Source organism: Bacteroides sp. An19 (genome assembly GCF_002160215.1).
Lineage (GTDB): Bacteria > Bacteroidota > Bacteroidia > Bacteroidales > Bacteroidaceae > Phocaeicola > Phocaeicola intestinalis.
In genome coordinates this window covers 1-57671 of record NZ_NFKD01000018.1, presented here as the reverse complement: position 1 = coordinate 57671, position 57671 = coordinate 1, and the positions used below count along the sequence as shown (strand labels likewise).

Genomic DNA, 57671 nt, shown 5'->3' with positions numbered 1-57671 from the left:
TCTCCCTAAGCGGAGACATCATATCCAGGCTATTCAAAAGCTTGCCGATAGCCGTACTCTCTCCGCCTGGTATAATCAGCCCGTCCATGGGGCAGGACAAATCGGATAATTGGCGGATTTGAAAATGTGCTACACCCAAGTGGTCCAACATCTGTTCGTGCTCAAGGAAAGCTCCTTGCAGCGCCAAAACACCTATTTTCAGCATATCCTTTCCCGGTTATTTTCCTCTTTCTGCCATCAACAGGGTGATTTCATCTTCGTTAATGCCTACCATGGCTTCGCCCAAATCGGTAGAAACCTCTGCCAATAACTTAGCGTCGTTATAGTTGGTTACGGCATTGACAATGGCACGCGCCCGCTTTTCGGGATTGCCAGACTTGAAGATACCGGAACCGACAAACACACCTTCAGCCCCCAGTTGCATCATCAAGGCGGCATCGGCAGGAGTGGCTACACCTCCGGCAGCGAAATTCACTACGGGAAGCTTTCCGTTTTCGTGTACATACCGCAACAAGTCCAACGGCACTTCCAGCTCTTTGGTCTCATTGTACAGTTCGTCTTCGGCAAGTGCCTGTACGCGGCGGATGTCGCGCATCATGCTGCGCATGTGAGTCACTGCCTGAATCACATCGCCGGTGCCCGGTTCTCCTTTGGTACGAATCATCGAAGCACCTTCTGCGATACGGCGCAATGCCTCGCCCAGGTTTTTAGCTCCACAAACGAACGGTACCTTAAACTGGGTCTTGTCTATATGGAACACACCGTCTGCCGGCGACAATACTTCACTCTCGTCGATGTAGTCGATTTCCAACGCTTCCAATATCTGTGCTTCCACAAAATGTCCGATACGCACTTTCGCCATCACAGGAATACTGACAGCTTCCTGTATGCCACGTATCATCTTCGGGTCGCTCATACGGGCAACTCCGCCCGCTGCACGGATATCAGCCGGAATGCGTTCCAATGCCATAACCGCTACTGCACCTGCCTGTTCGGCAATCTTTGCTTGTTCCGGAGTCGTTACATCCATGATAACGCCTCCTTTCAACATTTGAGCCAAATTCTTATTCAGCTCGTACCTTTCATTCTTCATCTTCTACTAAAGTTCTTAAGTTTGTAAAACAAGGCAAATATAACAAATAAAGCAACATGGTAATTTTAAGAGCCTATTTAAATTTTCCAATAAAGCCATGTTGTACTGTAAAACGGTATCAAAATGTGCATTTTGATGAACATAAGTGAGTGGACCGTTTCACATAAGTAACCCGGGCGTTTCACATAAGTAACCCGGGCGTTTCACATAAGTGAGTCAGCCTTCTCACTTATGTTCGTTTGAGGGAGCTTTTGGCTTGAACAGCATTTAAACAGGCATTAAAAAAGCGGTCCTCTACGAAAGAGGACCGCTTTGCCATATAGGTTGAGATTGAAATTACAATTTCGGACCTGCAGCAACCAAAGCCTTACCAGCTTCGTTTCCTTCGAACTTAGCGAAGTTCTTGATGAAGCGACCAGCCAGGTCTTTAGCTTTTTCATCCCACTGAGCAGCGTCAGCGTAAGTATCACGCGGATCAAGAATCTTCGGATCTACGCCCGGCAATTCAGTCGGAACAACGAAGTTGAAGTACGGGATAGTCTTAGTCGGAGCTTTGTCGATAGAACCATCGAGGATAGCGTCGATGATACCACGAGTATCGCGGATAGAGATACGTTTGCCGGTACCGTTCCAACCAGTGTTAACCAAGTAAGCCTTAGCACCAACCATCTTCATCTTCTTAACCAACTCTTCTGCATATTTAGTCGGGTGCAAGCTCAAGAAAGCCTGACCGAAGCAAGCAGAGAATGTCGGAGTCGGTTCAGTGATACCACGTTCTGTACCTGCCAATTTTGCAGTAAATCCAGACAAGAAGTAATACTGAGCTTGTTCCGGGTTCAAGATAGATACCGGAGGCAATACACCGAAGGCATCAGCTGACAAGAAGATTACTTGGTGAGCGTGAGGACCTTTAGATACCGGCTTAACGATGTTGTTGATGTGGTAAATCGGGTAAGAAACACGAGTGTTTTCTGTTACGCTCTTATCTGCGAAGTCGATCTTACCGTCAGCAGCAACTGTAACGTTTTCCAACAGAGCGTCGCGTTTGATAGCGTTGTAGATATCCGGTTCTGATTCTTTATCCAAGTTGATAACTTTTGCGTAGCAACCACCTTCGTAGTTGAATACACCTTCGTCATCCCATCCGTGTTCGTCGTCACCGATCAATTTACGTTTCGGGTCGGTAGACAAAGTAGTCTTACCTGTTCCAGACAAACCGAAGAAGATAGCTGAGTCAGTTTCTTCCATGTTGGTGTTAGCTGAACAGTGCATAGAAGCGATGCCACGCAACGGGTTGAAGTAGTTCATCATAGAGAACATACCTTTCTTCATTTCACCACCATACCAAGTATTCAGGATAACTTGTTCCTTAGTAGTCAAGTTGAAGACAACGGCAGTTTCAGAGTTCAAGCCCAGTTCTTTGTAGTTTTCAACTTTAGCCTTAGAAGCGTTGTAAACAACGAAGTCAGGTTCGAATGATTCCAGTTCTTCTTTAGAAGGACGGATGAACATGTTAGTTACGAAGTGAGCCTGCCAAGCAACTTCCATGATGAAACGTACGCACAGACGAGTTGCAGGGTTTGCACCGCAGTAACCATCTACTACATACAGTTTCTTGTTAGAAAGTTCTTTAGTAGCCAATTCTTTCAAAGCGTTCCAAGTTTCTGTAGTTACAGGCTTGTTGTCGTTTTTGTATTCATCAGAAGTCCACCACACTGTGTTTTCACTTGTAGCGTCTTTTACCAGGAATTTATCTTTAGGAGAACGACCTGTGTACACACCGGTCATTACGTTTACAGCACCCAGTTCAGTTACCTGACCTTTTTCATAGCCTTCCAAACCCGGTTTTGTTTCTTCTGCGAACAAAACATCGTAAGACGGATTGTGTACGATTTCTACGGTTCCATTGATACCGTACTTAGTAAGATCTAAATTTGCCATTGTTCAAATGATTAATTGGTTATTATATCAAATGTTTAGTTATTGCTTGATGTTCTCTTTAGTTAGCTTCAAAAAAGATGTTCTTCAACACATCTCCCTTGTTTTTCGCGCTACAAAAATAGTGGTTTCTTTTGAATCCGAAGCAGATATTATTGAAAAAAATCCGTAATTAGCAAAGTTTTATACTTGTGTAACAAATATGCTACACGGAGTTTGCAATTGCCTTGTTTCAAAAAAGATACCCCTCACCCTCTTTACCACGAAACCTTCGGGGCATAGCATGACATTTTTACACAAATGTCCTTTTTTCTTCGTACCTTTGTGAAAAATTATCAAGCGAACATCATGAAGATTATTGATTTTAGTACCAGCAACACACTGTTAAACCAATTCCTTGCCGAGATGCGCGATGTCAACATCCAGCAAGACAGTTTGCGATTCCGGCGGAATATCGAACGTATCGGGGAAATCATGGCATACGAAATCAGCCGTGACCTGCCTTATGAAGAGAAGGTGATACGCACGCCGCTTGCCGAAGCAGTGGAAAACATACCGGCTGTCCGTCCGGTTATTGCGACCATTCTGCGTGCAGGGCTTCCGCTCCACCGAGGATTCATCAATTATTTCGACCATGCCGAGAATGCTTTCGTATCGGCTTACCGCAAATACATCGATGAAGATCATTTCGACATTCATATTGAATACATCGCTTCTCCAAAACTGGATGGAAAAACATTGATTCTTACCGATACGATGCTTGCTACGGGTGCTTCTATGGAATATGCATATGAAGCCTTGCTGACCAAGGGAACGCCTGCGCACGTACATATTGCTTCGGTAATAGCCAGCCGACAGGCTGTAGAACATATCCAGAAAGTTTTTCCTCAAGAAAAGACTACCTTGTGGTGTGCTACTATCGATCCGGAACTGAATGCTCACTCGTATATTGTTCCGGGGCTGGGCGATGCAGGCGACTTGTGTTATGGCGAAAAAGAATGACTTCTGAATTGTGCGTGCAGGCGTGCGGAGAAACACGTCTGCACACATTCTCAGTCTGGGATATAAGAAGCTGTTTTGAATTTATCGTGCGATGATTTGGGATGAGTTTTTGAGGCATTTTCGCTTCTGTGATGAGGAAGATAGCGGGCTATCTGACGAAGAACAGGAGCGAAAAAGACCAAAAAATCGCCCAAAGCACACACGAAAACGTATACATCAAGACAAGAAAAACTTTTTGGAGAAATTCAAAACAGCTTCTAAGTCTTACAGGTTTCGGATATGATTTAGTAAACCTTTGCAAGCATCTTCCAGAATGTCTAGTACATTTTCGAAGCCTTGTGCACCACCGTAGTAAGGATCGGGTACATAGTCAGCTACTTTCGTTTGGCAGAAATCGGTCATCCGACCAATCTTTCGTTCTGTTTCCACATCAGGGGCTTTCTCGCGTAAGGCATCGATATTGGCATCATCCATACCAAGAATCCAATCGAAGTTGTAAAAATCATCGGTACGCACGGGACGCGAATGGTGCGTAATCTGGTAGCCACGCCGGGAGGCATGCATTCGCATCCGTGGGTCGGCAAGGTCGCCTTCATGATATCCGCTGATACCTGCCGAGTCGACCTCTATTTCCATTTCCAGTCCTTCTTGTTTCAGGTAAGTACGCATGATTTCTTCGGCGGCAGCCGAACGGCATATATTGCCGAGGCAGACAAAGAGTATTCGCTTCATAATTTGTAAAGGAATTAGAAAAAGCAAAAGAAGCCAGGAGAACAAGAGGAGCAAGAAGAGTTTAACGGCATTTCGGACATAAAAGTCATGGCTTCTTGGATCCCCGATAACAGTTCCTTTCCTCCCTGCTTACATTATATATTCAAATAAGTTTTAAACTTTTCTACGCTGGTGTTCATGATCAGTTCTTCAGGGAACTCTGTCTCACCTATCAGCTGCAAGGCATAATCGTAAGTTGCAATATCGAACGAAATGTGTGCATCGCTTCCCAATATGACCGGTACTTCGTATCGTTTGCACAAACGCAGTATTTCCAGGTTATTGTCGCGTGCATCCATCTTTTTCCGGCAAGGACGAAGTGAAGAATTGTTGATTTCGAGCAACGTGTGGTGCTCTTTGGCGGCCAGCACAATGGGTTCGAAATTCAGTTTCGCAGTCCCGTCTCCCGGATGACTGATAATGTGAATGTAAGGATTGGCTATTGCCTGTACCATGCCGTGCGTGTTTTCTTCAGGTGTACCGCCCGCATAACACAACGAGTGTATACCGGCAATACGCAAATCGAGCAAATTAAGGTAAAACTCGTCCATGTCAATGTTGCCTTCACAATCCAGAATGTTGATTTCCGCTCCCAGCAGCAAATCGACGCCGTACATCCGGCGCGGTACGACATAAAGATTGCGGAAATAAATGGGACTGCACGAACCCGGAATGCCGGGAGCATGTTCGGTAATGCCCAACAGTTTCAATCCCTTTTCGGAAGCCGCTTGCACCATTTCCTGCAAAGTGCTGAATGCATGCCCGCTGGCTATCGTATGGGTGTGTACATCTAATTCTATTTTCATATTCTTTATTATAATTGGAGAGAAAACTCAACTCACATAGGGTCTACGTCATAATATACCAACAGCGAACGAAAACGTTCGTCTTCTGCGATGGCACGTTGCACTTGGCGCAGGTATGCCCGTACTTTTGACATCGACGCCTGTAATTCTACTTTTACCATTATCTTCTTTATGAACAAAGTTTGAATACGTGCCACCAAAGGTAAATCCGGCCCTAAAATCCGTTCGCCCAATCCTTGTCGCAAGTAACGTGCCATTATGTCAGCCGCCTGGTCGAGAACTTCTTGTTTACGGTGTTTCAGGTATACATAGACCAACCGGTAAAAAGGCGGGTACTTGAACAAGTGGCGTTCGGCAATTTGCTCATCGAACAAACTGCGGTAATTATTCGTTACCACTTCGTGTATCAACGGAAGGTCGGGCGATTTGGTCTGCAAGATTACCAGTCCTTGCTTGTTTTTCCTGCCCGCACGTCCTGCTACCTGTGCCATCAGTTGGAACGCGCGCTCGTATGAACGGAAGTCGGGATAGTTCAGCATCGAATCGGCATTCAGTATGCCAACCACACTTACCCGGTCAAAATCCAAACCTTTCGATACCATTTGGGTTCCGATAAGGATATCGGTTTTTCCTTCTTCAAAATCAGCGATAATTTTTTCGTATGCAGTACGGGTACGGGTCGTGTCCAGGTCCATCCGGGCAATACGTGCTTCGGGAAAGATTTCCTTGATGCTGTCTTCCACCTTCTCGGTTCCGAACCCCCGACTGACCAGTTCCACTCCTCCACATGCCGGGCATGCTTTCGGTATGGGTTCGGCATACCCGCAGTAATGGCACGTCAACTGGTTCAATCCTTTATGATAAGTCAGGCTCACATCGCAGTTTTTACACTTTGGTATCCAGCCACATGTACGGCATTCTATCATCGGGGCAAATCCTCGCCGGTTCTGAAACAGGATGACCTGTTCCTTTTGCTCCAACGCCTCCCTGATCTTTTGTAAAAGCAAAGGAGAAAATTGTGCCGTCATCCGTTTCTTGCGTGCCAGTTCCTTGATGTCTACCACTTCGATTGCCGGCAACTGAATCTGTTGGTGACGCTCGGTTAGTTCCACCAGGCCGTATTTCCCCTGAAGGGCATTGTAATAGGTCTCGATACTGGGAGTGGCAGTCCCCAGTAATGTCTTTGCACCGAACAATGAAGCCAGCACCATGGCAGCATTACGGGCATGATAGCGCGGTGCCGGTTCTTGTTGCTTATAGGTGTTCTCGTGCTCTTCGTCAACGATGACCAGCCCTAACCGACGGAAAGGCAAGAATATGGACGAACGTACACCCAATATGATATCGTAATCGTTTTCGGAAAGCTGCTTCTGCCAGATTTCTACCCGTTCGGCATCCGGGAATTTGGAATGATAAATTCCAAGCCGGTTGCCAAATACCCGCCTTAGCCGTTCGGTTATCTGAGTGGTCAAGGCTATTTCGGGCAGCAAATACAACACTTGTTTGCCACTCTGGATAACCTGTCTAATCAAATGAATGTAAATTTCCGTCTTACCACTGGAGGTCACTCCATGAAGCAAGCATACGGATTTTGTAGCGAACGACCCGATTATTTGCTCGTATGCTTTTTGCTGTGCCATGCTAAGCGGGTTTAGCGGAACTGTATCCAAAACACCTTTTGCCAGTCTTCCTATTTCCTGATGGTATAATTCAAATACTTTTTTATCCACCAGGCCAGACAATACAGCAGGGGTCACTCCCGATTCTTGCAGCAAAGTCTTGCGTGATACTTCTTTCAGAAAGCTGCCAGGACGCACCCATCCTGAAAGTTCTACGTATTTCATCAAAGCAGCCAGCTGTTTAGGAGCACGTGCAAGCGCATCGAACAGCCGATGCAGGTCTGCTTCCTGTTGTATCGTCTGTGGAAAACGCACAAAAACCTCGGTACGTGGCTTGTAGCTACGTTTCAGTTCCTCCTTGACATAAATGGCATTTCTCTTCAGCAGGCTATGAATAACAGGAAGTATGTTCTTGATGCCGGTGATTTTTCCCAGTTGGGTAATGCATTGTTCGTTATCAAGGGTCAGGGCATCAAGCACAGATTGTTCTTTCTCAGGAAGGATGGAATCCGCTTCAAATTCAGGATTGTAGACTACTAGAGTCTCGCTTTCCAGCTTCATCCCCGAGGGTAGGGCAGCCTTATAGACATCGCCCAACGTGCACAGGTAATAATCGGCTATCCATTGCCAGAAATCGTATTGCCGTTTTAGCAATACAGGTTTTTCATCGAGCACTTCTACAATCTCCTTGGTCTCATATCCTTCTGGAACTTCTTCGTGCACGCGTGTCACAATAGCCGTATAATATTTCTTTTTGCCGAATGAAACAACGACACGGATGCCTGCGCATACTCTTCCTTCCAACTCTGCCGGAACAGCATACGTATATTGCCCCAGGATAGGCAACGGCACTATGACATCTGCAAACTTTTTCATGCCGCAAAGTTACAAAAACCCGTGCATCTTGCTGAGATATTTTGGAAACTTTTAATAGCTTTGCATCCGACTCATTGTTTCATCTTATAGTTAATTCAATATGAAAGTTTATAAAATAGGTATCATCGGTTGTGGCAGAATAGCTCAGAAGATGGCAACTACCTTGGGAGGAATGAAAGGAGTGGCCCGTTATGCCGTCGCTTCGCGCAGTAAAGAAAAAGCAGAACATTTTGCCCGTGAATGGCAGTTTGCCAAAGCATACGGCTCTTACGAAGAACTGGCAAACGACCCGGAAGTAGACCTTATCTATATAGCTACTCCGCATTCGCACCATTACGAGCAGGCACGAATGTGCATCGGAAAAGGGAAACCGGTATTGTGCGAAAAGTCTTTCACCGCCAATGCACGCCAAGCCGAATCTTTGCTGGCATATGCCAAAGAGAAAGGAGTCTTTGTTACCGAGGCTATCTGGACACGATATTTGCCTCTCTCGCTCAAAATACAGGAACTGATACATAGCGGCATAATCGGTACACCTTATACACTCTCGGCAAACCTTAGTTATCCGGTATCGTACAAAGAACGCATCCAACGTCCGGAACTGGCGGGAGGTGCCTTGCTGGACATTGGCGTATATACACTTAACTTTGCCGCTATGGCATTCGGCACCGAAATAGAACGGATGGAATCTTCTTGCCTGCTGGCCGATACAGGAGTGGATGCACAAGAAAACATCACTTTGTTCTACAAAGACGGGAAAATGGCTTCGCTCCAGTCGAGTATTTATGCCAAGAGCGACCGTATGGGAGTCATCAGCGGAGATAAGGGACAACTCATTGTAGAGAATATCAATTGCCCACAATCGGTACGGGTAATAGATGACGATTACAATGTATCTGCCGTATATTATGCCCCGCAATGTATCACAGGATTTGAATATCAAGTATATGCCTCCATCGAGGCCATTGAAAAAGGTTGGCTGGAATCTCCTTATATGCCGCATGCAGAAACACTTCGCATCATGAGACAAATGGACGAATTGCGGAAATCGTGGGGAGTGGTTTTCCCGTGTGACTGACTTAATACGATGCCATGTAGGGGCATATTCAACTTCTCTATTTGCAGACACACGCATATAGATGCGTAAGCATAAGCATAAGCAACTATTCCTGATTAATTAAATTCATCACAGAAGACAAAAATGCCCATAGCATAAAAGGGAGTTAGAAGGAGTTATGTCTTCGGCAGGAGTTAAAGGCCAATAATCCTGTTATGGCTTCCATGAGCAAAAGTATTGGCTTCTAACTCCCTTTAACTCCCTGAAATAACTCCTTTTCAACTCCTTATTGGGGAAAATGCTTAAAACATATATGCCAGTGATACCTGCCACGTGTTTTTCTTCATGTCTACCGTGCCTTCATAATCTTCTATCACGGCTTTCGCCACTTTGTTGATGCTGAAGTTATAGTTCAATCCGATTTGCAAATGCTGAATGAGTTTTACACCTGCTCCCACATTGAAGGTAGTATAAGATTTCTTCATATCAAATGTTTCCGAACCGATATTGAAAAGTCCGCTGCCGACATTGAAGCCGAATTGGGGTCCCGCCGCAATATAAGCTCCGAAGGTACTTCCCAGTCCAAACGTCCATTTTAAGTTGACAGGTATTTCTATTGTTTTCAATGTCCTGTTTTGAGATACTCCTTCTTCATAATAATTCGCCTTTCCTTTAGACTGGTTATACAGGGCAGCCACATCAATGCCCAGTCCCACTACCGGAATGGTAAATTCAGCCATCGGTCCGATAAAGAATCCGGTCCGGTTGTCTCCTTTAAACACATCTTCTGAAAAGGTGAGGGTGGAAATGTTCAGACCTCCTTTTAAGCCGAACTTCAATTGAGCCTGTGCCGGTATGGCTATCCACAGGCAGGCCACCACCATAAGAGTCGATAAAATCTTTTTCATAACGCAAATAGTTTTAGTTTAGCCAGACAAAAATACGTATTTACCTTGTGGTTTACAAATGTTTGAAGGTAAATATTTGCATAAGCCCCCGATTCTATCTGTATAAGCCAATGCACCTATATGCATCGGGCGGTGCAGCTATAATTTTTTATGTAAAAACAGAAAGGAGGAAACCGGTTAGGTTATGAACCGGCTTCCTTCTTTCAATCAGTTTATAGAAGCGATGTGTCTTCTTATAAAATCATAGCTCAATACCAGCGAGGATCGCCTACCTGGTTGTAAATCAACTCTTCATTACTTAATGTAAAGTCACCGTTTGCAGCATCTGCATACCCCGGGTCAAGCGTTGTACCATCGGCGTCGAAGAACTTGGCTTTGCCGTCTCCTCCATCTGAAACAAGGTTCTTCGTATTGAAGTAATTATTGTTTTCGAATGTAGGTTCTGCCGTATTGCTGTTGTCGGAGAATCCTCTGCCACAATTCGGCATATTGGAAACCATGTTGTTAGTAAAGCTAATGCTATTGCCCTTGAAGCGTACGTAAAGCAAACGGCGGCTGCTGTCATTGCTTGCACCGTCAATCGTACAATGGTCGACTGTAATGACAGGGGCAGCACCGGCAAAGTCGCCGGAAGCATCATCATAGCGTATGAAGTCACGATCGGCACAACTGTTCCAGATGGTGCTGTTTGTGATGTTCAGTGTGGCAATGTATCCCTTGCGGCAATCGAACATATCGCCACCGCTGCACTGTATTCCGTGCATCAGGCTATTGTTGATGGTGATTTCATTGATAGAGGCAGTTACGTTGACATAATACAGGCCTTTCACATAATTGCGGATTTCACAATCATTAATCATCAAATGTCCATACGTGCCTTCATCTTTGTATTCGAAAGCCTGGCTACCGTCTGTACCTGTTCCATCCATGACAATCTGGCTCAGGCTCAACGATGCTCCTTCATTGAGTGTAATGCAACCATTGATAACCGGCCGGTCGCTTGGACGTACAGCTTTGAGTTCGATATCTGCCTTGATATTCAACTTACCAACTCCACCTTCTTCGCCAGGTACGGTATAGGTGCCCGGATAAAATGCGAAGGACGCACCGTCTTCGGCTCCTTCCAGGATGGCAACAAAGTCATCTTCGGGACTAATTGCTGTAGCGCCCGCCAAATCAATCAATGTTGTAAAGGTTTGCGAGCCTCGGGTCTTGTTACCGTTCATCAGTTTGGCGGTATATTCCGTTTCCGGTTTCAGACCGGTGATAGTGGCCTGTCCGGCTGCTATTTCTTCGGACGTGACTGTATGTGCAGGCACATCGGCAGGACTTAGCACGATTTCTGTTGCCGTTTGTCCTGCAGGCCAACGTAAAGTGACTGAATTGTAGGTAAGGTCGGCTTCGGTTACGGTTTCCAGTATCTGTTCAGCATCGGTCTCGAAAAATACGCCGCTCCATTTCGAAGTCTTGCTTTCGTCTTCACCTACTGCCTGTACACGTGCCGAATATTGAGTTTCACCTTCCAGTCCGGAAATAACATAAGGAAGGTCGTCCGCCGTAATTCCGTCGAATGTCAAAGCTGCTGTACCTGCAAAAGTCAGGCTATCATTGGCAAATAGTTCAATATTATAGCTTGTCGCGCCTTGGCTAGGAGTCCAGGTCAGACGAACGTCCGTGCGGTTTACAACTCTTGCTTCCAGATTGATAGGAGCAAAGTAACGGCTATAGTCAATGCTCAGCACTTCTTCGCTTTGGTCTTCGCAAGCCGTAGCAAGAGCCACCAAAGCAACTCCCAACAAATAGGTATATTTTTTCAGCTTATTCATAATCATGTGTTTTTAATCATTCGTTAACATTCCATTGCTATTATCCACGAATATCTGCCAGATAGGCCAATATTGATTTTCATCCGGATTATTCACATAAAGTACGTCCACCTTGGCATCTTCCAATTTGTCGGTTCCCAGCCATGTCGTACTTGTATATCCTTGGTCCAGCAAGGTTTCACCGACCGTTTCCGTATCGCCATAATTCAAACCGTAAATTACGAAAATATCAGTCATGCCATCAATGGTTTCGATGGAGGTATAAGCACCTGCAGGAATAGCGTTCACAATTTCGCTTGCCTCTCCCTCGTTTACTACTGTCTGGTATGTATAGACTTTATCTATCAAGTCGGCGTATTTTCCTTCACGTCGTGCCAGTTGTTTCATCTTGGTCTTGGCCTCGTCCAGTTTGGTCTTTAACAAATTCCAGCGTATCAGGTCAGCTTTCCGCAACGATTCTCCGGCAAATTCCAATCCGCGTTGCTCTACAATGGCATCAAAGAACGATTCTTTGCTGGCAGTAGCTGTATTCATATAAGCGGAAACTTTGTCTGATGGTAATGCACGTTCCAGCACCGGACGCATGTATTGGGCAGCATTTGCCGGACCTTCCAGTTCGTTAACAGCTTCTGCAGCCATTAAATAGACATCTGCCAAACGCATGTATTGCCAGTTTACACCGTCATCATTAGTAGAAGTCACGATGCGGCTCATCCATTCGTAACGCAATTTTCCGAAGTTCCATTCTTTTAATGAAGCCAGCTCTTGTGTACTGCGTCCGTTGGTCAATGTTTGCGACCACCTGAAAGGGGCACAGGTGATGTTGCGGCGTATGTCATCTACATCATAATCATAAAATAAAGTAGGAAGAGGACCGTTCACACCGCCTTTGTTCTGTTGGGTATACTGGTCTTTCGCCTGATGTTCTACCCCTAATGTATAAAGTACACGGCCACGTCCTTCCGAGAAAGGAATCTCCCAAATAGACTCTTGCCCGGCGGTAACTACATCCTGGCACAAATTCGTAAAGTTATCTTTAAACGGAAGTGAAGCCAGATTCGGATATTGTGCTATCACATCAAGGCATTCGTCACGTACGATGGTATACATGGCGGTACGATCCAGGTCCGGGTCATTGCTTAACCGTATGCCGTCGACACGTTGGCTGTAGCCTCCTGCATAAAGAGCGATTCGAGCACGAAGTGCCTTGACAAAAGCCTTGCTTACACGTTCGGTAGTCTGGGTTATGTTGGACTCATTAGGCCAATATACATAGTTTTCTGCTTCCAGCAGGTCAGCCAACAGTTGTTTGTATATTTCATCCCGGTCAGCCCGCGGAAGGTACATCGTTTCTGATGTGATAGAAGAAAAACGTGCAGGTACATCTCCCCAGCCTTTAATCAAGTCAAGATAGATGACAGCCCGTAAGGTCAAAGCTTCTCCCAGCAGGTGTGCCATGTCAGGGTTGTTTTCATAATTGCCGTATGCACGTATGCCTTCGATCGCCTTGTTGGCACGTTCGATACCTTCGTAAAACTTAGCATATGCATTATTGTCTGTATTCATCTGTGAATTGGAAGGCTGGGCATTATAAGTGGCGAGGTCGTTCTTCCCTCCGTCATTGATACCGCTGGCTTCCAAACCATTAATCCATTCCACATCGCTATTGATGCCATAGTAAGGCAAGTAGCGTCCACGATAAGAATTGGTTTCTCCGAATGACTGATGAATACCCATAACGGCAGCTTCTGCCATCTCATACTGCGAAAAAATAAGCGATGAGTCCATTGATGACTGTGAGGGAGCTTCCATATCACAGGAGCTTATACCGCATGCCAACAACGCTAATAGAGGTATATAAAATAATTTTTTCATATTGTCTTAATTTACGGGTTTAGAAATTCAAGTTAACACCAATGACGAATTGGCGGCTCTTGGGATAAGCAGAATAATCTACCCCCGGAGTCAGATTCGTCTGCAAGGCAGTAGATACTTCCGGATCGAAGCCTGAGTAACCTGTAAGGCAGAATACATTATAAGCTGTCACATAGAAGCGCAGGTTCTTGATGTGTACTTTGTTCATCAAAGATTCCGGCAATGTATAGCCTAATGTCAAAGTGTTCAGGCGCAGGAATGAACCGTCTTCTACCGCCCAGTCGCTGAATACCATGCGTTGAGTCATAGGAGACCACATTGTGGTATTGGCATTCATGGCTGCAAGCTGTTCCGGGTCATTACAAATGGTTCCGTCCGGATTCAAGTTAGTCCAACGGTTTCCGTCAGCCATTTCCGTAGTCATGTTACGGTACTGGTATTTGCCAGTCATGGTGTACTCGATTTTGTTGGCATTGTAAACGTCGTTGCCGATACTGAAATTAAAATTGGCACTCAAATCAAAACCGTATGCACGCGCATTGATTCCGAAACCTCCGGTTGCTACCGGATTGGCATCGCCAATGATCTCACGGTCTTCATAACCTCCAGTCACTACTCCGTCGCCACTTAAATCTTTCAGTTTCATCATACCTGGACGTAATGTCCCCACTACCGCAGTACAGTCATCAACACCTTCTTTCAGTATCCATGTTTCTGATGCAGCATCGTAACCTACGAAATCACTCACTTCATAACGTCCTGCCGAACGATAGCCTAACATCTCACCTACAGACCCGCCTTTGGCAATCCAGAAATCTTGACCGATTTCAGAAGAAGCCCAACTGGTATCTTGTCCGAAATCCTGCATAATTCCCAAATCCTTGATTTCATTCTTGTTGAAACCGATATTGGCATTCAAGCTGATTCCCCAGTTTTTCTTGTTGACAATAGTCCAGTTAATAGTAGCTTCAATACCTTTATTTTGAGTTTCTCCCATGTTACGGTATTGGGTATCATACCCCGTTCCACTGACCGGGAAGTTTATCAGCAAGTCCTTAGTCGTATTCAAGTAAGCTTCGACTGTACCGTTCAGCTTGCCACCGAATAATGTGAAATCCAATCCTAAGTTACGAGTAATGGTTGTTTCCCATTTCAAGTCTGGATTTGCCATGGTCTTGCTGGGTGCCCAATAATTATTAAAACCGTTAATCCACGAAGTCGTATTACTGTTGTACACCTGTACGAGTTGTCCTGACGGGATGTTGTTATTTCCTGCAGTACCATAACTGAAACGCAACTTCAAGTCATCCAGCCAATTCTTGGCACCTTCCATAAAAGATTCAGACGAAATACGCCATGCAACAGCAGCCGACGGGAAAAATCCCCAACGATTGTCTTCCGAAAATTTGGAAGAGGCATCGGCACGGAATGTTGCAGTCAACAAATATTTGCTTTTGTAATTATAATTGACGCGTCCGAAGAACGAAAACAACTTATCGTCTGGATTTAATGTATTTTCTATGTTATAAGGAGTGGTACCCTGAATATTTGTCAGTTTCCACGCCTCTGTAGCCGAAATCCAGTCTGGAAATCCGTGAACTTCATTTTCCAGCTCGTTTTCCTTGGTTATAATCCATTCGTGCCCTACCAACAGATTCAAACTATGGTCTTTGTTTTTAAGTACTTTCTCAAAATCATAATTGATGGTATTTGTATTCCGGAAACGGTGACGGAACAAATTGTTGATGCGGATAGCAGGATGTCCTTGATTGGCTGCAGCCGGTGTGTTTTTTATATAATAGGTAGTTGTACCCCAAAAACGTTGGTCATTATTGCGGTAATCATCATAACCGAATTCAGTTTTTACCTTGAAATTCTTGAATATTTCCCAGCCAAAACTACCGTTCATATTCAGGGTCTTGCGCTCTTTCATACGGTCGTTGTCCCAAATGGCGGTTATCGGATGATATAGATTACCCAAGTCATCGTCGGCACTACCTGCCGATTCATCCAGATTTGCCAAAGGTATCGGCGTATAGATAACAGAATACTTCAAACGCTTGTCTGTATCCAACGTACTGCTTGTTTCATTGGCACCACCACCTCGGATATCGGTTTCCGAATAACGGATGGAGAAATCCAGTGTTGTGTTCTTGGTAGGCTTCGTGTTCAGTTTCAGACTGAAGTTATCACGCTTATAATTCGAACCTTCCATGATGGCTTTATCGTTCATGTGTGCATAGCTGAACGAATAGCGGATACGTTCCGTACCACCGCTGATATTCAGGTTATGATTAAACGTATGCCCTGTACGGCCGAATGTCAAGTCTTGCCAGTCATTATAAGGTATATTTTGATACATATCCATGTCTTCATACTTCCCGAAATATTGTTCGTACGAAGTCAAGTCATCTTTCAGCAAAGCCAGTTCATATTGCCACTTGGCATAATCATAAGGGTCGAGCACATCCATTGTATTGGCAATTTTCTTCCACGAATAATAGGCATTATAACTGACGCTGACCTTACCTTCTTTTCCCGATTTAGTTGTGACCAGAATAACACCATTGGCACCACGTGAACCGTAGATAGCAGTAGAAGATGCATCTTTCAGTACAGTGATATCTTCTATTTCCGAAGCGGGGATATCTGAAATAGACTCTACCGGGAAACCGTCTACGATAAACAGAGGACTGTTATCGCCTGTGATAGAGCCTCCACCACGTACACGGATTTTCATTTCTGCATCAGGCGAACCTTCTGTTGTGGTAATCTGTACACCAGCCATCTTACCTGTCAAGGCTTCTGTGGCCGAAGCTACCGGAACTGCTGTCAGTACGTCTGCATCGACCGTAGCCACAGAACCGGTCAGGTCTTTTCTCCTTACAGAACCATAACCAATGACAACAACCTCTTCCAACGCCTGAGAGTCATCATCCATTGTTATATTCAAGATAGTCCGCCCCTTTACTGCCACTTCTTGTGTCTTCATTCCGATGTAAGAAAACACCAAAGTTGCATCAGAAGGAACGGTAAGCGTGAAATTACCATCAAGGTCCGTAATTGCTCCATTGGTGGTATTTCCTTTCTCTACTACAGAAGCACCGATAACAGTTTCTCCTGTATTGTCTTTCACTGTACCTTTTACGGTTACATTTTGCGCTGATACGCTAAGCGATATCATCGCTGCAAAAAACAGCAGCACATAACGCATAGATTTCATCTTACTAGCCATTCTTACGCATATATTAAATAAAAGATTAATAAAGGGTTAATAACGTATGCAAGCATACATTGTTAACGTATCGTAGCAAATGTATGAAAATATAGAATCAAAATTGTGGAAAAATTGTTTTTTCACAGGTCTTTTTTGTTCATGCCTGTCTGCAAAAGAAAAAGCGTAATCCGTATGTGTTGCATAACATCATTTATACATCACACAATATAAGTTCCATGTTTGTAATGTGCTAGCGAAAAAACAGCTTCTTAATTTCTCCGATAAGTTTGGCATATACGAATCAATGTATGATTGAAAGGTTCAGTATCTGTTTCAGGCTGTCTTCTTTTTACGTTCTCCATATGGAAACCGTACGGTTTCCATATCGAAAACATACGGTTTCCATATCAAGAACGTACGGTTTTGAGATGGAAACTATAAAAGGAAGCTATCTGGATTGATAACGCAACCCAATCAGAAACTCCAACTGTTTTGATTACCTTTTGGAATTTGATTACCCAATTGATTAGATGCCCATAGCATTTTTCTTTGATTAATTCAAAACTGTCTCTTAATAATAGTCCGTTAAGAATTCAACATATCGGCTAAGCGGCTTCTGCCACTATGCCAAATAGTTCTTTGATAAGTTTAGTATTAAAAGTTCTGTTCGGTTTCATACCGGACTTGCTAAAAATTCTTTTGAACATGTAAATATTACTCAGATAGGCCTTTAGCAGTCCGATGGAAAGCGAGGGATAGTATCGTTGCCGCAAATAATTTATAATTTTGCGACAAACTCAATGTAAAGGTAAGCATAGAAGACCATATTTTGACTGAAGTCGGAAACCTGTTTTTATCGCATATCATAGAGATAAGAATTCATCTGGATATGGCAATCTCTCGTTAGTCTTTTAGCTCATTCTGTAATCTGCAAAAAATATATAATACTATTTTGCACGATAGAATGATTGTCATAAAACCAATATAAACCTTCTCCCAAGATGTGAATTTTCTTTTCGGTCGACCTAATACATTTCTCAAATGTTCCATTATATTCCAATTTAAGTTAGGGGCAGAGATTGTCAATACGGCATTCCTTTTGCAGGAATACCAAGACAAAGACACAGGTAAAGCCAAAGTCCAAGACCGGATGTTTTTTATACCCATAAACATCCGCCGTTTGTTAGTTAGACATTCTATGTTCTAATTCCTAAATAAAAGCGACAACCTCCTGCCCCATCAAAGCCGTGATTGGCATCCATTGAGATGCTGGTTCGCGACACCTTGTTCTTTATTCTTCAAGCCGACTCAGGCGGTCATAAGTTTCTTGCAAGGCTTCCGGTACATTGATTTTCAACTTAGAGATGCGTTCCTGCTCTTTCAGTTGCCATTCTTTGTATTGGGTGAAAAACGCCATGTAGCATTGTTTTTCACGTTCTAATTCCTGCTTGAACTGATGAGTATTTTCTAAAGTCTGTTTCTCGGCTTGTTTTTTGATAGCAAACTTCATTTTGTTCAGTTCCCGTTCATTCTGACGATGCCATTTTTGAAGCTCGAAAAACACTTCTTCTACTTTTTGCGGTTCGACGGAAGGGACATGAGCATAAATCAGTGTGTCTTTTCCATTGCCATCGGTGCTGTATGGCTTCATGATTCCGTTTTGGAGTTCTTCACGAGCAGAAGAAAATTGGCCTCCGGGATGGATGTATTTTCCAATAGTAGCAGCTATGGCTTCCAATTGCAGATAGCGGTTACGCTCTTTGATATTCATCTGAGCGATGATATCCGCTTCCGTCGTTTCCTTCGGATAGGATGGACTGGAAGGTATTTCGACTCCTTGAAACGTACACCATTCTTCAAATGTAAAGTTTGCTACTTGTTTCAATTCCCTGTCTTTAGCCTTGACTGCTTCCCTCATCCAAGCGCAAAAAGCGTTCATTGCAGCTATGTTTTCCAAAAGCGGACGCACCTGGGCTAGCATATTCCCGTCATAGCCGACACAGATGGTTTTCCCCGATTCGGAAGCCGAACCTACAATATCGACTTTTGTGGTCACAAAAGTCATGTTTTTCAACTTTGCCTCATTCCCAGCTATGACTTCTTGTGCCAAATCCGCCAAATGCGATGCCGATGTGGAAGTTAGTCCATGTTCACTGAAGAATACTTCATTTATTTTTTCCATAATAACCATTAATTGCATTTGGTAAAAATGTCTATCCGAAAAATGCCTGTCGGCATGGTTGGAACGTCAAACATCGTCCATTTTATCTGAGTGCTTTCCTGTTTCATCTCTATACAATCATGGAAAACATTTAAAAGTTCACGGACAGGGTCATTATCATCATCGTCAACCTTCCTGTTATAATAAAGAGCAAAGATTAAATTAGAAACATCCTCTAATGAAACATATTTTGCCGGAAGGAATTTTCGTATATTTTTTAATTCAGCCTTCAAATAATCAACGCTTCCTGATAATGTAAAGTAGTCAATAAACTTTGTACAAGAATGATAACCCAAGAAACTTCTCACATCATTAAGGTCAAAACAAATCAGACTGTGCTTTATTATCAGACTGAAAAACGAGTTCGCGATATTAGCGACTCTTTTGTTTGCTTCTTCAAACAGTTCAGAAAGCGTATGGCAAGGCAACGCATCATAATCCACAACGAAAATTCCGTCAGCAATTTTTTCCAATTCACCAAGCAACTTTACAGCATTCCTTCTCTTTTCCATACCCTCAGACGAATGCGGCAAAGTGGCAACTACCAGTTTTACCTTAACTTTCAAATCAACGGCTTTCTGAAGAAAATGTTTGATACATCCTTCTCCTGTTCCTCCGCCCAAGCATACAATAAAAATAGACACAAGTTTGTCTGCAAGTATTTGCTTTAAACACGGCAACGATTTCTTACATTCTGCCTCTGCCAAACGTCTGTCCTTTCCACTTCCTAATCCGTCAGTGCCAATGAGATACTTATGAGCGAGAGATAATTCTCTCATTTCCTTTTTATTCATACCAAACACGTATAAATTCGTATCCGGCAGTTCATATTTCTGCATTTTTTCCACAATTCTTCCGGCTCCGCCCCCAATTCCGATTATTGAGAAGGAACAAGTTTTGGGTTGAAAGTCAAAAAAGTCAAACACAGGCTTAGTTGAATCATTCTCTTCCATATAAGCAACAATTTATTATAATAAGTTAGTTAGTCAAAGTCTTTTCGATGTATCCATTACTGCCCCTTGATATTGGAATATTCTTTTCCGATTTTCTTCCGCCATCTCTTCCGTCCCGCCAAAGTAAGTGATTTCCCACAGCAAGCCTGCGACAAGCTCTTGTGGCGTGATCACGATATCTTTTTCTACCACCACTTCCATACCAGCTATTTCCGACCACGAAGGGTAGCAGGCCATAGGGCAGTCGAGGTGATTGTCTGCTTTGTCGTATACAGAACAGTTCATATCTATCATCGGGCTACAGGTTTCCCACCGCCATACTAAGCGGATATAATATTGGGATGATTTTGTCTCCAACGCTTGGACGTTCTGATAAATTCTTTCCCATTTGTCCAAATCGAGATGTTCGACCAGTTTCGGTTCGTTGGTCTGCCATAAATTCAGGAATGCCGGTCTGATTTCGGCAAAACTGAATTGCGAAAACAGTTCCTTGAATGTCATAACACTATTTTTTATCATGATACTAATCCCCTCAACCCACCCTCGTCCTCTTTCCAAAAACAATCGGCACAAGGTAATGCGTAATAATCTTCCCCCAGGGGTCGTATGCGTGAATGCGTTTGTACGCTGTGTTGGAGATGCGCAGTAATAACCATGCCTCTACCAGCTGCCACCTTGGTTTGTTGCCCCTGTCATACGACAAAGAAGTGCCGCCATTGCCTGATAAAAGAAGGACTACACCTTATTTTATTAAATTAAATCAACTGACCAATTCAGGCTTTGTAGCTTCATATCCAGACTTCGGAGTTGTTTGGAATAGTTGTCCGTCACCCTTCTCAATTCACCCACATCCACCGTGCGGACATATTTTATCTCCTGTCGTCCGTAACGGTCATTTTCAACAACGTGCTTCAAGAGGTCGCGCATTACTGTCAGACGCAACTTCAATGCGTCTTTGCGGGCAATCATTTGAGTGAGAGTTTCTCCTTCGTGCACGGTTTGCATGTTGGTGTGGTTAATCCGATAAACAATCCCCTCGAATTGCGAAAGGCATTCATCCAATTCTTTATACAATTCGTTCACGTTCTCAGAAGGTTGGTCACCTTCCTGCACCTTGGCGCTGTACTTCAGTCGGCTCTTTAATTGGTCGATTCTGTTTTGCAGGTCAGCGCGGATGCTTAATGCTTCTGCCAGTTTCATTCTATTCCTCCTATTTGGTTTGATGGTGCAAATATCCGTCATGAAAGTGCCAAATCGCAGCACAAGGCGGAGATATTTTTATTTCTATTATAATTTTTCGAACCACATGTAGAGTAATGCAAACGAAAGCAGACGAAAAAAATAATCAGCCTATGCTCCGATTCGGCGCATCGAAAGGTTTCCTTTGCCGCAAAATAAGAAGCTGTTTTGAATTTCTCCAAAAAGTTTTTCTTGGCTTGATGTATCCGTTTTCGTGTGTGCTTTGGGCGATTTTTTGGTCCTTTCCGCTCCTGTTCTTCGTCAGATAGCCCGCTATCTTCCTCATCACAGAAGCGAAAATGCCTCAAAAACTCATCCCAAATCATCGCACGATAAATTCAAAACAGCTTCTAAATATCGTCTTATGAAAAATAGAGAAGATTGGAAAGAGACTGTCAAGAAGGGGCAAAATAAAATAGAGGCATGGAGGGTTTCTTGCCTTTCAGTAGAAGAACTATTATGCCTGCAATTGTTGGGGTATTCTTCCAAGCAACTATATGAAGACATGGAAGGCGAAAGATATTCATTGAAAGAAACGGCTTCCATGTCCATCCGCGAACTCGACAAGGCAAAACGGATATTGGACAGGCAGACAAAAGCAGGAGTGATTACCATCCCTTATCATGAGGAAGCGTATCCTCATCACTTCCGCAATTTATGCCAAGATGCACCGCTGCTCGTCCACGTGCTAGGGAATAAGGATTTACTCAACCGTGAAGACAATGTGGCTATCATTGGTGCCCGTGCTGCGGACAAAGATGGATTGGACATGGCATACGGACTTGCCAAACAGATGGGTGAACAAGGACATATCGTCATCAGTGGTTTGGCCTTGGGATGCGATACGGCTGCCCACCGGGGTTGTCTTGATGCGGGCGGACAGACAATCGCAGTGGTGGCCTCGGGCCTGGACATCACGCATCCCAAGGTGAACAAGTCTTTACAGGATGAAATAATCGCCAAGGGCGGAGCCATCCTTTCCGAACATCCTTTCGGCGTGAAAGCTAATCCCACAAGACTGGTGGCGCGTTGCCGTATGCAAGTTGTCTTGACCCAATCGGTCATCGTGGCTCAATGTCCCATCATCAGCGGCACGATGTATGCCGTGCGCTTCGCCCAAGAATATAACGGAGTCCCCTTTGGATGGGAAAACAAGGTTTATTCTGTCCGGTATGATACGCAGAATGAACTAAACTCCGGCAATAAGTTCCTGCTCGATTATAACTTGGCTCTGCCCATTAAACCTGGGCAGGAGGTCACATTAGGCAATGATAATAAGCTTGTTATCGTATAACATTCTACTATAAATAACTATTAATTATGACACTAAAAGAATTACTAACGCAAGTCGGCTTCGACGAGCTTCTTCCGGATCTGGAGAAACACGAGCCAGAACATCTGGACAACCTCTATGACTTCCGCGAGGCATACGACATTCTTCGTAACATGAAACCTGCAAATAATTTTGAAGGTAAAATCTTTGTAGAATGGCATGGCGGAGAATGGGAAGATGAAGAAAAATGGATTGGCGTAAGCCCGATGCACGACTGTACTTGGGAAGAAGATTTGGCCAAAGAAATTGTCGTGGCCGATGATATACACCTCACTGATGAAGAGCTTGCCATGCATTGCTTGTGGGAAATCACTTATTGGGGATTCTCACCTGACGAAAGAGAAGAAACATGGCAAAGAAAATTTGGGCCAAAGGTTTTGACTAATAAGTATGAAGTTGCTTTGGATAAACTGGAGGAAAGCATCTGGCGGCATCAGACTCCACGCCGACTACGCAGCAAGGGGAAGGACGGACGGCGTTATGTTACGTGGACAAACGCGCGCGATTTCTTTAATAATCGCATGAACCGCTCAAAACGAAAGCGAGAATACCGTCAAGACAAACGGGAAGAATATCTGCGCAAAATGGCCGCACGAGAGAATTTGGTAAGGACACTTTCTGCCGAAGGTAGCAGTTTCCGGCGAAACGATGTGGAGTTTCTACTCAATGTCCAATACGGCAGACAGTATGATTACCACTCGGTTACGCAGAACTCAGATTCACGCCTCACCTACATTCTGGAGTCAATGACCCAATATCAGCTGCTCGACCTTACGAAGTATGACAGTGCCGTTATCTTCATCCGTTGTCCTTCTCACTGCCCGCTGGATGAAACGGAGCTTGAGACCTTCCGTAAATCCGTGATGCAACATCTTGGATACACAAACATGTTGTTTGGTACGCAGACAGAAAATTATGAAAAAGAGGAAGTAAAGGTTACGCTGTTATTGAACAAAAAATAAGTTTAAGACAGGGACGCCAATATACCGATGTCCCTGTCTTATCTTAGGGTTATTGCCGATAATGTTTGTTTTACTCCCACCACTCCCTCATCTTGTAAAGACGTATCCGGTAATATAGCCGCTCCATCTTGCGGACATATATCTTCTCGCCATAATAGAACTTGTCGGGAAGGCCGTCTTCTTCATCACTTGGTGCAGGCGCTTCTTCATAAGCGCCCACTAGAGTGGAAGGAACTATATTCTTTACATTTCTGGTATTCATTCGTTCAATCTGTTGCCGGGAGATGTGCAGGCCATCTCCTTTGATATGTTGCAGCAGGCTGATGCAAATATCTATCCAGCGGTTGAAGCTGAAGTTACCATTCTCGTTCGCTATCAAAGAATGTGAGAAGTAAGCCCTCATACAACGCAATTTGGCACACTCCAAAGCATACAGATATTGCCAGTCATATTGCGGGTCGTGGGCGGCATGTTCCACCAACTCGTCAATGAGCGGTTGCAGATGTTCTTTTTTCCATTCGTTGAAACGCTTGCGGTGATACCACAAGCCACGCTCATAACTTGCGGTAGCCATTTTTTCGGAGTTTCTTTCTTCTTCCGTAGGCTTATGGCCGTTGCTGTGGCTGTATGTGTTCCATTCAGCAAATACCGTTACCCATTGTTCAAACTCCTCATCGGAATACAGTTCCTTCGGCCTGCGCATCCCTCGTCTTAGCAAATCCTTTTTCTCTTCTTCCGACAAATACGACACGTCAGCCAACGGATAGCTGTAATCACTTTGGCTTAAACCTGACAACATCTTAGGTTCGTCCATATTATTCTGCTGTTTTGAAATTATAGATTGGCTTTATCACATTCATAATGTCCACCGTATCACGAATGTTTCCGATGATTTCATCCTTGTGATGCGTCCGGTACCATGTGGGACGGAACAGCTTTCTATCGTTTTCATTTTACTTTATGAAAGAATACGTATCTTTAATTGTTTCTTTTCGTCTTCAACCAATTTATCCCACAGGCGTGAACGCTGCAGGGCGGATGCCGGAATATAATCCTGGTATTTCTCCAGAAACTCCATGCTGTACAAATCATCCCGGTTATAACAGTCGATGATTTCACTCCAATCCCAATATTCGGCAAACTGTTCCAAGAGCGCGGGAGTCAGTTCCACGCTTGAATTACCCGACAATTTAGACCAGTTCCAACAATTCTTGTATTTTCCCAGATTTTCAGCCGTAAACAGATGTTCGTTGTCGGAACCGGAAAGCTCATCCCAATCTACTTTGTTCTTGAACTTCTCTATCATGGATACAGTCCAAAGAATGTTCCGATTGTCGGAAATCTCTTTCCACGACACCTTGTCCTTGTACTTTTCCAGCAGTTGCTCATTCCACGCAAACTCGCTTGACAGTTCTTTCCATGCGGCTTCTTCCAATACCTTAGCCATAAAATCGTTGTTCCAGTTCTTTGTTGCCATACTACTTGTCATTAAAAGGTTTAACATCTATTCTGCCGCAAAGTAAAGAGTCTTAAATGCCAAAACGCGGCATAACATAAAAGAAATGCAGGAAAAGAGAAAAAATTAAGATTGGGCTACGATTTGGCACAGGAGAATACGTAACTTTGTGGCATAACCATAAAATGATAGTAGCATGGCAGCAAATCTTTTGGGACGATATGTCTGGCTGATGGACATTCTGCGAAGACATAAGCGTTTGACGTTTGAGGAAATCAACGAACTTTGGCAGGAAAGCGGACTGAGTTATGGCGAGGAATTGCCTTTGAAGACTTTTCATAACCACAAGAAGGCTATCAAAGACATATTCGATGTATATATAGAATGTGACCGGAAGGATGGATACCGTTATTATATTGATGAGCCGGAACGCATCGAAGGAAACAATCTGCGCAGTTGGCTCATCAGTTCATACGCCACATTGAATCAGATAAAGGCAGACAATAAGTTGGAAGAGCGAATTATTTTTGAAGAAATCCCTTCAGGACAGACTTGGCTGACCTGCATTGCGGATGCCATGCGGCGTAATCGAGTATTAAGCATTACGCACCAAGGTTTTGGCAAGCCGGAACCCAGCACGTTTGAGATTGAACCATACTGCCTGAAAGTTGCGAAGCGTCGTTGGTACGTGGTGGCACGTAGCCTGTACTATTCGGAGCGAAACAAAGAGAAAGGCATTAAGCCTGCTGATGTCTACCGAGTGTATGCTCTCGACCGTATTTCAGACATTCAGGACACGGGCAAGACATTCAAGATGAAAAAGGAATTTGATATTAATCACTATTTTGAAGGATGCTGTGGAGTAATCACTTCAGACGCCCCCATCCAACGTATCGTGCTTTTGGCTTATGGTGGTTTTGCCGACTATCTACGTACTTTACCTCTACACGAATCGCAACGGGAGATAGAGGGTGATGATGAGTCCACACTCTTTGAATACCATCTGAAGCCGACTTTTGACTTCTATCAGTTGGTTCTTGCCCAAGGCGACCAAGTAGAAGTGCTGGAGCCGGAATCCGTGCGCAACGAAATGCGCAATTTTGCAAAAAACATGTTGGACTATTACACTTGGAAAGAGGAGGATAAACCATGCAAGGAATAAATTTCATAGCCATCGATTTTGAGACAGCTACGGGCAAACGTGCTTCCATCTGTGAGGCGGGCATCTGCGTGGTGCGTGACGGAGAGATCGCAGAAACCCGTTCGTGGCTTGTCCGTCCGCAAGGGAACAGCTACAGTTATTGGAACATGCAGATACACGGTATCCGACCGAATGATACCGTCAATTCACCGGAATTCCCGGAAGTGTGGGCGGAAATCTGCGGATACCTTAAAGACATACCAGTGCTTGTGGCCCACAATGCCGCTTTTGACATCGGTTGCATCCGTCATTCGTTGGAACTATACGGCATTAAGAAGCCTGACATTACCTATTATTGTTCCCTCCGTGCCGCACGCAGACTATACAACTTCGGTTGCAACAGTCTGGATTACCTTTGCGACCAATTCAAGATATCTTACGGGCAACACCACCGGGCAGGCAATGATGCCGAGATGTGCGCACGGTTGTTTCTAAGGGAGATACAGGATGCAGGCGAATTGAAAAAGGTGGAGAATTGTGGAGGGAAACTATAAATGCAGCTACTTTTCATCAGACAGAGTCTTTTCATCAGACAATATAGGTGTCATAATCCTGATAAAAGAGAGGGGAGCTATGTATGTCAATTGTTTCTATGCAAAATAAATGATTTAATTAATAAAACATGTTTATATGAAAACAGAATGGACGTTGAAAGAAATGTCGAATTGGACAAGGATCGATTCAGAAGTAAAAATCCCGGCTATACAACGAGGGTTAGTATGGAAACCCCATCAGGTGGAGTTGTTGTGGGACTCTATCCTACGCCAATTCCCTATCGGTGCTTTCACTCTTTCGCATTTGCACACAGAGGGTACAGATATATATAACCTAATTGATGGGCAACAACGTTGGAATGCTGTGGCCTTGGGATATGGTACTTTCTCGCACGAAGATTGTATCTTATGGTTTGACCTAAAACCCGATGATAAAGTGTGGGGTAGTAGTAAGACAACCAGAAAATACATCATTCGTGCCACCACAAAGGCACACCCTTGGGGTTATAAGGCTAACGATGACTGCACTACGCTTAATACGGCGCAAAAGAGAGCTGCGCTTCAGGAATTTGGAGTAAACACAGGCAACGAATACGAAGGCACAATCAGCCTGACTGAAACTTATCCTATAGAATCGGGATTACCCATTCCTCTGTGCTGGATGATAGTCGCAGGTGAGGAGCATGGTGAGGACAAAGATGGCTTTGCGAAATGTATCATGGACAAAATAGAAGAAAACAAAACATCCAGAAAGTTCAAGCTGAAACAAGTGGACGAAATAAATGATGGCTTGATAGTCAAGTACTATGAAGCATTCAAGAGACTGTCGCATTATAAGGTTCCGACCATTAACATACTCCAAGAGACCATCGAAAATGAAAGCGAAGATAAAGGTGAGGCCGGAGCACTCTCGGACATAGAGATACTTTTCAACCGTATCGGCACCGGTGGTACACCGATCACCCAAAGCGAGTTGATGTACTCAGCAGTAAAGGCTTATTGGCCGGAACTGACGGAAGAGAACGATAGATTGGCAACACTCTACATGCCTCCGCATACACTGATATCATTGGCTTTCCAACTCGTACTCTCTACTACGGGCAAGGGACTTGAACGAGCACCATCTGTGGCGAAAATCAGAAAGTTGGCTGGTGACGATGGTGTACGTAAAGCAATAAACGAACTGTATTGTACTGATGGGAAAGGCTCTATAATGAGCCACATATTAGTTACAGTAGACCATTGGCTGACCAATTATGATAAGATACCTAAAGTATTAAGAACCACAATTGCCCGTAAGTCGCCCGAAGTGTACCTGTTGCTGATGATATTTGCCAAGTGGAAAGAAGAGGGACAGATAGATCCGATATTAAAGGAAGAGGCACTATTTCGAGCAACGGCTTACTATCTTCACTGGATGGTCGGCGATAAGTTTGGTGTGGCAAATAGTATATACAAGGCTGTGGCAAACAATCCACTAAACGAATGGAGAACCATTATAAAGCGAGTGTTGTTGGTGTCGTGTGTGAAAGGGACGATTATCCCCTTGTTGTCGCCAGAAGCATTTAGGAGCTTGTTTATAATAGAGGGTGATAAGAACTGGCGACCTGATGGGAATGGGCGCGGCAGTATGCCGTGGTGGCCGCTGTGGGAAACCGTCTCTTACAACGAAGAAATGCTACTCTACGCGCAACGGGAATATATGTGTAAGAGATTTCCTAATTACGACCCAGCACGGCAAGATTTATGGGAAGACAAAAACAGACCTTGGGATTTCGACCATATCATACCTCAAGACTGGATACACAGACAAAGAAGTTGGAGACAGGCATACACTGATTATTGCAAGGCTTGGAAGGATAACAATGGGAACATGGCTGCCATACCATTTTGGGTGAACAGGGCAAAAAGTAATGAGGCAAACTGGGAGGAATATAAAGAGAATCCTACAGGCTTGTTGGCTGATGATGATATATCCGATTTCGACGAACTATTTAATGCAATGTTAAATAGTGATGCAAAGCAGGCAAAGTGCTTCGCAGAAAAGACTTTCACTCGTATGTGCAAGATATACAAGGAAGTATATGCTCTACTTGAGCCAGTAGATTTTAGGGTAGGAGGAATTACTTTCATCGAAAAAGGAGGAACAAAAAACCGTAATGAAAGAATGACGGCTATTCGCGATATATTGGTAAAGGAAGGTTTTACTGCAGGTATATACTACCTTTACGATAATATTGAGTATCCTCAAAACGATATTGATGACTGGACTAGGGAGTGGATGTCGTGCGGTTGCATTACTGAAAACAATTATTATGCAGCTTTTACGATGGTACTATATCAAGATGGAAGCATTGGCGACCAAATAGAGATAGGACTGAGACGGTTGCCCCAAACTGCTGAACGTTCCGGGAAAGTAACAGAAGGGCAGTTGCAGAAGTTGAGAAGATACGAAACATACGAGTTGTATGAGGATAATAATTCATGGTGGCACATTTGTAAAGAGATTAGCATAAACACGGATAATGATATAATAATCAATGAACTAAAAGAATTAGCAAAATTCGCATCTAAGGAGTTGCAATAAGTATTCAATTTGAATAATGATGACCATCCTCCACATCTCTGACACCCACAGTCAGCATCGGCGGCTCACCCAGCTGCCCGATGCTGACATCCTTGTACATTCAGGGGATTTCACCATGAATGGAAGTGAGCAAGAAGCCATTGATTTTATGAACTGGTTTTGCGACCTCCCTTATTCCTACAAAATTTTTATCTGTGGCAATCACGATGCCTGCCTATATGGAGCCAAGATAGACGGGTTGGATAAGAATGTGTATTACCTATGCAATTCCGGTGTGACAATTGATGGCGTTAATTTTTATGGCGTTCCCATGTTTATGGAAGATTGTATCTCTGAACGTCAGAGCCGTAACTATGCCGCCATACCTGCCGACACGGATGTATTGATTACCCATTGTCCGCCCTATGGCATTCTTGATTTTGACGATGGGATAAACTATGGTTCGACAGAACTTTTAGCGAGAGTAGAAGAAATAAAGCCTCGCTTGCATCTGTTTGGCCATATCCATAAACAGCATGGCGTAAAGAAAGATGGTTTAACTATTTTCTCAAATGGTGCGATCATGAATGGAGATTACACGTTCCGAACCTGATTGAAATCTAATGAAAGTATTGATTATTCAGAAAGGGGTATTTAAGGAAATGGCGGCGAAGTTCAGTCGCTTTTCCGAACTTTGCTTTTTAATTTGCTAACAAGTTGTTGGTAAAGACTGGAGCATGTTAGAGGCAGAAAACCGTCCATATTGGATGGCATCGCACATGACACTTCACGCGACACAATATACAATCAACCCTAATGCCATCGTATAAACGAACAAAAATATTACCAAAACTTTCATCCAGAAGTCAGAGAACCAAACACCTTCATTCCGCCTAAGGATTTTGCGCATATTGGATTCATGTTCCGTTAGCATCTTCGCCTGTTCGGAACGGTGATTTCCCAGCATGGTTTTCCATGTCTCAATGGCTTGGTTTAAGAGCTGTTGAAGCTGGACAAGATGTTCGAATTTTATAGTTGCCTTGAACCGCGTGTTTCGTTCTGCTTTTACAATCGCATTGCAAATACCGTTAATGATATTGCCGGAACTATCAATAGCAGTTTTCAATATCATTGCAGTATCACGCTCTGCTTTAATAGCATCCTGAAGGTCTTGATGGATTTTCAGCAATGCCTCTTTTGCTTCACGGATTTCTGTGAACCGCTTGTCTGCATCCTGCTTTTCAGCCTCTATCTCATGGCTGATTCCAGCCTTTTTCAACATATCATCAACGTTTATTGATGGAATGATTTTTGATTTTCCAATTCCCATGATTCTTGTCTTTTAATAGTTCATATATCAATAAAGGATTGTGACTTGGTCATGTTTTCTTTGGATAGCATCACACCCTCACCCATGATACATTGGCGTACCATTTCAAATGTCAGGATGCCACCCTTGTTCAGATTCATCAGCATTTCTTTGTATTTGGGAACAAAGGTATCTTTCCACTCTTTTTGAAGTTTGTAGTTCTCGCTCTTGCATTTAGTCGCATTACAGATGTCTGAGAACTTTCTTTCAGTGAAAGAACTTCCGACAGTAAGATAAAAGAATTTGCGGTCTATCGTGAAACGGAGAGATAACGGAAACTCGCACGCGTTTTTCCTGCGAGTACGTGAGTCCAACACGACAGAAACAGAACAGTTCCGTTCCTTGAAAAGCGACAGGGACTTTGTCAGTTTTTCCATTGCATTCATTGTTTATGTTCAACATAACCTCTGAATACAGACGCTTTGCAATGTGAGGCATACATATACAAAACACTGCATATAACCACAGAGTCCCTATCCTTTAGGCGGATAAAAACATTGTCGTTATATGCAGCGGTGCAATCTCGTTGTCTTCTGTCGCTGACTGGTAACCGGGCTTATGCTAATCGGTCTCAACCCCTGGAGCAACTCTCGCGTTTCGTTTGTCATAGAGTACCCTCCGACTGGCACTCCCTCTACGCATTGATTCATCGGAATGGGATAACCCTCCCACGGCGGTTAGGCAAACTCACTTTTCCTTTTCAAGAAAGAGCACCACCAAGGTCATGGCTTGCCACAAATGCATTATGCGATACAAAAGTACGATATTATTCTATAAATCAAGGTGTAAACAGAATATATTTGAGTTTATTTAACCGCCAAGCAGAGTCATATTAACAGAATATTTCAATGAATTATGTTATAGAATGGCATGGGATTTCATAGAATTTCTATGTGTAAACAGAACCTACTCAAACCGTTTGTTTACGCATTGTTTACGCAGACAAAGAAAAAAGCACTTGCGATTTCTCGTAAGTGCTTGATTACTAACGTGGACCAGCCAGGGCTTGAACCTGGGACCTCCAGATTATGAGTCTGTTGCTCTAACCAACTGAGCTACAAGTCCTATTAGAAGTATCCCTTAAAAACTGGTGCAAAAGTAATTGTTTTGACTGACTTTTGCAATACTTAAGCGGTTTTTTTGCAAAAAAAAACTAATCACGAGCAATGCTTCCAATATATATTGTATTTTTGCGGCACTTAAATTAACTAATAAACAGGCATTATGTCACAAAAAACTAATGAACCGCACCTGACTGGATTGTCTGATCAGGAAGTTCTCTCCAGTCGTGAGAAGTATGGAGTCAATCTTCTGACTCCTCCCAAACGACCATCTATGTGGAAACTGTATCTGGAAAAATTCCAAGACCCTGTTATCCGGGTGTTGTTGGTCGCTGCAGTCTTTTCACTTATCATTTCTATTATTGAGAATGAATATGCCGAAACCATTGGCATTTTCTTTGCTATCTTTTTGGCTACAGGCATCGGATTCTATTTCGAATACGATGCAAACAAAAAGTTCGACTTGCTGAATGCAGTGGGCGAAGAAACTCCTGTTACGGTTATCCGAAACGGGAAGGTACACGAGATTCCCCGCAAAGATGTGGTGGTAGGTGATATCGTCATTCTGAACACGGGTGAAGAAGTGCCAGCCGACGGTATCTTGCTGGAAGCCGTATCGCTTCAAGTGAATGAATCGAGTCTGACAGGAGAATTGATGGTAAACAAGACTACCGTGGAAGCTGACTTTGACGAAGAAGCTACTTATCCTTCGAACAGCGTGATGCGCGGTACAACCATTACTGACGGGCATGGCATGATGCGGGTAGAACGTGTGGGCGATGCTACTGAAATCGGTAAAGTAGCGCGCCAGGCTACGGAGCAAAGCCAGGAACAGACTCCGCTGAATATTCAGTTGACCAAACTTGCCGACTTGATTGGGAAAATCGGATTTACGATTGCGGCACTTACCTTTATTATATTTACCTCGAAAGATCTGTATGCTTACTTGCAGGTGAATACAATAAGCGACTGGCATCAATGGCTTGACATCGCCCGCATTGTATTGAAATACTTCATGATGGCGGTTACCTTGATTGTCGTGGCTGTTCCCGAAGGCTTGCCGATGAGTGTTACGCTTAGTCTTGCCTTGAATATGCGCCGGATGTTGAAAACCAATAACCTGGTGCGGAAGATGCATGCTTGCGAAACAATGGGTGCCATTACCGTAATTTGTACGGATAAGACCGGTACACTGACACAGAATCTGATGCAGGTATATGACGCAAAACTGGATGAAAGCCAACCCGACCTGATAGCAGAAGGCATTGCGGCAAACTCTACCGCTTTCCTTGAAGAGAAAGCGGCAGGTGAAAAGCCGTCGGGTGTAGGAAATCCAACTGAAGTGGCACTGCTGCTTTGGCTCAACGGCAAGGGTAAGAATTATGAAACGCTGCGGGCAGGTGCTAAAGTGGTAAACCAACTTACGTTCTCCACCGAACGCAAGTATATGGCTACGCTGGTAGATTCGCCTATCCAGCAAAAGCGGATACTTTACGTGAAAGGTGCGCCCGAAATCGTGATGGGAAAATGCAACGTAAGCAAGGAACAGGTAGATGCCAACAATGAGCAGCTGCTTGCTTACCAGAACAAGGCAATGCGTACCTTGGGGCTTGCCTATAAGATAGTGCCCACGGATGCATCGACCGATTGTGCCGAATTGGTAAACGAGGGCGGATTGACCTTTTTGGGCATCTTTGCCATCAGTGACCCGATTCGTCCCGATGTGCCTGATGCCGTAAAGAAATGCCAGTCGGCAGGCATCAGCGTGAAGATTGTGACCGGCGATACACCGGGAACAGCTACCGAGATTGCCCGTCAGATAGGTTTGTGGAAACCCGAAGATACCGAACGCAACCGTATTACGGGTGTGGAGTTTGCCGCTTTGAGCGATGAAGAAGCACTCGACCGTGTGCTCGACTTGAAAGTGATGAGCCGTGCCCGCCCGATGGACAAGCAACGATTGGTGCAACTCCTGCAGCAGAAAGGTGCTGTAGTGGCTGTAACAGGCGACGGGACCAACGATGCCCCGGCATTGAACCACGCACAGGTAGGACTTTCGATGGGTACGGGTACATCGGTGGCTAAAGAGGCGAGCGACATCACCTTGCTCGATGATTCCTTCCATAGCATTGCCACCGCCGTGATGTGGGGACGCTCCTTGTATAAGAATATCCAGCGTTTCATCGTATTCCAGCTGACCATTAATGTAGTAGCTTTGCTGAGCGTATTGTTAGGCGCATTCTTCGGCACTTCCCTTCCGCTTACGGTGACGCAGATGCTTTGGGTGAACTTGATTATGGACACCTTCGCCGCCATGGCACTGGCATCTATTTCGCCCAGCATGGACGTGATGAACGAGAAACCTCGTAAACGTACCGACTTCATCATCACGCCGGCGATGCGCAACAACATCTTTGGCGTAGGGTTGGGATTCCTCGTCATCCTGATGGGTATGTTGGCTTATTTCAAGGGATTACCCGAAGGCTTGCTTCCCAACGGCGAAATGAACGTGCACTACCTTACCGTATTCTTCACGGTATTCGTCATGCTCCAGTTCTGGAATCTGTTCAATGCCAGCGTATTCGGAACCAACCATTCCATCTTCCGTGACGCCAGCCACGCATTGGGTATGCTGAGTGTGGCATTGATTATCCTGGTCGGACAGTTCATCATCGTCACCTTCGGCGGCAAAGTGTTCCGCACCGAACCGCTTCCGCTTATGGAATGGCTTTATATCATCGGCGGCACGTCGTTCGTATTATGGATTGGCGAAATTTGGCGAGGCATCAAGCGTTTGTCTAAGAACTGATAAGTAAGTGTGCAAAATTAAATGAATATTACCAGAAACACAGATTTTCACGGATTAGCGCAGATTCTTTTAATTTAGAAGCTGTTTTGAATTTATCGTGCGATGATTTGGGATGAGTTTTTGAGGCATTTTCGCTTCTGTGATGAGGAAGATAGCGGGCTATCTGACGAAGAACAGGAGCGAAAAAGACCAAAAAATCGCCCAAAGCACACACGAAAACGGATACATCAAGACAAGAAAAACTTTTTGGAGAAATTCAAAACAGCTTCTTATGATTTGACAATTTATCTACTATTTGAGCTTTAAATCGTACTTCGTAAATCGAAAAATAGTAAATTAAAAGAATCCGCGAAAATCTGCGTTAATCTGCGTTTCTGAGCCGACCACATTATATAAACTAATTCTCAACATCTACTTATGGAAATAATCAGTGCCGAAAGCCCATTTGCGTTTCCGCCTTGCGCAGCCACTATCGGGTGCTTCGACGGTGTGCATCGCGGACATCGATACTTGATAGAGCAAGTGCACCGCGAGGCCCAAGCCAGAGGATTGCAGAGCACGCTGGTTACTTTCCCTGTCCATCCCCGGCAGGTCATGCAAAGCGGTTATTGTCCGCAATGGCTCACTTGCCTTCCTCAGAAAAAAGATTTGTTACAGCAAGAGGATGCCGATTATTGCATCCTTTTGCCGTTTACGCACGAATTGTCACTGCTTTCAGCACGCCGGTTTATGGAACTGCTGCACGTCCGTTTCAACGTACAGGCACTGGTTATCGGTTACGACCACCGCTTCGGGCACAACCGGAGCGAAGGCTTCGAGGACTATTGCTGCTATGGGAAAGAGTTGGGTATGGAGGTAATCCATGCCCAAGCGTTGGAAGAAGACGGTCTGTCCATCAGCTCCAGCCTCATCCGCAACCTATTGAAAGAAGGCGATGTGGCGCGTGCCAACCGCTATTTGGGCTATCGTTATTACCTGGACGGGCAGGTGGTAAGCGGCTATCAGGTGGGGCGCAAACTGGGCTTCCCTACCGCCAACCTCCAACCGTCCTGCCCCGACAAGCTGGTACCGAAAGAAGGAGTCTATGCCGTTTACGCGTATGTGGAGGGGAAACGCTACGCCGGCATGCTGAACATCGGCAGCCGCCCCACGATAGGCAACGGCACCGAGCGGAGTATCGAGGTGCACCTCATCGGCTTCGAAGGCAACCTGTACCAGCACGCTCTTCGGGTAGAGTTTGTGCAATACATCCGTGAAGAACAGAAGTTCGAGGGCATCGAGGCATTGATAGCCCAGTTGAACCGGGACAAGGAAGAAATCGCCCGGCTGCTGAATCATATTTGAAACTTATAACCACGTCGCCGCATGAAGCATCTCTTGCGTTACACACCTAATACGATGTTTGCATCAATGCTTAATTTCCGGCTTATCTCACGGGCTACTTTCAGTGTAGGTTCGCATTTCCCGGAGATGTAATCGCTTAGACGTGAAGGGCTGACGCCAATCAGTTTAGCCAAAGACTTCTGGTTCAACCCCATTTCGTACATACGGAGTTTGAGGATGTCGACAAGCGTAGGTTCTCCCAATGCGAAATGCTCTTCCGAATAGTCAGCAACAAGGTTGGACAGCAATTCCAATTCGATGCTGCTAGGGTCATCGAGAGGCGTCTCGTCCGTAACCAACGGAAGAAGTTCCTCGACTCTTTTTACAGCCCAATCGTATTGGGCTTTTGTTTCTATCTTTGTCATAAGTTTAAATTTTAGAGCAATCAGCTATTTTGTCATATTCCGAATGAGTCCCAATGAAACGGATATAAACAAACTTTATCGTGAATTTTATTACTACAATCAGCCTGTAATTATTACCTTTGATATTGAATACGTAATGCTGGTTGCCTACGTTATCCACACTGTTAAACGATTTCTTTACATCGGCAAAACACGTCCATTGGCTCTTCTTGACTATAGTGGCCCATTCTTGCAAAGCCACTTTCGCATCGGGATGAGTCTCCGAATACTCTTTTATCGCCTGTTCTGTAAATATTCTCATTGGGTCGTTTGATTATCACAGCACAAAGATAGGAAAAGAGTTCTGATTTTCAAAACAATATTTTGATATTTATAATTATGCTATAAAAATAGCGGTACCCCGAAAGATACCGCTATATGCAACTCGGTGTTTCCGTGTTCTATTTTTAATTACAGCTCCTTAATGCTGATAGCCACACCGCCGCTGGGCGCGAGGCGTTGCTTCAGCACGGTCTTGCTGGAGACTTTCTTGGTAGAGATGACGTAGTCTTGCGGATTGGTGCGCCAGTCTGCCTTTTTGCCGTCTGCATAAATGGTGGCTTCGTATTTCTTGCCTTCGGTCAGGAAGCTGAGGTCGATAACGGCTTCGCGCGCATTCTCGTCAGTGATGCCGCCGATGTACCATTCGTTCTTGCCTTTCGCCTTGCGGGCTATGGTGATGTAGTCACCCGGTTCAGCTTCCAGAATATACGTATTGTCCCAGTCTACCGCCACGTCTTTGATGAACTGGAAGGCGTCAAGGTGCTTCTCGTAGCTTTGGTACAGGTCGGCTGCCATCTGGAGCGGACTGTACATCGTGACGTAGAGGGCAAGTTGTTTTACCAGTGTGGTGCTCAGCTTCGCCTGGTTCGAGCCGTATTGCGAGAGGTCTCCCTCGAAGATACCCGGCGTATAGTCCATCGGACCGCCCATCAGGCGGGTAAACGGCAGGATGGTGGTATGGTCGGGGCGGTTTCCTTTGAAGGATTCGAACTCGGTGCCGCGTGCCGACTCTTGCGCAATCCAGTTGGGATAGGTGCGGCATAAGCCTGTGGGGCGTACGGCTTCGTGCGAGTTGACCATAATCTTATATTGTGCAGCCGTTTCCGCCACGCGGAGATAATGGTTCACCATCCATTGTCCGTCGTGGTGCTCGCTGCGCGGGATGATGCCACCTACGTAGCCCGTCTTTACGGCATCATATCCGTATTTGTTCATAAAGCGGAAGGCGTCGTGCATCTGGCGTTCGTAGTCGGCCACCGACGAGGTGGTTTCGTGGTGCATGATGATTTTCACGCCTTTCTCTTTGGCGTAGCGTTGCAATTCTGCCACATCAAAGTCGGGGTAAGGCTTGTCGAAGTCGTAGATGAATTCCTTGCTGTAGGCATAATTGTCTTCCCAGCCTTCGTTCCAGCCTTCTACCAATACGGCATCGAATCCGTGTTTCGAGGCGAAGTCGATGTATTCTTTCACGTGTGCCGTGTTGGCTCCGTGATGTCCGTTCGGTTTCAGTTTGGTATAATCTGTTTTGCCGATGACGATGTCCTGCGTGTCGGTATATGCCCATGTCGAGCCTTGTCCCGTAAAGTATTCCCACCATACGCCGACATATTTCGTAGGATGAATCCACGAAGTGTCCGCTAATTTGCAAGGTTCGTTCAAGTTCAGTATCAGATTGGATGCCAAGATGTCGCGAGCATCATCGCTTACTACGATAGTACGCCACGGCGTAACGCTTCCGGTCTGCACGTAGGCTTTCGTGCCATTGCGGTCGGGCGTAAGATGCGTGCTGAGTACGAAGCCTTTGTCGTCCAGATTCAGCTGCATGGCAGGATAGTTCACCAGTGCGGCTTCATGGATGTTGATGTATAACCCTTCAGCCGATTTCAGCATCAACGGCGATTGTACGGCAAGGTTCGGGGTAGCCGAACGGATGGCGAGCGGCTCCTGGCGCACGCTGTCAATCAGGCTTGCCACTTCCGAGAGTTTCGAAGTCGTAGTGGGATATTCGTTCGTATCATAGTCGCCCGGAAGCCAGAACGCCTTATGGTCGCCGGTCAGGCGGAATTCGGTTTCTTCTTCGTTCACCGTAAAGTGGCGCAGTTCTTTCTGCACCGGGAACTCATAGCGGAATCCCAGCCCGTCATTGAACAGACGGAAACGGAGGTTCAGCAGCCAGCCCGTTCCGTTTTGCTTCATGGCGATGAACAATTCGTTATGGCGGTCGCGGATTTCACTGTATTGTCCCCATACGGGCTTCCAGGTAGTGTTGCTTTCCGAAGTTTGTGTATCGGTCACCGTAAAGTTGCGATCGAATTGATAATCGGGACGCACGCTGAATCCCAATTTGCTCTCCTTGATGACGTCTTTTCCTTTGTATTGCAAGGAATAGACCGGTGTGCCTTCAGCCGAAAGGCGGAACTGCAGGGTCAGGTTTCCGTCCGGCGATTTCAGTGTCTGTGCAAACATTGTTCCTGCCCAGACAAGCAGGAACAGGCAGATCATGCTTAGTCGTTTCATAGAATGGTATGTTTTTTAGGTAAAGATTACTCCTTATTATATAATGGTTCACCACAGGAGGGCACAGAATACCATAGAGAGATACGTTTAAATTAAAAGACTCTGTATGCCTCTGTGTCCTCTGTGGTGAGATGTCTTTATATAAAAAACAACTGAAAACCTTAATACACTTAGGCGCGAAAGAAGAAAAACCAATCCCTTTTATCCTTCTCACAAGCCTTTATAACCGCATTTCATTAAAAAATTATCGTTTTTCGATAAATTTTTCTCGAAAATCTTTGGTAGTATAAAAATAATGCCTACATTTGCATATCGAAAAACGATAAATAATTATCGAATAGAGAACAAAACAAGATTAATAAAAACATTAAAGACATACGATTATGAAAAAGACATTTGTTACCAAAGCTATCGCCGCTATCTTCGCAACCGCTATGATGAGTTTCACAACCGCTACCGAAGCCGGTGCACAGAACACCTTTGTTTATGGACAAGACGGAAACACAATGACCGTTTCTACGCTGAATGCCGATGGCATCTCGATTACGCCGAAGCTGAAATACGAATACCAATACGATGCCAACGGGAACCTGGCGGAAAAGAAAGCCTATCGCTGGAATGCCGATAACCGTTCGTGGCAACCCGCTTACCTGCTGAATTACCTTCCTGGCGACGGTATCTACCTGATTGACTATGCTGAATACGACAAGGCTTCGGGCGCGTTTACGCAAAACATCCAGACCAGCATCTACTACCAGCAAGCCGAAAACGGTATGTTATTGACCGACATTCAGAGATAATCCACTTGATTCATTCACCTATTAATATATAAGGAGATACAACTATGGGACGCGTTATTAAACTTTTCATCTATTACCTGCTTTATACGTTCGCATTCACCGGCATCTTTTCCGGAGGCTATATGATAGCCAACCACACGTTGGAGTTTCCCCAATCCGATGCTACGGTTTTCCAGCTCACCATGTGGGCGCAAGTGCTCTCCACTTTGGCGGTAGGTGTTCACCTGCTGGTCTGGAAATATGTAAAGCGTGACCAGTTATCCCTAAGCTTCCCCAATGCCGGCAAGGTGATGCTTGCTTCTATTATCCTCATCGTGGGGATGGGATGCTGGACGAACTACCTGACCGAACTCACCGGATTGCCCGATACAATGGAAGAGATTTTCACCAAGGCAATGTACAACCCGTTGGGCGTTATCTCCATCGTCGTAATGGCTCCCATTGTGGAAGAACTTTTGTTCCGCGGAGGAATGCAAGGACATCTCTTGCGCAAATGGAAGAATCCCCAATGGGCGATTTTGGTATCTGCCCTCATCTTCGGCATCGTACACGGTAATCCCGTGCAAATGTTTTTCGCTTCCATCCTGGGATTGGTGCTCGGCTGGGTATATTACCGCACCGGAAGCCTGTTGCCCTGCATGTTGATGCACTTTATCAATAACGGTACCTCGGTATTGCTCTTCCACCTTTCGGGAGGGGAAGACGAAACCATGACCGAAGCCTTGGGCACGACCGGAGCCATTTGCCTTGCCCTCGTGGGTGTAGTCTTGACCGTATGGAGCATCTGGTACATCAAGACCCGCCTGATTCCGAATCAGATAGCATGGAAAGAAACACCTGCTCCGGCAGAAGAAGTGATTGCATCAGAAAGTAAAGAACAAGTCTAATTTATCACACTTATGAAAACTGTACGCATTTTAGGGATTATCGTGATACTGGCGCTGATAGGAGGTGCTCTTAAAGATGCCATTCCCGGATTTATAGACGGGTGGAACGATGCCGAAGCCGATTCCCAACTAGTCTTGCCTGCCGACTTTAATTCGGTGTCTTTATCGGTAGAAGGATATAAAGACGGGGTTCCCGATAGCCTGTTCAACCGGGCTATGCAAGCCAATGTGCCCTGCGAAGTGAATGGGGTGAACACCTACGTGAAGCATAATTCATGGGTGCATGCCATGGGCTTTGTGATTCTACCTGTTATATTGCTCGTCTTTTATGGAGTTTATTGTCTGATACGCTTGTTGATATCGGTGAGCCGGGGAGAAATATTGATTCGGAAGAACATACGCCGCCTGCGTTTCTTCATTTATCCGATAATGGCATTCTCTGCCTTGTACGAACTTCAGAACTATATCCTTTATCGGATTGCCACCAGCGAGCTGGTATCTTCCGGGTATGTGTTCGATGAGTTCCATTTGAAATATTCGTGGACTTTCATGTTGGTGATTGCCCTCTTGACCGAGATTTTCGCCCAAGCGGTACGCATCAAAGAAGAGAACGATTTAACCATATAAATAAACACTTCCGTTCGGCCTGTTTGCTTGCCTTGAAAAGTAATATATACTTCATCGGCAGTTTCAGTACTACTGAAACTCCCATAGAAGATATATTCAATGGCAAACGCAGATATATTCGTTTGCGGAGGCATGTAAATAGGCTATAACGGGAATTTGAACAGCATTAAATAGTATATCTTATGAAATACATCAGCCTTTTAGGAATCATCACCATTATCGCCCTTTGCGCGGAGTTCGTTTTACAGATGTCTGGCGGAGATGCAATAGAAAGCTTTAATGCCGGACGTGAAACCGGAGCACAACAAGCGGAAAGCGGTGCAAGTTATGTCCATTCTTTCCTTCTTCCTGTAAAAGCCAAAGTCATTCCCGAAGGAATGGAGGGGGAAGCCACCTTGCAACTTGCGGATGGGACAAAGACCGTGCCCTATAGTATTGCCGAAGTAAAATGCGAGGTGCGCCCCAGCTGGTTCATTGCGATAGCTCTTACCTTCGGCTCTTTCTTTGTTGCCCTTATCGGCATCTATTCCATTTATTGCCTGATCCGCTTGCTGATACGTGTGGCGAAACGTGATATTTTTTCCCGTCGCAACGTATACTGGATACGCTGGTTCGCCTACGTCAATGCCGGAGTTTACCTGGGATTGATGCTCTTCGAATGGTTATTGGAGCGCGATGCGGTAAGCCAGCTCCGTATTCCGGGCTATCAGGTCATCGGCATCGAACATACCGTTTACGATTTCAGTTCCTTCTTTGTCATCGTCTTACTGGCAGAGGTCTATGCCGTAGCGGTAAAGATTAAGGAAGAACAGGATTTAACCATCTAAATTACACATTGCAAATTATTACGCCTTATGAAAAAAAGACTAAACCTCATCTGCTTGGGAATTGTGCTCGCCGTTCTTGTCTCCATGTCCTTCTTGTTCAGCACATTCTATTATGGTTTCAAAGCAGGGATTGACGCTTACAAACAAGGAGCGGCGGGAGTGGAAAAGCTTGACGTGACTTACAAGATGATTGGCACGATGCCGACCGATGTCATCACCAACGAAACCGCTACGGCTATCAATGAGAAAGACGGTTCCACCGTGTCTATTCTTCCTTTTATCAGCATGATAGGAATTCCGAACGAAAAAGCGGATGCTACGGATTCTATATTCCTTTCATTGCTGGACTGGATGGTAATGATATGTTGCATTTATGCCATAGTCCAATTCGTCAAAATGATTCGGAACATCCACCGCAACATCATTTTCGATTGGGCGAACGTGAAACGCCTGCGCCGGTTGGGCTTTTCGCTTATCCTCTGCTTCTGTTGCTCGTTGGTGACATTCGCCATCAACAATCATTTGGTTTCTCAAGTGATAAGCTTGAAGGATTGTGACTTTTCCATTGCTTTCCAGTTTTCAGACCCGACATTGCTCATCGGCTTCACCTCCTTGTTGTTCGCCGAGATTTTTGCAATCGGGTTAAGGCTGAAAGAAGAGAATGATTTAACCATCTAAAAAACGGACCGCTTATGAAAACAAAACCCGATAAACAATTGGTGCAATATTGCGAAGCGCTGATGGTGCTCTCTGTCTTTAGCGCAACATGCTTTGGCGTATCGAACATTTTCCCAATCTGCTATGAGTTGGGCAAAGACGCAAGCGACACCTTCATTTGGTTTGCCTTGGTGCAAGGCATAAAGGCATACGCGATGTTCTTCATCGCCGTCCTGACCTACTTTCTGGCACGCAACGTACGGAACGGATCGGTCTTTACTTCCGCCAACCAGCGCATCCTGCTTGCCATTGGCGGCTCGACCGTTATTTCCGGCGCGCTTATCAATGCTATTATCAACTGTTCTCCCCTTGAGATGCCGACCGATACCAGCCTGTTGCTCATCATCATCGGATTGTTCATCGTCCTTGTCTCGCTGATGTTCAAGATAGGCATCCGCATGCAGGAAGAACAGGACCTCACCATTTAAACCCATTATGCCTATGAAACCGAAAAGCAACTATACCCGAGTAATGGCAGGATTTTACATCTTCCTGTGCCTTATCGCCTCGATGATTGTAGGCGAACTCATCTATTTTTTAGTGATAGTCCCATTGGTGCCCAAGCAGACTTGGCTTCCGCTCATGAATGTGGCTTGGGTTTATCTTGTGGTTGCTATCTATTACAAACTGACCCGCCGTTATACCAAATGGTGGAAGAAACTGGAAAATAAACAATAATGCCTATGCCGATAATAGTAAATCTTGATGTGATGATGGCGAAACGGAAGATTTCGCTGGGAGAGCTTGCCGAACGGATTGACCTGACACCGGCAAACCTTTCTATCCTGAAGACAGGAAAAGCCAAAGCGGTGCGCTTCTCTACGCTGGAAGCCATCTGCAAGGAACTGAATTGCCAGCCCGGCGACATACTGGAATACCAGGCGGAAGAATAACCGATATTCACCACAGAGGTCACAGAGTATCACGGAGGAATAAAAAATGAAAACCCTGTGTGCCTCTGTATCCCTCTGTGGTGAAATAGCAACAGCAAGACACTTTCCTTCCTTTTTGTCAGCAAAAAAACGGGCAAACATACGTATATATCGTTAATTCTCTGTATCTTTGCAGCCGAATTAGACAGTTATAGATAAATGAAGACATTTGAAGAACTTGGCGTAGCTCCCGAAATACGCAAAGCGATTGAAGAAATGGGTTACGAGAACCCGATGCCCGTACAAGAAGAAGTAATCCCTTACCTGTTGGGAAACGGGAACGATGTAGTGGCTCTGGCACAGACCGGAACCGGAAAAACAGCCGCATTTGGTTTGCCGCTGATACAGAAAATTGACGTTAGCAACCGCGTGCCTCAGGCATTGATACTCTGCCCTACACGCGAACTCTGCCTGCAGATAGCAGGTGACCTGAATGACTATTCGAAGTATATCACCGACCTGAAGATAATACCCGTTTACGGAGGTTCGTCTATCGAGAGCCAAATCAAGAGCCTGAAGAAAGGCGTACATATCATTGTTGCCACTCCGGGACGTCTTATCGACCTGATAGAACGTAAAGTGGCGAAACTGGAAACCATCCGTGACGTAGTGATGGATGAAGCCGACGAAATGTTGAACATGGGCTTTACCGACAGCATCAACGCTATCTTGGAAAAGGTGCCCGAAGACCGCAATACCTTGATGTTCTCGGCTACGATGAGTCCGGAAATCTCACGCATTGCCAAGACCTACCTGCGTGACGCAAAGGAAATCACCATCGGCACGAAGAACGAAGGTACGAAGAATGTGCATCACGTGGCTTACATCGTGCATGCCAAAGACAAATACCTTGCCCTGAAACGTGTGGTAGACTTCTATCCGATGATTTACGGCATTATCTTCTGCCGTACCCGGTTGGAAACGCAGGAGATTGCCGACAAGCTGATACAAGACGGCTATAACGCCGACTCGTTGCACGGTGAACTGAGCCAGGCGCAACGTGACCTGGTGATGCAGAAGTTCCGCCAGCGTCATTTGCAATTGCTGGTTGCTACGGATGTGGCTGCCCGCGGACTGGACGTGAACGACCTGACCCACGTCATCAACTATGGCTTGCCCGATGATGTGGAAAGCTATACCCACCGAAGCGGACGTACGGGACGTGCCGGCAAGACGGGTATCTCTATCGCCATCATGAACCTGCGCGAAAAAGGTAAGATGAAGCAGATAGAACGCATCTTGAACAAGAAGTTCAGTGTTGAGACCTTGCCTACGGGACAAGCCATCTGCGAACAGCAGCTGATTAAGCTGGTAGACGATATCGAAAAGGTAAAGGTGGACGAAGAAGAAATCGAAGCATTCTTGCCGGGCATCTACCGCAAACTGGAATGGCTGAGCAAGGAAGACCTTATCAAACGCGTTGTTTCGATGGAGTTCAACCGCTTCCTGGACTATTACAAGAATGCACCGGAAATAGACCAGCCCAGTGCCAACGAAAAAGGAAAAGACAAGAAAGAGAAGAAAAAAGGAGAACGTCCGGAGCGCAGAGAGCGTTCGCGCAAAGCCGAAAAGGGTTATACGCGCTTGTTCATCAACTTAGGCAAGACCGACGGTTTCTTCCCCAATCAGGTTATCGAACTCATCAACCGTAACCTAAAGAAAGAGCGCATTGAAGTAGGACGCATCGACCTGATGCAGAATTTCTCGTTCTTCGAAGTAATTGAGGCACAAGCACCGAAAGTGGTAAGAGCCTTGAACAAGACGACTTACAACGGACGTAAAGTCGTAGTAGAAGTGGCAGAAGAAAACGAAGGCAAAAGCGATAAGAGTGGAAAGAAACGCTCCAAGGAAACAAAAAAAGTAAAAGCCGACCGTAACGGGGAGCGGACTGCACGTGCACCGAAACAGGAAGACGACTGGCGTCAGTTTTTCCAAGAAGACGGATTCTCGGATGTAGACTTTAGCGGAATGCCTGAGTGGGTAAAAAAGAAAAAGAAACGGAAATAACTTGATAACAAATCCTAACGAATAAAGGATGTGCTCAACAGTACATCCTTTATTCGTTAGGATTTATTTGATTTGAGAAGTTAGAAACTGTTTTGAATTTCTCCAAAAAGTTTTTCTCGTCTTGAGATTCGTTTTCGTGTGTGCCTTTGGGCGATTTTGGGGGGCCTTTCCATTTCTGTCCTTCGCCAGATAGCCCGCTATCTGTTGATGCTTATAACACAGCATGCACAAATCTATACCGTACAGATATAGCCTGATGACGGTTGGGCAAAAACAGGAAGAAATAACTGCTTATCTTAGAAGCTGTTTTGAATTTCTCCAAAAAGTTTTTCTTGGCTTGATGTATTCGTTTTCGTGTGTGCTTTGGGCGATTTTTTGGTCCTTTTCGCTCCTGTTCTTCGTCAGATAGCCCGCTATCTTCCTCATCACAGAAGCGAAAATGCCTCAAAAACTCATCCCAAATCAGCGCACGATAAATTCAAAACAGCTTCTTAATTTTTTATTCTCAACCCCTTCAACAAGTCTTTTTTTACGATATAACCCGCAAAGCACAGCAACAAAAGGGTATGAAACACCAGTCGCCAGATAATGTTTGTAATTGTCATTTCCCGCGCAATAATGTACAATACAGCGGCAAAAACCAGATAAACCGTCATGTCTTTCAACGGATAAACTACGGGGTATTTCTTTTGTCCTATCACATAGGAAAGCAGGGTGATAAGCCCGTATCCGGCTACCGAAGCCCAGGCGGAAGCCACATAGCCGTATCGCGGAACCAGCCAGATGTTTAATATCAGGATAACGGCACAACCGATGATGGAGAAATAAGCCCCCCACTTTGTCTCATCGGTCAACTTGTACCAGAACGACAGGTTGAAATAAATGCCTTTCAAGATTTCCGCTCCCATCACAATTGCCACGACACCCAGTCCTTCCCAATAGTCGGGTGCAATGAGATAGCGCAAAATGTCCATGTAGAACATTACCGCAAGAAAAGCCAGAAGCGAGAAGATAAAGAAGTATTTCATTGCCTTGGCGTACATTTCCCGGTTATCTCCTTCCTTGTTCTTGCCAAAGACAAAAGGCTCGTAAGCATAGCGGAAGGCTTGTGTAAACATCGCCATGACCATCGCCACCTTACTTGTCGCACTATAGATGCCCAGCTGCACCAAACCTTCTTGCCGGTCATCGAACAAAAATGGATAAATCATCTTGTCTACCGTTTGGTTTAAAATACCTACTAACCCGAATATCAGGATAGGGAATGAATAACTCACCATTTGCTTCATCAACGGACGGTCCAACCGATAGGAAAAGCCTCTGAGTTCGGGGATAAAGAAGAACATCTGCACCGCCGACATGATAAGGTTGGATACGAAAATGTAACCCACCAGATAATCGGGGCGGTAGAACCAGCTGATTGTTTCGGGCGACACCTTATATATATAGGGGCACAACAAGAGGAAGAAAAGGTTCAGCACGATATTCCCGATGATGTTGAACAACTTGATGGCAGCAAACTTCATCGGTTTCTTCTGATAGCGCAAATAGGCGAAAGGGATGCACTGGAACGAATCGAGTGCCACTACAATCACCATCATGGCGATATAGTCAGGATGGTCGGGGTATTCCAGAAAGGCAGATAACGGATGGATGAACGCAAGGCAAAGCGCGACAAACAACAGAGATAATCCGCCCACAAACAACAGCGCATTGGCATACACATGTTTCGGGTCGGCATCGGTCTTGTTGGCAAAGCGGAAGAACCCTGTTTCCATGCCGAAAGTCAGCAATACCAATATCAGTGCCGTATAGGCATATACGTTCGACACTACGCCATAACCGCCCGATACAGCCGGGATGACCGCCGTATAGAGAGGCACCAGCAAATAATTCAAAAACCGTCCGACAATGCTGCTCAGTCCGTAGATTGCCGTATCTTTAGCCAATGATTTCAGTCCAGCCATAGATGTCAATTAGTTTATAATCTGCGCTCGTTTTATATTCACCACAGAGGACACGGAGAGATATTTTATTTCCTCTGTGATACTCTGTGCCTTCTGTGGTGAAATCAAACACGCTCAATCGAATAATGTTTTTTGTTCATTCCACCGGCTTCTGCCCAGATGCTGGTATGCCAGTTCGGTCACTTCCCTTCCACGGGGTGTACGCTTCAAGAAGCCTTCCTTGATAAGAAAGGGTTCGTATACTTCTTCTATCGTGCCGGGGTCTTCTCCCAATGCCGTAGCAATGGTGGTCAATCCTACAGGACCGCCCCGGAACTTGTCGATGATGGTGCAAAGCAACTTGTTGTCTATCTGGTCCAAGCCGTAACGGTCTATGTTCAATGCCTCCAATGCGAACTGGGCAATCTTCAAGTCGATGCGTCCGGAGCCTTTCACTTGCGCGAAATCACGCACCCGCCGGAGCAAAGCGTTGGCGATACGGGGCGTTCCGCGGCTTCGCGAGGCAATCTCTCCAGCCGCTTCCGTATCACAAGGCACCCCCAGAATCTTAGCCGAGCGCAAGATGATTTTGGTCAGCGTACTGTCTTCGTAGTATTCCAAGTGCAAGTTGATGCCGAAGCGTGCCCGCAACGGTGCGGTCAGCAAGCCGCTTCGGGTCGTTGCTCCTACCAGGGTGAACGGGTTTAAGTCAAGCTGGATGCTGCGTGCCGACGGGCCTTTGTCTATCATGATGTCTATCCGGTAGTCTTCCATTGCCGAATACAGGTATTCTTCCACGACCGGACTCAAGCGGTGTATTTCATCGATAAACAATACATCGTTCGGTTCCAGGCTGGTCAGGACTCCCGCCAGGTCGCCGGGCTTGTCCAGTACCGGACCGGATGTGACACGGAACCCTACGCCCAGTTCATTGGCAATGATGTTGCTCAGCGTAGTCTTCCCCAGTCCGGGAGGGCCGTGCAGTAATACATGGTCAAGCGCCTCGGCACGAAGCCGTGCCGCCTTTACAAAAATACGCAGGTTATCCACCACCTTATCTTGCCCGCTAAAGTCTTCAAACTGAAGCGGACGCAGCGCGTTCTCGAAATCACGCTCCTTTCCGGTAGGCTTATAGTCGCGTATGTCGAACTGTTCTTCCATAATTTTCTTTCTGAATCTCATGCAAAGGTAATGAATAATCTGAGTTATTTTATTACTTTTGTTCAATTAAACATGCTTAATGATATGACTACATTCCAAACAACCCACATTGTTTATTTCTCGCCGACACATACCACAGAGAAAATAGCCCGTGCCATTGCCGAAGGCATCGGAATGGAAAGACGCATCGAAACCGACCTTACATTGGATGAATCTGTCTCTGCCATCGAAATCAATCATTCGCTGACCATACTTGCCACACCTGTCTACAAAGGACGTGTGGCACCTGTCGCCTTGCAACGCATGAAACGTCTGAAGGCCAGCGGCTCACCGGTAATATTGGTCGTCGTTTATGGCAACCGTGACTATGAAGACGCACTGGCAGAATTACGGGATATGGCTATCGAATTGGGATTTACGCCTCTGTCCGCAGGTGCTTTTATCGGAGAGCACAGCTACAGCACGCCGCAACGGCCGATAGCAGCAGGCAGACCCGATGCCGATGATTTGTACCAGGCAATGCAGTTCGGCAAAGACAGTTTGTCGAAGCTGGAACGAACAAATCTGCCGGTCCCTGCGTTTTATATCAAGGGAAATGTTCCATATAAACCTTTTATTACAGGAACGCCTTCGGCTCCGGTCTGTAACGAAAACTGTTTTGTATGCGGAGAATGTGTGGAAGTATGTCCTACCCATGCTATTCGTATCAGTCCGGACGGTACCAGCATCGAGACTGATGTGAATCGCTGCATCCGTTGTTGTGCTTGCGTAAAAGTTTGCCCGAACGGAGCACGTGTTTACGATAACCCCTTTGCTGCATTCCTGCATGAAAACTTCAGCGCAAGGCGTGAACCGGAATTGTTCCTATAAGCAGACGCCTGTGCAGATAGGTGCGATGACAGGTGGAAATAGTTGGAACGTCCGTTGCATATATAATCAAAAAACATCCGCTTCCGGCTTCTGACGGAGAGAAGCGGGGTATAACTCCTTAACTCCTTTAACTTCTAAAAAAGAACAAAATATGACAAAAGACAAACGGGTATTGGTGGGAATGAGCGGAGGCATAGACAGCTCAGCTACCTGCATCATGTTGCAAGAGCAAGGATATGAAGTGGTAGGTGTTACCATGCGCACATGGGACATCCCCTCACATTTTTCTTCCCCCGATCAGGAACAACCCAATGAAATAATCGAAGCGCAACACGTGGCTGCCCGTTTGGGTATCGAGCATCATGTCGCAGACGTGCGGGAAGAATTTCGAAAAGTCATCGTACAATACTTTATAGATGAATACATGAAAGGACGTACGCCCAATCCTTGTGTGCTTTGCAATCCATTATTCAAAGAACGCATCTTGTGCGAATGGGCCGACCGTACCGGTTGTCAATGGATTGCTACAGGTCACTATTGCCGGTTGGAAGACCGGAATGGATTGCGTTACATCATTACAGGAGACGATCCGGTGAAAGACCAGTCGTATTTCCTTTGGAAGTTGCCGCAATCGATTTTAAAACGTATGCTGGTTCCTTTGGGTGGGATGACTAAGGAAGAAGTGCGCAATTATCTTGCCGGCAAAGGATTCGAAGCTAAGGCACGTGGTGGGGAAAGTATGGAGATTTGTTTTATCGACAGAGATTACCGGGAGTTTCTGCGCGAGCATTGTCCCGATATTGACGAAAAGATAGGGCCAGGATGGTTTGTCGATAGCAAAGGAATGAAATTAGGACAGCACCAAGGGTTTGCTTATTATACAATCGGCCAGCGTAGGGGATTAGGAATCGCACTGGGCGAACCTGCATATGTATTGAAGATCAATCCGGAAAAGAATACGGTAATGCTGGGAAACGTTGAACAGCTAAAGACGGAATACATGCTGGTAGAATCGCCCGAAACTCCCGATTTAGACGAGTTGCTTGCCTGCCCGGATTTATCTGTACGTATCCGTTACCGGAGTCGTCCGATACCTTGCCAGGTAATCCTGTTGGATAACGGTTGTCTGTTGGTAAAATTCAATACCGAAGCCTCAGCTATCACGCCGGGACAATCTGCTGTGTTTTATGATGCCAACCGGGTATTAGGCGGAGGGTTCATCGCATCGCAACAAGGAATCCGAAAGATTTCGGCAGAAAATAGTTATAAATTCGATAAAAAGAACGGACAGATATGAAACAAAAGAAACTTTCTGTTTGTTTCCTATGTTAAAGAAAGACGATTAAATTTATAAAAAGCACCCCAAAAAAGTGCAAGCTATGCTTTTTTTTTATATCTTTACTTTCGGTAAGCAATATCTGTATAACACAAAAATAAAAAGATTATGAAACTAAGAAGAAACCTTACCGCACTCGTACTTGGATTAAGCACGATTGCAGCGTTTGCCCAAAGCGGCAACACAGAGACACGCCAGATTAAAGAAGAAGGCAAAACCGTATTTAACCCGCACTGGTTTATGCAGGTTCAGGCCGGAGCCTCACACACCGTAGGAGAAGCCAAATTCGGAGATCTGATTTCTCCGGCAGCTGCACTGAATGTCGGATATCAGTTTACCCCCTTATGGGGATTGCGTGCCGGTCTGAGTGGCTGGGAAGCTAAAGGTGCGTGGGTAAGCCCTGAAACTATTTACAAGTATAATTATTTGCAGGGAAATGTAGATGCTACACTTGACTTAAGTAATCTGTTCTGCGGTTACAATCCGACACGTTTCTTCAACGCGTATTTGTTCGGCGGTATTGGTGTGAACGGAGCATTCAACAACGATGAAGCCGTAGCCTTGAACGATGCCGGACACCGCTTGGAATATCTGTGGCGCGACAGCAAAGTAAATGTCGTAGGCCGTTTCGGCTTGGGCACGAACTTACGCATCAGCGACCATGTATTCTTCAACATCGAAGTGAATGCCAACACGATGTCTGATAAATACAATTCGAAGAAGGCAGGTAATTCCGACTGGCAGTTCAATGCTTTAGCTGGATTTACATTCAAATTCGGAAAAACTTATACAAAGACAGAACCTGTTTACTACGAGCCGACTCCTGTTCCTCCAACCCCAGAACCTGTAGTAGAAGAAAAGAAAGAAGAACCGGCTCCCGAACCTGTCGTTGTTCAACCGATGAAACAGAATATTTATTTTGTTATCAATTCATCCGAAATCCGCAATTCAGAACAGAGCAAAGTCAGTGCTCTTGCCGCTTACCTGAAAGAACACACTGACGCAAAAGTTTCATTGTGCGGATACGCTGACAAGAATACTGGAAATGCACGTATCAACAAGAAGTTATCAAAAGAACGTGCAGAAGCTGTAGCAGAAGCATTGAAAGCGCAAGGCATTTCGGCAGACCGTATTACCGTTGATTATAAAGGTGATACCGTACAGCCGTTCTCTACTATGGAAGAAAACCGTGTAACGGTTTGTATTGCCGAATAAAAACTATTCATTTTCTTAATTAGACTGTATCCTGTAGAAGTTATTACCTTTCTACAGGATACAGTTTTTTTATACTTGCAGTAAGTCATGGGAATCTTATTGTGTAAAAGAAAACTGAAAAATGGGCGCATTTCGCTCTATTTGGACTGTAATGTTGAAGGAAAACGTTATAAAGAGAACCTGGGCATCACCCTAGAAGCACCTGTAAGCAAGGAAATACGTCAGGCAAATTGTGCCAAATTGCAATTGGCTAAACTTTTACGTGCACAACGTGAAATCGATTATCTCCACAATCACTATTGGGCGAAACTGCCTCCATTATTTCACTCTCAGGTTAGAGAAGATGAAACGGCAGGCGAACCTTTACCCGACTTTTTCCTTGTATCGATAGGATACCTTAATATTTATCAGCCCAAAGATAGCCGTATGGTACAGGCTGCATTTTCATACCTCCGTCAGTTTCATCCTGCTTCTTTGCCTGTGAACCATATTACACATAGCTTTTGTACACGGTTCTTTCGCTTTTTACAAGAAAGATTGCATGGCAATACACCTGTCAATTACTTCAAGAAATTCAAAATGTGTCTGGATTATTGCGTAGAAGAAAACCTTCTGCCCTCTAATCCGGCAAAAGGCATCCGGCTACCTCAATATAACGATGTGACTAAACAGATTTTGTCGCCTAAAGAACTGGTAAAACTTACTCTCACACCTTGTCGCAATCCGGAAGTGAAACGGGCTTTCCTGTTTTCGTGCCAAAGCGGATTGCGTTGGTGCGATATACAAGAATTGTGTTATAAGAATATAGACTTTGCACAACGCCATCTGATGTTGGTTCAAAAAAAAGTTGCAGGTCATTCACAAAAGCCTGTCTTGCATATCTATCTGAATGAAAATGCCATGAAACTGTTGCAGGAATCACAAGGTACTCCCGATGATTTCATTTTTCATCTTCCTTCCCATTCATATAGCTTGCGTATCATCAATGAATGGACCAGGCGTGCCGGATTGCGCAAACATATTTCTTTCCATTGTGCCCGCCATACCTTTATTACTTCCATTATGGCCAGGGGAGCAAGCATCAAGACAGCAGCTTCTTTGGCTGGACATTCCAGTACCAGGCATACAGAAAAATATATACACATCATCGATCAGCAGAAACAACAAGCGGTAGAAAGTCTTCCAGATCTTCCACTTTAAAACAGATTAGGTTTTCAGTGCTATCGAAGCTTTTTCTTTGGGCAACTTTAACACCATGATAGGTAAGCCTTGTTAGAAAGTGAAGAATTTTGAAAAAAAGACATCAATTTCTCGGGAAATCAATCTTTTTTATATACATTTGTGCCATGTAATAAATAAATTTAATACGAGTTTATGAATGAACTGAAAGTAAGCCTTAAAAGAATAGCCGAAGATGGCTTTACCCGCAACGACGAAATATTGGCAGACGAATCAAAAACATTGATTCCTCAGATGGGATTCGAGTTGCTTTCTGATATTAATAAAAACATGTTGACCATTGTAGCGCATGTCGGTTATGTTACTCCTGCAAAGGAAGTTGGAGCAGCGTTACGCTTCCGATTCTCGCTAGAAGTGGACAGTTTGAGTAATCTGGAATATGTTACCAATCCGCAAAAGGGTACCCATCAATATAAGTTCCCTAATGGTTTCATCGAAGCAGTCCTTACCGATGTGTATGCAACTGCCCGTATACTGATAGCACAAAAACTGAGAGGTACACGTCTTGAAAACATTTACTTACCTTTTGGAGGTGCGGGCAGTTTGGTTCGCATGATGCAGAAGAAATAAGATAAATCTTTTTCTATAAGACAATAGCAGGAGACATAAACATTCGAATACTGTTATGCCTCCTGCTTTTTTAGCGCACCCATCCTTGTCAAATTCTTTTGATAAGATATCTTTTTTCTCCTACTCAACTATCCGACTATTCAATCGGCACATATTCGGCACATTTTGTTATCAACTCCGCATGTGTAAATATCTAAACTTTTATTTATCAATTAATTAGCTCATTTCGCACATGTAGCCGGCGCGGCTACCGACGTGCCAAAAAAGTCTATTTTGCGGATTGCGGCAATGCTGGCGTAACGGCTTGAAATAGAATGATTTGAGTTTTTTAATTTATAAATTAAATTTAATTTGTTATGAGAAAAAAGTATTTAAGTGCACTGCTGTTCGGAGCGTTATTGTTCGCTTCGGCAGGAACTTTTACCTCTTGTAAAGACTATGATGATGACATCAGCAATCTGCAGTCACAAGTGGACGGCATCAAGGCCGACCTCGAAGACCTGCAGGCTCAGATTAGCGCAGGAAAATGGATTACCAACGTCACTTCCATTGAAGGCGGGTTCACGGTAACCTTCTCCGACGGCCAGTCATTCAACATTGTAAACGGTAAGGATGGTGCTGACGGCGCAGACGGTGCCGCTGGTGCTGACGGTACTAAGATTACCATCGGCGAAGATGGCTATTGGTATTTCGATGGCATAAAGAGCGAATACAAAGCTGTTGCTGATACAGAAGATGGCAAGATAAAGACTCCTTATGTAGGCGAAGACGGCTATTGGTATTTCTACGGTGAAGAAGGCGAGGAAGCTGTAAAATCTGCGTACAAAGCTAACGGTGCAGTTTACGCTGTAGCTGAAGCTAATGGCGGTTTCACAATTTATGCTCCGACTGAAGACGGAAAAGAAATGTTGGAAATCTTTTTGCCGGGTGCTGCTGCCGCTATCACCAGCATGAATGTGGAAGTCCGCACTACTGATGGCAAGATAACCATTAACCAATATACTTTCAATCCTGATAAGGACGAGAAAGCTGCTTGGGAAAAGATGACCGGCCATAACGTAACTGACAATAAATACATCCTTGCTTCGGCTGATAAATTGGGCTTGCGTGTCAACCCGACCGATGTAGAACTGAAAGATATCGATTTCGTGTTGCTGAACAGCAAGAACGAAGAGTTGACGGGTGTTGTTTATGAAGCTTCTGAATATACAGATTATGTAACTGCTGCTAGTAGAGCAAACGGAAACGGCTTGTGGACTTTGTCTATGAAGCAAATGGAACTGAAGGATGATGATGCAGAGACGAACTTTACAAAACTGTTTACCAGCAATTCTGCCAACATCCTTTATGCATTGAGCGCAGACCATGCTACCCGTGCGGAATACAACATTGGTTTCAACTCTTTGAATCCGAAGGACGCAAACATTGGCTCGATTAAAGTTGCCGGTAAAAACGTAAAAGATGATACAGATACATCTGATACAAAAGACAAGCGTAATGATGGTATGGTGGATACCCACAAAGCTATCAGTGTAGCTGTTGAAAATCCGGCAGACTTGTATGATATGTGGCTGACTGTTTCCAAAGAAGACGAAGCTTTGTTCGGCATCGAGATTGATAACGAAAAACATACATTTACAATTACTGGCGATCCGGATCTCTTGACAAAAGCTTCCTTTGCTGTGACTGTTCATACAATGAACAACAACGGTGAGGTAGCAGAAGAAGTGGTTAATATCTACGTATCAGATAAGATTGCGGTTGCTCCTGAATATGCAAAGAGAACACTGAATATTGTAACTGACGATGCTGATGCATTGAAGAACAAGAATGCGTTCACCGCTGATATGGCTACCTTACTGAATGCTCTCGGCGATACACAAGCTGATGTATGGAAGAAGAAAGTAACGGCGGCAAGTGTGGCTTATTACACCGATGAAGCTTGCACGAAGTCTGTTACTGGCGCAGACGGTATTGAACTGATATTTGTTAATGCGAAGGGCGATGCACAAGCTGCTATTAAAGACGCAACCAACATGAAGTTCTCTGTAGACAATAGCGAAGCTTCAAGCGTATTTGTAGTAGATAAAGAATACTTTGCTAAAGTTACATTTAAAGCAGGTAGCTCAGAACTCAATTCAATCGTAATTCCGTTCCAGTTCGCAATTCCTGACTTTGCTAACAGCTTCGAACAAGAACCTGCTGTATTCATTGACGGTGTAGCTAACGCTTACATGAATGTTTCTGATTATAACGCTGCCGTTAAAGCTGGCAAAGCTAAAGCCGCCTATAAGCTGTCTAATGCATTTGCGAACTATCTGAAGGATGCTAAACTTGCATTGGATAAGGAAACTAAGATTGGCGAAACAGGCAAAACTTCTGCTGAATTGGCTACTATCGATGCAACATTCAACGAGACTGCGATGATTTACTTGCAGGATGTAGACAAAGCAAAAGGCACTAACATTCCTGCCGGTTACGGTCAAGAACTGATAGTTAATGCAAGTGCAGACGACTATATGGGTTGGGAATATCCGGAAGGTGAAGGCACTTACTCGTTCACTATCAAGGTGATGAGTCCGTTGTACGAAGGTACTGTAAGCGCAATCGGCGATGTTGTTAATATTCCGGCTACTTCTGTAAGCGGGTGGAATATGACCAACGAACACATCCAAGGTAAGACTTACAACAACATTACCTACAAGGTTCTGCAAGATAAGGTAGGTGACTGGACCCGTCCTGAAATTGCCGAGGTTGACGCATCTTCTACGAACGAACGTGTTGTGAAAGTGGAAGGCGTACACCCAGCAACTGCTGGTGAAAAGGGTGCTGTTAATGAAGGTTATATCAAGGTATTGCCGCAAAACATCGCTGCTACAACTGAAACGACTATCAATGTAACAGTAACCGATGTTTGGGGCTATGCTAAGACCAACCCTGTAAAAGTAAATGTAACTGTGGGCGAATAATCCACTTTGATTAATCGAGTAGGAGGTAAACACTAATCATAGGTGTTTATCTCCTATTTTCATGTTCACCGACCTCTCACACCACCGTACGTGCCGTTCGGCATACGGCGGTTCCTATTTTGGGTACCATTCGAGATACGAGCCCATTAAGGTAGGATAACCTGCCTTTCGCAGGCTGTCCTTATTTATCGCCACCTTCAATATAGGACTATCAGCAATACGCCAATAACCTTTGCGGGTGTTACCCCATTCACATGCCTTGTATTTTCCAATACCACATTTAACGAGGTTTGCCACCTTGGTCTTGGGGGTCTTCCAAGCTTTCCATATACACATGCGTATTCTCCGTCTTAACCACTCATCAGTATCAAGAAGAAAACGTTTCATATCAGCTAGGTGATAGTATCCAATCCATCCACGGATGTACTCCTTCAGTTTCTGTTTCCTCTTGACGTATCCCCATCCGTTGCTACGATTCGTCAGTTCTTTAAGTCTTGATTTCATCTTGGATTTGGACTTCGGATGTACTGTGAGGCGGCATTTGCCTTTCATTACATAAAAGGAGTAGCCGAGATACTTAACTCCTTGGACATACGACACTACAGTCTT

General features: G+C 44.8%; 52 protein-coding genes, 1 tRNA gene and 1 pseudogene (1 of these 54 running past the window's edge). 27 read left to right on the top strand and 27 right to left on the bottom strand.

Annotation, left to right across the window (positions count from 1 at the left end):
- The 3 genes from pdxT to pckA all read right to left on the bottom strand — a co-directional run.
- On the bottom strand, positions 1 to 202 hold the 5' end (the start) of the coding sequence (pdxT, locus tag B5F25_RS09125; protein ID WP_087249098.1) for a pyridoxal 5'-phosphate synthase glutaminase subunit PdxT. Its footprint begins 401 nt before the window's first position; 202 of the gene's 603 nt are visible here — the first part of the coding sequence; it begins with the start codon at positions 200 to 202; its stop codon lies beyond the left edge, outside the window.
- A 15-nt stretch (positions 203 to 217) separates the two neighbouring features.
- The gene (pdxS, locus tag B5F25_RS09120) at positions 218 to 1093 is read right to left on the bottom strand and encodes a pyridoxal 5'-phosphate synthase lyase subunit PdxS (protein ID WP_087249088.1); all 876 of its coding nucleotides are present in this window, start codon (positions 1091 to 1093) and stop codon (positions 218 to 220) included.
- Between the two features lie 336 nt (positions 1094 to 1429).
- Positions 1430 to 3034, bottom strand: coding sequence for a phosphoenolpyruvate carboxykinase (ATP) (pckA, locus tag B5F25_RS09115; RefSeq protein WP_087249086.1), 1605 nt, complete (start codon positions 3032 to 3034; stop codon positions 1430 to 1432).
- A gap of 345 nt (positions 3035 to 3379) precedes the next feature.
- Between pckA and upp the strand changes: the two genes are divergently transcribed.
- Together upp and B5F25_RS21150 are read left to right on the top strand one after the other, a co-directional pair.
- Positions 3380 to 4033 carry a uracil phosphoribosyltransferase gene (gene upp, locus B5F25_RS09110; protein WP_087212513.1) on the top strand — a complete coding sequence of 218 codons (654 nt, stop codon included), beginning with the start codon at positions 3380 to 3382 and terminating at the stop codon, positions 4031 to 4033.
- A 91-nt stretch (positions 4034 to 4124) separates the two neighbouring features.
- Positions 4125 to 4316: a hypothetical protein gene (locus tag B5F25_RS21150; RefSeq protein WP_140406900.1), complete on the top strand. Its 192-nt coding sequence runs from the start codon at positions 4125 to 4127 to the stop codon at positions 4314 to 4316.
- Here B5F25_RS21150 and B5F25_RS09105 read toward each other — a convergent pair.
- From B5F25_RS09105 to priA, 3 genes are all read right to left on the bottom strand, one after another.
- The gene (locus B5F25_RS09105; RefSeq protein WP_022040446.1) at positions 4298 to 4765 is read right to left on the bottom strand and encodes a low molecular weight protein-tyrosine-phosphatase; all 468 of its coding nucleotides are present in this window, start codon (positions 4763 to 4765) and stop codon (positions 4298 to 4300) included. The genes B5F25_RS21150 and B5F25_RS09105 overlap by 19 nt on opposite strands.
- Before the next feature lie 134 nt (positions 4766 to 4899).
- Positions 4900 to 5610: a phosphatase gene (locus tag B5F25_RS09100; RefSeq protein WP_087249084.1), complete on the bottom strand. Its 711-nt coding sequence runs from the start codon at positions 5608 to 5610 to the stop codon at positions 4900 to 4902.
- A gap of 32 nt (positions 5611 to 5642) precedes the next feature.
- The gene (gene priA / locus B5F25_RS09095; RefSeq protein ID WP_087249082.1) at positions 5643 to 8105 is read right to left on the bottom strand and encodes a primosomal protein N'; all 2463 of its coding nucleotides are present in this window, start codon (positions 8103 to 8105) and stop codon (positions 5643 to 5645) included.
- A gap of 100 nt (positions 8106 to 8205) precedes the next feature.
- Here priA and B5F25_RS09090 point away from each other — a divergent pair, with 100 nt between their 5' ends.
- Positions 8206 to 9183, top strand: coding sequence for a Gfo/Idh/MocA family oxidoreductase (locus tag B5F25_RS09090; RefSeq protein WP_087249080.1), 978 nt, complete (start codon positions 8206 to 8208; stop codon positions 9181 to 9183).
- 281 nt (positions 9184 to 9464) lie between these two features.
- Here B5F25_RS09090 and B5F25_RS09085 read toward each other — a convergent pair whose 3' ends face one another.
- The 9 genes from B5F25_RS09085 to B5F25_RS21655 form a co-directional block, all read right to left on the bottom strand.
- Entirely contained in the window at positions 9465 to 10070 is a 606-nt protein-coding gene (locus B5F25_RS09085; RefSeq protein ID WP_022040450.1) for a porin family protein, read from the bottom strand.
- A 248-nt stretch (positions 10071 to 10318) separates the two neighbouring features.
- On the bottom strand, positions 10319 to 11896 hold the full coding sequence (locus B5F25_RS09080) for a fibronectin type III domain-containing protein (protein ID WP_162608492.1): 1578 nt from the start codon (positions 11894 to 11896) through the stop codon (positions 10319 to 10321).
- Between the two features lie 12 nt (positions 11897 to 11908).
- The gene (locus B5F25_RS09075) at positions 11909 to 13771 is read right to left on the bottom strand and encodes a RagB/SusD family nutrient uptake outer membrane protein (protein WP_087249076.1); all 1863 of its coding nucleotides are present in this window, start codon (positions 13769 to 13771) and stop codon (positions 11909 to 11911) included.
- A 19-nt stretch (positions 13772 to 13790) separates the two neighbouring features.
- Positions 13791 to 17006, bottom strand: a complete 3216-nt coding sequence (locus B5F25_RS09070) for a TonB-dependent receptor (RefSeq protein ID WP_087249074.1) — start codon at positions 17004 to 17006, stop codon at positions 13791 to 13793.
- A 1273-nt stretch (positions 17007 to 18279) separates the two neighbouring features.
- Positions 18280 to 19170, bottom strand: a complete 891-nt coding sequence (locus B5F25_RS09065; protein ID WP_087249096.1) for a hypothetical protein — start codon at positions 19168 to 19170, stop codon at positions 18280 to 18282.
- Positions 19171 to 19178: 8 nt separating this feature from the next.
- Positions 19179 to 20162, bottom strand: coding sequence for a hypothetical protein (locus B5F25_RS09060; protein WP_087211430.1), 984 nt, complete (start codon positions 20160 to 20162; stop codon positions 19179 to 19181).
- 33 nt (positions 20163 to 20195) lie between these two features.
- Positions 20196 to 20663: a DUF6557 family protein gene (locus B5F25_RS09055; RefSeq protein WP_087249072.1), complete on the bottom strand. Its 468-nt coding sequence runs from the start codon at positions 20661 to 20663 to the stop codon at positions 20196 to 20198.
- Positions 20664 to 20912: 249 nt separating this feature from the next.
- The gene (locus B5F25_RS09050; RefSeq protein WP_087249070.1) at positions 20913 to 21362 is read right to left on the bottom strand and encodes a DIP1984 family protein; all 450 of its coding nucleotides are present in this window, start codon (positions 21360 to 21362) and stop codon (positions 20913 to 20915) included.
- Between the two features lie 38 nt (positions 21363 to 21400).
- A complete protein-coding gene (locus B5F25_RS21655; RefSeq protein ID WP_162614384.1) occupies positions 21401 to 21727 on the bottom strand; it encodes a hypothetical protein in 327 nt (108 codons plus the stop codon).
- 38 nt (positions 21728 to 21765) lie between these two features.
- On the opposite strand from B5F25_RS21655, the gene B5F25_RS09040 reads away from it, so the two are divergent.
- Positions 21766 to 22695: a DNA-processing protein DprA gene (locus tag B5F25_RS09040; RefSeq protein WP_087249067.1), complete on the top strand. Its 930-nt coding sequence runs from the start codon at positions 21766 to 21768 to the stop codon at positions 22693 to 22695.
- Between the two features lie 26 nt (positions 22696 to 22721).
- The gene (locus B5F25_RS09035) at positions 22722 to 23696 is read left to right on the top strand and encodes a DUF6557 family protein (RefSeq protein ID WP_087249065.1); all 975 of its coding nucleotides are present in this window, start codon (positions 22722 to 22724) and stop codon (positions 23694 to 23696) included.
- 70 nt (positions 23697 to 23766) lie between these two features.
- Here the strand turns inward: B5F25_RS09035 and B5F25_RS09030 are convergent, their stop codons facing one another.
- Positions 23767 to 24510 carry a hypothetical protein gene (locus B5F25_RS09030; protein ID WP_087249063.1) on the bottom strand — a complete coding sequence of 248 codons (744 nt, stop codon included), beginning with the start codon at positions 24508 to 24510 and terminating at the stop codon, positions 23767 to 23769.
- Positions 24511 to 24654: 144 nt separating this feature from the next.
- A complete protein-coding gene (locus tag B5F25_RS09025) occupies positions 24655 to 25173 on the bottom strand; it encodes a hypothetical protein (protein ID WP_204429485.1) in 519 nt (172 codons plus the stop codon).
- A 175-nt stretch (positions 25174 to 25348) separates the two neighbouring features.
- On the opposite strand from B5F25_RS09025, the gene B5F25_RS09020 reads away from it, so the two are divergent.
- The 4 genes from B5F25_RS09020 to B5F25_RS09005 all read left to right on the top strand — a co-directional run bounded on the left by B5F25_RS09020 (position 25349) and on the right by B5F25_RS09005 (position 30026).
- Positions 25349 to 26314: a WYL domain-containing protein gene (locus B5F25_RS09020; protein ID WP_087249059.1), complete on the top strand. Its 966-nt coding sequence runs from the start codon at positions 25349 to 25351 to the stop codon at positions 26312 to 26314.
- Entirely contained in the window at positions 26302 to 26847 is a 546-nt protein-coding gene (locus B5F25_RS09015) for a 3'-5' exonuclease (RefSeq protein ID WP_087249056.1), read from the top strand. Before B5F25_RS09020 ends, B5F25_RS09015 begins: the two co-directional genes overlap by 13 nt.
- Before the next feature lie 136 nt (positions 26848 to 26983).
- Entirely contained in the window at positions 26984 to 29434 is a 2451-nt protein-coding gene (locus B5F25_RS09010; RefSeq protein WP_087249054.1) for a DUF262 domain-containing protein, read from the top strand.
- Between the two features lie 16 nt (positions 29435 to 29450).
- On the top strand, positions 29451 to 30026 hold the full coding sequence (locus tag B5F25_RS09005; protein WP_343206229.1) for a metallophosphatase domain-containing protein: 576 nt from the start codon (positions 29451 to 29453) through the stop codon (positions 30024 to 30026).
- 174 nt (positions 30027 to 30200) lie between these two features.
- Here the strand turns inward: B5F25_RS09005 and B5F25_RS09000 are convergent, their stop codons facing one another.
- The 3 genes and pseudogenes from B5F25_RS09000 to B5F25_RS08990 all read right to left on the bottom strand — a co-directional run bounded on the left by B5F25_RS09000 (position 30201) and on the right by B5F25_RS08990 (position 31847).
- A complete protein-coding gene (locus tag B5F25_RS09000; protein WP_087249051.1) occupies positions 30201 to 30743 on the bottom strand; it encodes a hypothetical protein in 543 nt (180 codons plus the stop codon).
- A 29-nt stretch (positions 30744 to 30772) separates the two neighbouring features.
- Positions 30773 to 31159, bottom strand: a pseudogene (locus B5F25_RS08995) (integrase); the annotation flags it as partial.
- A gap of 614 nt (positions 31160 to 31773) precedes the next feature.
- Positions 31774 to 31847, bottom strand: a tRNA-Ile gene (locus B5F25_RS08990).
- Positions 31848 to 32006: 159 nt separating this feature from the next.
- Between B5F25_RS08990 and B5F25_RS08985 the strand changes: the two genes are divergently transcribed.
- From B5F25_RS08985 to ribF, 3 genes are all read left to right on the top strand, one after another.
- Entirely contained in the window at positions 32007 to 34652 is a 2646-nt protein-coding gene (locus tag B5F25_RS08985; RefSeq protein ID WP_087249049.1) for a calcium-translocating P-type ATPase, PMCA-type, read from the top strand.
- A gap of 102 nt (positions 34653 to 34754) precedes the next feature.
- Entirely contained in the window at positions 34755 to 34958 is a 204-nt protein-coding gene (locus B5F25_RS21650; RefSeq protein WP_162614383.1) for a hypothetical protein, read from the top strand.
- 111 nt (positions 34959 to 35069) lie between these two features.
- Complete coding sequence (ribF, locus tag B5F25_RS08980) at positions 35070 to 35996, top strand: riboflavin biosynthesis protein RibF (protein ID WP_087249047.1); 927 nt, start codon at positions 35070 to 35072, stop codon at positions 35994 to 35996.
- 38 nt (positions 35997 to 36034) lie between these two features.
- Here ribF and B5F25_RS08975 read toward each other — a convergent pair whose 3' ends face one another.
- The 3 genes from B5F25_RS08975 to B5F25_RS08965 form a co-directional block, all read right to left on the bottom strand.
- A complete protein-coding gene (locus B5F25_RS08975; protein ID WP_022040156.1) occupies positions 36035 to 36400 on the bottom strand; it encodes a helix-turn-helix domain-containing protein in 366 nt (121 codons plus the stop codon).
- Between the two features lie 4 nt (positions 36401 to 36404).
- A complete protein-coding gene (locus B5F25_RS08970) occupies positions 36405 to 36701 on the bottom strand; it encodes a type II toxin-antitoxin system HigB family toxin (RefSeq protein WP_022040155.1) in 297 nt (98 codons plus the stop codon).
- A 149-nt stretch (positions 36702 to 36850) separates the two neighbouring features.
- Positions 36851 to 38959: a glycoside hydrolase family 97 protein gene (locus B5F25_RS08965; protein WP_087249045.1), complete on the bottom strand. Its 2109-nt coding sequence runs from the start codon at positions 38957 to 38959 to the stop codon at positions 36851 to 36853.
- A 383-nt stretch (positions 38960 to 39342) separates the two neighbouring features.
- Here B5F25_RS08965 and B5F25_RS08960 point away from each other — a divergent pair, with 383 nt between their 5' ends.
- The 9 genes from B5F25_RS08960 to B5F25_RS08920 all read left to right on the top strand — a co-directional run bounded on the left by B5F25_RS08960 (position 39343) and on the right by B5F25_RS08920 (position 45756).
- Positions 39343 to 39759: a DUF3836 domain-containing protein gene (locus tag B5F25_RS08960; RefSeq protein WP_087249043.1), complete on the top strand. Its 417-nt coding sequence runs from the start codon at positions 39343 to 39345 to the stop codon at positions 39757 to 39759.
- 44 nt (positions 39760 to 39803) lie between these two features.
- Positions 39804 to 40646 carry a type II CAAX endopeptidase family protein gene (locus tag B5F25_RS08955; protein ID WP_087249041.1) on the top strand — a complete coding sequence of 281 codons (843 nt, stop codon included), beginning with the start codon at positions 39804 to 39806 and terminating at the stop codon, positions 40644 to 40646.
- Between the two features lie 12 nt (positions 40647 to 40658).
- Positions 40659 to 41273: a DUF2975 domain-containing protein gene (locus tag B5F25_RS08950; RefSeq protein ID WP_087249039.1), complete on the top strand. Its 615-nt coding sequence runs from the start codon at positions 40659 to 40661 to the stop codon at positions 41271 to 41273.
- Between the two features lie 182 nt (positions 41274 to 41455).
- Complete coding sequence (locus B5F25_RS08945) at positions 41456 to 42100, top strand: DUF2975 domain-containing protein (protein ID WP_087249037.1); 645 nt, start codon at positions 41456 to 41458, stop codon at positions 42098 to 42100.
- 27 nt (positions 42101 to 42127) lie between these two features.
- The gene (locus tag B5F25_RS08940; protein WP_087249035.1) at positions 42128 to 42778 is read left to right on the top strand and encodes a DUF2975 domain-containing protein; all 651 of its coding nucleotides are present in this window, start codon (positions 42128 to 42130) and stop codon (positions 42776 to 42778) included.
- Between the two features lie 14 nt (positions 42779 to 42792).
- Positions 42793 to 43245, top strand: coding sequence for a DUF2975 domain-containing protein (locus B5F25_RS08935; protein ID WP_022040148.1), 453 nt, complete (start codon positions 42793 to 42795; stop codon positions 43243 to 43245).
- A 13-nt stretch (positions 43246 to 43258) separates the two neighbouring features.
- Entirely contained in the window at positions 43259 to 43495 is a 237-nt protein-coding gene (locus tag B5F25_RS08930) for a hypothetical protein (RefSeq protein ID WP_022040147.1), read from the top strand.
- A gap of 5 nt (positions 43496 to 43500) precedes the next feature.
- The gene (locus B5F25_RS08925) at positions 43501 to 43710 is read left to right on the top strand and encodes a helix-turn-helix transcriptional regulator (protein ID WP_013618101.1); all 210 of its coding nucleotides are present in this window, start codon (positions 43501 to 43503) and stop codon (positions 43708 to 43710) included.
- 198 nt (positions 43711 to 43908) lie between these two features.
- Positions 43909 to 45756 carry a DEAD/DEAH box helicase gene (locus B5F25_RS08920; RefSeq protein ID WP_022040146.1) on the top strand — a complete coding sequence of 616 codons (1848 nt, stop codon included), beginning with the start codon at positions 43909 to 43911 and terminating at the stop codon, positions 45754 to 45756.
- Positions 45757 to 45967: 211 nt separating this feature from the next.
- Here B5F25_RS08920 and B5F25_RS21645 read toward each other — a convergent pair whose 3' ends face one another.
- The 3 genes from B5F25_RS21645 to ruvB form a co-directional block, all read right to left on the bottom strand.
- Positions 45968 to 46204 (bottom strand): hypothetical protein, encoded by a 237-nt coding sequence (locus tag B5F25_RS21645; protein WP_162614382.1) that lies wholly within the window; start codon positions 46202 to 46204, stop codon positions 45968 to 45970.
- A 43-nt stretch (positions 46205 to 46247) separates the two neighbouring features.
- Positions 46248 to 47723, bottom strand: coding sequence for an oligosaccharide flippase family protein (locus B5F25_RS08915; RefSeq protein ID WP_087249031.1), 1476 nt, complete (start codon positions 47721 to 47723; stop codon positions 46248 to 46250).
- A gap of 114 nt (positions 47724 to 47837) precedes the next feature.
- Positions 47838 to 48863, bottom strand: coding sequence for a Holliday junction branch migration DNA helicase RuvB (gene ruvB, locus B5F25_RS08910; protein ID WP_022040144.1), 1026 nt, complete (start codon positions 48861 to 48863; stop codon positions 47838 to 47840).
- A gap of 84 nt (positions 48864 to 48947) precedes the next feature.
- Here ruvB and B5F25_RS08905 point away from each other — a divergent pair, with 84 nt between their 5' ends.
- The 6 genes from B5F25_RS08905 (at position 48948) to B5F25_RS08880 (ending at position 57062) form a co-directional block, all read left to right on the top strand.
- Positions 48948 to 49733 (top strand): 4Fe-4S binding protein, encoded by a 786-nt coding sequence (locus tag B5F25_RS08905; RefSeq protein ID WP_087249028.1) that lies wholly within the window; start codon positions 48948 to 48950, stop codon positions 49731 to 49733.
- A 151-nt stretch (positions 49734 to 49884) separates the two neighbouring features.
- Positions 49885 to 51030: a tRNA 2-thiouridine(34) synthase MnmA gene (gene mnmA / locus B5F25_RS08900; protein WP_087249026.1), complete on the top strand. Its 1146-nt coding sequence runs from the start codon at positions 49885 to 49887 to the stop codon at positions 51028 to 51030.
- Positions 51031 to 51177: 147 nt separating this feature from the next.
- The gene (locus B5F25_RS08895; RefSeq protein ID WP_087249024.1) at positions 51178 to 52284 is read left to right on the top strand and encodes an OmpA family protein; all 1107 of its coding nucleotides are present in this window, start codon (positions 51178 to 51180) and stop codon (positions 52282 to 52284) included.
- 87 nt (positions 52285 to 52371) lie between these two features.
- Positions 52372 to 53484, top strand: a complete 1113-nt coding sequence (locus tag B5F25_RS08890) for a site-specific integrase (RefSeq protein WP_087249023.1) — start codon at positions 52372 to 52374, stop codon at positions 53482 to 53484.
- Between the two features lie 174 nt (positions 53485 to 53658).
- Positions 53659 to 54093: a hypothetical protein gene (locus B5F25_RS08885; protein WP_087211935.1), complete on the top strand. Its 435-nt coding sequence runs from the start codon at positions 53659 to 53661 to the stop codon at positions 54091 to 54093.
- 356 nt (positions 54094 to 54449) lie between these two features.
- Positions 54450 to 57062 (top strand): PL29 family lyase N-terminal domain-containing protein, encoded by a 2613-nt coding sequence (locus B5F25_RS08880; RefSeq protein ID WP_087249020.1) that lies wholly within the window; start codon positions 54450 to 54452, stop codon positions 57060 to 57062.
- A 114-nt stretch (positions 57063 to 57176) separates the two neighbouring features.
- Here B5F25_RS08880 and B5F25_RS08875 read toward each other — a convergent pair.
- Positions 57177 to 57671 (bottom strand): group II intron maturase-specific domain-containing protein (locus tag B5F25_RS08875; RefSeq protein WP_275532621.1); only part of this gene is annotated, 495 nt, incomplete at its 5' end.

Excerpts from the sequence above, each read along its gene's own strand:
- B5F25_RS09105 (WP_022040446.1), bottom strand. The coding sequence starts at position 4,765 with ATGAAGCGAATACTCTTTGTCTGCCTCGGCAATATATGCCGTTCGGCT.
- B5F25_RS09005 (WP_343206229.1), top strand. The coding sequence starts at position 29,451 with ATGATGACCATCCTCCACATCTCTGACACCCACAGTCAGCATCGGCGG.
- B5F25_RS09075 (WP_087249076.1), bottom strand. The coding sequence starts at position 13,771 with ATGAAAAAATTATTTTATATACCTCTATTAGCGTTGTTGGCATGCGGT.
- B5F25_RS08920 (WP_022040146.1), top strand. The coding sequence starts at position 43,909 with ATGAAGACATTTGAAGAACTTGGCGTAGCTCCCGAAATACGCAAAGCG.
- pckA (WP_087249086.1), bottom strand. The coding sequence starts at position 3,034 with ATGGCAAATTTAGATCTTACTAAGTACGGTATCAATGGAACCGTAGAA.
- ruvB (WP_022040144.1), bottom strand. The coding sequence starts at position 48,863 with ATGGAAGAACAGTTCGACATACGCGACTATAAGCCTACCGGAAAGGAG.
- B5F25_RS09100 (WP_087249084.1), bottom strand. The coding sequence starts at position 5,610 with ATGAAAATAGAATTAGATGTACACACCCATACGATAGCCAGCGGGCAT.
- B5F25_RS21650 (WP_162614383.1), top strand. The coding sequence starts at position 34,755 with ATGATTTGGGATGAGTTTTTGAGGCATTTTCGCTTCTGTGATGAGGAA.
- B5F25_RS08915 (WP_087249031.1), bottom strand. The coding sequence starts at position 47,723 with ATGGCTGGACTGAAATCATTGGCTAAAGATACGGCAATCTACGGACTG.
- B5F25_RS09065 (WP_087249096.1), bottom strand. The coding sequence starts at position 19,170 with ATGGAAAAAATAAATGAAGTATTCTTCAGTGAACATGGACTAACTTCC.
- B5F25_RS08880 (WP_087249020.1), top strand. The coding sequence starts at position 54,450 with ATGAGAAAAAAGTATTTAAGTGCACTGCTGTTCGGAGCGTTATTGTTC.
- B5F25_RS21150 (WP_140406900.1), top strand. The coding sequence starts at position 4,125 with ATGATTTGGGATGAGTTTTTGAGGCATTTTCGCTTCTGTGATGAGGAA.
- B5F25_RS08895 (WP_087249024.1), top strand. The coding sequence starts at position 51,178 with ATGAAACTAAGAAGAAACCTTACCGCACTCGTACTTGGATTAAGCACG.
- B5F25_RS08925 (WP_013618101.1), top strand. The coding sequence starts at position 43,501 with ATGCCGATAATAGTAAATCTTGATGTGATGATGGCGAAACGGAAGATT.
- B5F25_RS08885 (WP_087211935.1), top strand. The coding sequence starts at position 53,659 with ATGAATGAACTGAAAGTAAGCCTTAAAAGAATAGCCGAAGATGGCTTT.
- B5F25_RS09080 (WP_162608492.1), bottom strand. The coding sequence starts at position 11,896 with ATGAATAAGCTGAAAAAATATACCTATTTGTTGGGAGTTGCTTTGGTG.
- B5F25_RS09025 (WP_204429485.1), bottom strand. The coding sequence starts at position 25,173 with ATGGCAACAAAGAACTGGAACAACGATTTTATGGCTAAGGTATTGGAA.
- B5F25_RS08965 (WP_087249045.1), bottom strand. The coding sequence starts at position 38,959 with ATGAAACGACTAAGCATGATCTGCCTGTTCCTGCTTGTCTGGGCAGGA.
- B5F25_RS09040 (WP_087249067.1), top strand. The coding sequence starts at position 21,766 with ATGAAAAATAGAGAAGATTGGAAAGAGACTGTCAAGAAGGGGCAAAAT.
- B5F25_RS09030 (WP_087249063.1), bottom strand. The coding sequence starts at position 24,510 with ATGGACGAACCTAAGATGTTGTCAGGTTTAAGCCAAAGTGATTACAGC.
- B5F25_RS09055 (WP_087249072.1), bottom strand. The coding sequence starts at position 20,663 with ATGACATTCAAGGAACTGTTTTCGCAATTCAGTTTTGCCGAAATCAGA.
- B5F25_RS09060 (WP_087211430.1), bottom strand. The coding sequence starts at position 20,162 with ATGGAAGAGAATGATTCAACTAAGCCTGTGTTTGACTTTTTTGACTTT.
- B5F25_RS09050 (WP_087249070.1), bottom strand. The coding sequence starts at position 21,362 with ATGAAACTGGCAGAAGCATTAAGCATCCGCGCTGACCTGCAAAACAGA.
- B5F25_RS08975 (WP_022040156.1), bottom strand. The coding sequence starts at position 36,400 with ATGACAAAGATAGAAACAAAAGCCCAATACGATTGGGCTGTAAAAAGA.
- B5F25_RS09070 (WP_087249074.1), bottom strand. The coding sequence starts at position 17,006 with ATGGCTAGTAAGATGAAATCTATGCGTTATGTGCTGCTGTTTTTTGCA.
- B5F25_RS08955 (WP_087249041.1), top strand. The coding sequence starts at position 39,804 with ATGGGACGCGTTATTAAACTTTTCATCTATTACCTGCTTTATACGTTC.
- B5F25_RS08950 (WP_087249039.1), top strand. The coding sequence starts at position 40,659 with ATGAAAACTGTACGCATTTTAGGGATTATCGTGATACTGGCGCTGATA.
- B5F25_RS08970 (WP_022040155.1), bottom strand. The coding sequence starts at position 36,701 with ATGAGAATATTTACAGAACAGGCGATAAAAGAGTATTCGGAGACTCAT.
- B5F25_RS09010 (WP_087249054.1), top strand. The coding sequence starts at position 26,984 with ATGAAAACAGAATGGACGTTGAAAGAAATGTCGAATTGGACAAGGATC.
- B5F25_RS09015 (WP_087249056.1), top strand. The coding sequence starts at position 26,302 with ATGCAAGGAATAAATTTCATAGCCATCGATTTTGAGACAGCTACGGGC.
- B5F25_RS08940 (WP_087249035.1), top strand. The coding sequence starts at position 42,128 with ATGAAAAAAAGACTAAACCTCATCTGCTTGGGAATTGTGCTCGCCGTT.
- B5F25_RS08935 (WP_022040148.1), top strand. The coding sequence starts at position 42,793 with ATGAAAACAAAACCCGATAAACAATTGGTGCAATATTGCGAAGCGCTG.
- B5F25_RS09035 (WP_087249065.1), top strand. The coding sequence starts at position 22,722 with ATGACACTAAAAGAATTACTAACGCAAGTCGGCTTCGACGAGCTTCTT.
- pdxS (WP_087249088.1), bottom strand. The coding sequence starts at position 1,093 with ATGAAGAATGAAAGGTACGAGCTGAATAAGAATTTGGCTCAAATGTTG.
- B5F25_RS21655 (WP_162614384.1), bottom strand. The coding sequence starts at position 21,727 with ATGATTTGGGATGAGTTTTTGAGGCATTTTCGCTTCTGTGATGAGGAA.
- B5F25_RS09090 (WP_087249080.1), top strand. The coding sequence starts at position 8,206 with ATGAAAGTTTATAAAATAGGTATCATCGGTTGTGGCAGAATAGCTCAG.
- B5F25_RS09000 (WP_087249051.1), bottom strand. The coding sequence starts at position 30,743 with ATGGGAATTGGAAAATCAAAAATCATTCCATCAATAAACGTTGATGAT.
- B5F25_RS08985 (WP_087249049.1), top strand. The coding sequence starts at position 32,007 with ATGTCACAAAAAACTAATGAACCGCACCTGACTGGATTGTCTGATCAG.
- mnmA (WP_087249026.1), top strand. The coding sequence starts at position 49,885 with ATGACAAAAGACAAACGGGTATTGGTGGGAATGAGCGGAGGCATAGAC.
- B5F25_RS09085 (WP_022040450.1), bottom strand. The coding sequence starts at position 10,070 with ATGAAAAAGATTTTATCGACTCTTATGGTGGTGGCCTGCCTGTGGATA.
- B5F25_RS08905 (WP_087249028.1), top strand. The coding sequence starts at position 48,948 with ATGACTACATTCCAAACAACCCACATTGTTTATTTCTCGCCGACACAT.
- ribF (WP_087249047.1), top strand. The coding sequence starts at position 35,070 with ATGGAAATAATCAGTGCCGAAAGCCCATTTGCGTTTCCGCCTTGCGCA.
- B5F25_RS08890 (WP_087249023.1), top strand. The coding sequence starts at position 52,372 with ATGGGAATCTTATTGTGTAAAAGAAAACTGAAAAATGGGCGCATTTCG.
- B5F25_RS09020 (WP_087249059.1), top strand. The coding sequence starts at position 25,349 with ATGGCAGCAAATCTTTTGGGACGATATGTCTGGCTGATGGACATTCTG.
- upp (WP_087212513.1), top strand. The coding sequence starts at position 3,380 with ATGAAGATTATTGATTTTAGTACCAGCAACACACTGTTAAACCAATTC.
- B5F25_RS08930 (WP_022040147.1), top strand. The coding sequence starts at position 43,259 with ATGAAACCGAAAAGCAACTATACCCGAGTAATGGCAGGATTTTACATC.
- priA (WP_087249082.1), bottom strand. The coding sequence starts at position 8,105 with ATGAAAAAGTTTGCAGATGTCATAGTGCCGTTGCCTATCCTGGGGCAA.
- B5F25_RS08945 (WP_087249037.1), top strand. The coding sequence starts at position 41,456 with ATGAAATACATCAGCCTTTTAGGAATCATCACCATTATCGCCCTTTGC.
- B5F25_RS08960 (WP_087249043.1), top strand. The coding sequence starts at position 39,343 with ATGAAAAAGACATTTGTTACCAAAGCTATCGCCGCTATCTTCGCAACC.